This window comes from Paradesulfitobacterium aromaticivorans (genome assembly GCF_054657415.1).
Window position 1 is genome coordinate 2,117,825 of sequence record NZ_BAAHYT010000010.1, and the last position, 57,671, is coordinate 2,175,495.

A 57,671-nucleotide genomic window follows, 5' to 3' on the forward strand; every position below is an offset into this window, starting at 1 on the left:
TATCCGCTAACGGTACCCATGTGTGCCCCTTTAGGTGACGGGAGTGCTGCTGCGATCCTGTGTTCTGCTGATTTTCTTAAGCGTTTGAAATCACCTCGGCCGGTGAAGGTGTTGGCATCCGTCTGCGGTTCGAACACACCAAGAACCTTCGACGAGGAGGATAAAGGAATAGAGGTACGATTATCTCAGAAGGCTTATAAGATTGCCGGGGTAGGACCAGAAGATATAGATCTGCTGGAGATACATGATGCCGCAGCCTTCGCTGAGATAAAAATGACCGAACAATTAGGCTTTTGTAAGCCTGGTGAGGGGGGGCCACTTGCAGAGTCAGGGGCAACGACGTTAGGTGGCCGGATCCCGGTGAACGTTTCCGGAGGGCTCATCTCTCGCGGTCATCCCCTTGGTGCAACCGGTGTGGCTCAAATTCACGAGTTGGTGGTGCAGCTCCGGGGAGAAGCAGGGAAAAGGCAGGTTCAAGGGGCAAAGCTTGGTATGGCTGAAAACGGAGGGGGCCAGATATATTTCGAGGAGGCCTCGATGGGAATCCATATTCTCGAAAAGGTATCTATTTAAGATAAAATTTAAAAAAATTAAGGAGGAAATTAAATGACATACTTTGATTTAAATAAAGATTTGACTTCGGAGGATATTGCCCTGAGGGACGCTGCTCACAAATTTGCAGCGGAAGTTATGCGGCCTGTTAGTAAGGAACTGGATCAGATGTCTGCGGAAGATGCCATTGGGCCTAATTCGCCTATATGGGGCTTTATGAAAAAAGCCTATGAACTTAATTACCATAGAATACTGCTGCCGGGGGAGGCCGGACTCGGATTGACACCACGCCAGATACACCTCGTGCAGGAGGAACTGGGTTGGGGAAGTTTTGGACTTGCGGCTCTGCTTAACGGGGTAGGGTTACCATTCAACTTCGCGGCCATGTCGGGTGATAAGGAACTTATTGCGCAATTTACCGAGCCGTTTTTGGGCCTTCATGATGCCAGCTTGATTGGCTGCTGGGCCGTCACGGAACCAGACCACGGTTCCGATACCTCCGCTTTCAAGGAAGACTTCTTCAATTCACCAGGTTTTCTGGGCAATGTTCGAGCGAAACTGGATGGCGATGAGTGGATAATTAGCGGGCAAAAGGCCGCCTGGGTGTCCGGTGCGCCCATTGCCACCCACGCCGTTGTTCACGTCCAGGTGGATCCGTCGAGAGGATTGAATGGCATGGGCTTGTGTGTCATTCCGTTGAACCTGAAAGGAGTTTCGAAAGGGAAGCCGCTTCGGAAGATGGGTCAAAGGGACTTGTGTCAAGGGGAACTTTTCTTCGAAGAAGTAAGAATACCTAAGAATTATATGGTTCTTGGTCCGGATCAATATCATTTTGTCAAAGAAATAATCCTTGCTACTGTAAACGCCGATATGTCTGTCTGGTCAACGGGTTTGGCTAGAGCTGCTTTTGAGGAAGCTTTAAAATACGCCAAAGAAAGAGTCCAGGGAAACAAGCCGATTATTGAACACTACTCGGTAAGACAGAAGCTCTTTGACATGTTCTCCAAAGTAGAAAGCTGCCGGGCCCTCTCGCGTGCTGCTTGCGAACTCAACTACCATAACCCCGCACCGTTCCTGGAGTACTCGATTGCCGCCAAAGTAACGTGTACCAGGCTGTGTTTCGAGGTAGCCAGTGAAGCTGTTCAGCTTCTCGGTGGCAACGGTCTGGCCCAAGAGTACCTCACCGAGAAACTTTTCCGGGATGCCAGGACCTCTCTCATTATGGACGGATGCAATGATGCTCTGAGTGCGACCGGTGGAGCGATCCTGAGGGAATTTTACCCGAGAAGCCGGTAGGCTTGAGCACAGTTCTACGAAGAAAACGCTAGGGGAAAACATACGAGACAAAAGTCTCCAGTGGAGACTTTTGCCGAAATTGCTCGCTCTAAAAGAATATCTAATCAATTGAGGAGGTATATAAGTTGATGAACAGTGAAAAAAGGGGCTTCTTTAAGTATGAGAATTTCATATTAATCACAATGTTCATCGCCTACGGTCTGGTTTTTATGGACCGTTTCGGTCTGGCAATGTTATTTCCGATGGTTGCGCCTGATCTTAAGTTAAATGCTGCGCAAATGGGTTTGACAATGTCGGTTCTGGCCTTGGCTTGGGGCCTTTCGTCCTTTCTCTTTTCCACTCTTTCTGACATTCTCGGTTCTAAAAAGAAGATTCTGATCGGCGCGATAATGGTGTTCTCTGTGGCTACCATGGGAACAGGACTAGCCCAATCCTTTGGCTTCCTGTTGTTGATGAGAGCAATTATGGGACTTGCTGAGGGGCCGACACCGGTTCTGGCCCAGACAACTATGTTGGCCGCATCATCACCTAAAAGAGTAGGATTCAATATGGGGTTTGTGCAAAGCGCTTCTAATTTAATGGGAACAGCTCTTGGTGCAATTATAGTATTAGGTTCAGCACAGCATTTCGGCTGGCGAGGCGCACTAAATGTTTTGGCCGTTCCGGGCATTATTGTAGGTCTTTTGTTGATTCTATTTATGAAAGAGCCGGTTTTTGGTCCTGACGGCCTTAACCACCGGACTAAACTAAAGGACTACTCTCAGGTCTTTAAAAGCCGGAACATATGGCTGGGCATCATCATGTCACTTGGCATGATGGCAGCGTGGCTTACTCAGAATACCTTCTTCTCCATTTATCTAACTCAAGTCAATCATTTCAATACCGCCCAGTTAGGTACCTTTTTCACGGTGTTCGGGTTAGTCAATTTCCTTTCGGTCATCATTGTACCATTGATTTCTGACAGAATTGGACGCAAGCCGGCCTGTATTATCGCAACTGTTTGTACTGTGCTAGCCAACATAGCAATATTGACAATTCATTCCTTCGGTGCTCTTGTTCCTGCTGTGGGAATCACACTTCTATTAGGAGCTGGGGCTGCCCCACTGTACATGGCGATTATACCTGGCGAGTCGGTTTCCAAAACGTTAGTTGCAACCGCTATGGGTCTGATTATCATGGTTGGCGAACTCATAGGGGGAACAGTAACTCCAGCTTTAGCCGGATTTATGGCTGACAAATATGGTATAACAATGACCATGTGGTTTGCCTTGGGTGGGGCAGTAATACAATTCTTGCCATCTTTGTTCTTGAAAGAAACTTTGGCTTCGAAGGTAAAAAGATCTGAACAATCTAGCGAAGTTACCAGCGCATAAACTATCGAGAAATCTTTATTTGGACATCGGCAATTCTCCGCAATTCATGCTATTACAGTCACTACGAAGACTCCTATTAATAAGAGTCTTCGTAAATCGTAAAGCCGATCATGTCAAAATTATATTCACCAAGAAACATCGGATCGCTTGAAATTAGGAACTGCCTATTAATGAACCAATGCATATGTCTTATTGGTTTTATTTTGGTGGAGGCTTTTTTCTCGGCTAAAGTTTGTTTTATAGGATTGGCGCGATTTTTGTATGAGATAAAAAAACGGACGGAGGAAAGAAGCTTGGCCAGTAACTTAATCTATGATACGAGGGACCATAAGTTCATAGTCAAGGAATGGTTGCAATCTGAAAAGATTCTGAGCTTGGATAGGTTTAAGGATTATTTAAGTCTAGAGGATGTAGACGAGATTTTCGATCAGGCTCTAAAGGTTTGTAAGGATGTAATAGCCCCGACTAATGAAGATGGAGACCGTACGGAGGCAATTTTTAAAGACGGAAAGGTATCGGTACCTGATTCATTTCATCAAGCCTATCAGTTTTTTCAGGCTAACGGCTGGGGTTCAAGTAACCATGACGTTAATGGTGAAGGAACGCTGCCGGCGATTTTATACGGGGCGGTTCATGAGTATCTACTCGCGGCAAATCCCAGCATGGATTCGTATATTGGCCTAACCGGCGGGATAGCGTCAGTTATTCAAACTTATGGCTCCAAGGAACAGGTGGAGTTATTCACCCCGAACATGTTTCGGGGCATCTGGGCAGGCACCATGGCTATAACAGAACCTGGGGGCGGCTCCGATGTTGGCGATATGCTCACCAAAGCTTATCCGACGGACCAGCCGGGTGTTTACAATATTAAGGGGACGAAATGCTTTATTACCGGGGGCGACCAGGATCTTACCGAAAACATTATCCATGTGGTATTAGCGCGGGTAGACGGGGCAGCAAAGGGCACCAAGGGCCTGTCCTTGTTTATTGTGCCTAAGATTTGGGTCAATGCCGATGGAAGCCTGGGTGAAGCAAATGACGTTACTACGGTAGGAATTGAACGCAAAATGGGACTAAAGGGTTCTGCCACAGCCGTCCTGAGTTTTGGTGACGAAAACAGGTGCAGGGGAATGCTCGTCGGAGAACCCCCAAATTCCCAGGGGTTAGGACAAGGGATGACCCAGATGTTTAAGATGATCAACTATTCGCGGATTAACACTGGGCACAGCGCCTTGGCGGTAGCAGCAGCCGCCTATTATCACGCGGTTGGCTACGCTAGGGAACGCATTCAAGGCAGGCTGTTCGGCCGGCCCGAGCTTGGCCGGGTTCCGATCATCCAGCATGAAGATGTCCGGCGGATGCTGTTGACGCAAAAGGCTGTTCTTGAAGGCATGCGGGCCATGGTTTTTAAGGGTCACTACTACATGGATCAACTTGATTACGGTCAGGTTGAAGCGGATGTGCGCGAGGCCGGGCGCAGACTAGAGATTATTACTCCTCTGATCAAGGCTTATTGTTCTGATCAGGCCTGGAGTCTCGTGGCTGACGCCATCCAGGTCTTCGGCGGTTATGGTTACACGGAAGAGTATCCCGTTGCGCGCCAGGCCAGAGATATTAAGATTTACTCCATTTGGGAAGGGACAAACTTCATCCAGGCCTTGGATTTAGTGGGCAGAAAGTGGCAGCTCGACAGCGGAAAGTTAATTAAGGAATGGTTTGGGGAGTTGGAACAATATATAAGTGATAATGCGCATCACACGGTTTTTGCCAGGGAATTTGCGATTCTGTCCCAGGCTGCGCAAGCTTACCGGGAAGTGATTGAAACGATTCGAGGTTATTTCCTGAATTCTTCCCGCTTCGTTCCGTTATATGCTTCCAGGGTTCTGAGAATTAGCGCAGAACTGTATGCCGGTTGCCTCTTAATGCAGCAGGCCGAGGTGGCCCAACGGAAGCTGGAAGAATTAAACCAGGATAAAGCTTTCTATACGGGGAAGATACAGAGCGCCCGTTTTTACGTAAGAAACATTGTTCCTGATGTAATGGCAACGGTGCAAGTTATAAAAGAAGGGGACAGTTCCGCGCTCGACTTTCCTGAAGAAGCTTTTTGATCAATGGATTTTCAAAAATGGGGAGGACAAAATTGAATGTTAAATGAAGTTGTTATTGCCGCCGGGCTGCGGACCCCCATCGGAGATTTCTTGGGTGCCTTGAAAGATGTTCAAGCTGTCGATCTAGGTATTCTTGTGCTTAAGGCAGCCCTGGCTAAAGCCGGCATCGAACCAAGCCAAGTCAATGAGGTTGTGGCGGGACACTCCAACCAAGCAGGCTGCAAGGCGAATACGGCCCGGCAGGTGGCTTTAGGTGCTGGATGCCCGGTGGAAACAGTAGCCGCTACCGTAAATCAAGTATGCGTATCCTCATTGAGAGCCACAGAAATAATGTATCAGGAGATACTCTTAGGTAAGGCTGATGTTGGAGCTGCGGTAGGGCCTGAAAGTATGTCGAACATACCTTACCTGCTGCCACGGGCGCGCGGTGGATACCGTATGGGCAACGATGAAATAGTCGATGCCATGTTTAACGACGGGTTGATCGACGCCTTTAACAATTATCATATGGGGGTTACGGCGGAAAACTTGGCGAAAATGTATAACATTTCGCGCCACGAACAAGATGAGTTGGCCCTGCTCTCCCACCAAAGAGCTTGTCTGGCGATCAAAGACGGCAAATTTGCCGAGGAAATTGTCCCGGTTGAAATAGCAGGCAGGAGGAGTACAACTGTAGTTGATACTGATGAACATCCCCGCTTTGACATTAGCATGGAAGGTTTGGCCAAACTAAAGCCTGTGTTCGATAAGGATGGCACGGTAACCGCAGGTAATGCCTCCAGCCTGAATGATGGAGCCTCTGCACTGGTACTGATGACGGCGGACAAGGCTAGAGAACTTGGTGTTAAACCCCTGGCACGTATTGTTGCCTCAGCGTCAGCAGCGGTTGATCCTAAAATTATGGGAATTGGCGTAGTACCGGCTGTAAAACGGGCACTGCAATTTGCTAATCTCACTATGGATGATATTGGTTACTGGGAATTGAATGAAGCTTTTGCAGCTCAATTTCTGGCGGTTAACCGGGAATTGAAAATAGATATTGAGAAAGTTAACGCTAACGGTTCAGGTATATCCTTAGGCCATCCGGTTAGCTGCACGGGTGCCCGGTTAGTGGTTACATTGGTGCATGAGATGAGACGCCGAGGCGTCCGCTATGGCTGCGCCTCCTTGTGTGGCGGCGGCGGTCCTGCTACAGCTATGATCTTTGAGAATGCGGAGTATGCCGGTTAGAACATACGTCAACAGCTATAACTTAAAACAGGCTCGAATGTGATATTGGTAAATTTGGTGTCAGCGGTATTGGCCAATATGCAACAAGGGGTGGCAAAAATGGTTGATAAGCAGTTAATTGGCAGGGAAAGTTCGCCCGTACAAGTAAAAGTTGAGACTGACGTATTACGTAGATTCTGTCAAGCTGCGGGCATTCCGTTTGACGGACGGGTACCTCCCACCTTCTTCGGCACAATCATAAAGGGAAAGATTGAGGGTATCGATATCTTCCAACACGGTGCAATTCACGGTGAGCAGAAATTTTCCTATTTTCAGCCGGTTTTTCCCGGCGACTATATTGTGCTGACCCGGAGGATCACAGATATATTCGAACGATCCGGCAGCCGGGGAAAGATGAGTTTCGTTATAATAGAGACACGGGGGCGGAACCAGATTGGTGAGCATGTCTTGACTATGAGTTCAACCGTGATTTTCCCTGACGACGGTTTCGCCGACAATTCCTAATAGTTATGGGAGGTACACATGATTTACGAAACCATACTGGTACAAATTGAAGATGGAATCGCCACAATAACTCTAAACCGGCCAAAGGTGTTGAACGCTCTTAACAATCAAGTCTATCAGGAACTAGGTGACGCCGCTCTGCAACTGGGTATAAATGATTCGGTTAGAGTGGTGATTATTACCGGAGGGAGCAAGGTCTTTGCTGCAGGCGCTGATATCGGTCAGATGGCAGATGCCAATGTAATCGACATTGTGACGGACAACCAGCCGGCTACCAGAGCCTTGCGTGAAATCGAGAACATGCCTAAGCCGGTAATCGCTGCTGTTGCTGGTTACGCTTTGGGCGGGGGGTGCGAATTGGCCCTTGCCGCTGATATCCGTATTGCCACTGATGACGCTCAATTCGGCCTGCCTGAAATTAAACTGGGAATATTACCCGGGTCTGGGGGGACTCAACGCCTGCCGAGATTAATTGGGGCGGGCCGGGCTAAGGAATTGATCTTCAGCGGGGACTATATTAGCGCTGAGGAGGCCTGGCGGATTGGCTTAGTGAACAAAGTGGTTCCAGCTGCAGAACTGGGCGAAGCATCGCGGACAATGGCTAAACGTTTTGCCAACCATGGAGCCGTGGCGTTGCGCTTGGCAAAATCTTGCGTAAACGAAGGGTTGGGCATGGATTTGAATGCTGGATTGCAGTATGAGCAAAGATGTTTCAGCATTTTGTTTGCCACAGAGGATCAAAAAGAAGGTATGAAAGCTTTTATCGAAAAACGAAAACCGAATTTTCTGGGAAGATAGCCGGGGTGATCTCAAGTTAATAACGTACAAGGAATAATCAAACGAATCAAAGATTATCAAATAAACGACCAACTGCCGGTCAGGGAATGGATGCCGAGCAATTTGCAATTGCGCCAGTATGCGGAGGCTTCCGGTGATTTCAATCCGGTTCACTTGGACGATTCCTATGCCCAAAAAGCAGGGTTTAAAGGTGTAATTACCCACGGCATGCTGATTATGACCCAGCTTGGCGCCCTGCTCACTGATTGGATTGGCAACGAAGGCAGCCTCAAAAGTTTTAACGTTAGGTTTAAAAACCCGGTCTATGTCTGTGAAAAAATCGTTTGTACCGGATTTATAAGGGACAAAGTGTCAAATGGGGTTATATGCAATCTGTTGGTTACCAAGTCAACTGGAGAGGAAACGTTGGTCGGTCAGGCCGTAGTGGAATTCAGCCTAAATTAACATGGCAAGATGGCGACAAAAATTATGTGGCAGTGACCTATACCACCTAAAAGGTATGTTGAGAATAAAATAACTATATTGGGGTGTTTTTAATTGAAGGTTGATGATATTAAAAAAATCTGTGTGGTCGGGGCTGGAACCATGGGCCACCAAATTGCGGTGGCTGCAGCTCTAGCTGGTATTAGAGTAACCTGCACGGATCTAAGCTCGGAAGCTCTGGCAAAAGCGGAGAAATTTGCCCAGACCTATCTGCCGGAACGAGTAAACAAGGGCAAGCTCAGCCAACAGCAGGCTGAACAGGCCCTAGCCAATTTGAATTTCAGCGAAAGCCTTGAAGTTGCGGCAGTTGATGCGGACTTTGTCATAGAAGCTGCGGTAGAAAAACTAGAGGTGAAACGCAAGCTGTTTGCTGAACTAGACAGAATCGTACCCACCCATGCCATTTTGGCAACCAACAGTTCCTTTATCGTCAGTTCAAAGGTGGCAGATGCTACAAGAAGGCCCGAAAAAGTTTGCAATATGCACTTCTTTAGTCCGGCCCTGGTAATGAAATTAGTCGAGGTTGTACAGGGGCCGCATACTTCACCGGAGACAGCTCAGGTCACTATGGACCTGTGTACAAAAATGGGCAAAATTGGGGTGTGGCTGAAAAAAGAAATTTACGGCTTCTTGGTAAACCGAATAGTCGCAGCCATAAACAATGAAGCGCTGTTTCTTGCGGATACCGGTATTGCAAGCCCTGAGGAAATCGATATCGCGGTAACCAACGGCCTGGGCCATCCCATGGGTCCCTTCCGCCTGATGGACATGGCCGGCATCGATCTTTACTATGACATTACACTGGAACGGTATCGGGAGACCCAGGACCCTAAAGACAAGCCGTCTCCAACCATAGTAGAGAAATTTGTCAGGCAGGAATGGGGCAGAAAGACTAAGAAAGGCTTCTACTCTTACGAGTAGATTGCAAATGTAATAATCAATACTTGAGGCTGCCAGATAATTACGGGAACCGGATTATCCCAACATCAATAGTGCCACTGAGCTCTGGGGCTGCCCTCCTGATCTCCACAAAAAAGTCGAGGCACTAGCCAAACATGGAATTGAATGTAACTTCGACGAATATGTGAGATAGAGAAATTACCTCATGGACAGGTATCGGGACAAAGAGGGATTCGACTGGAGTTACTGGTCAATCGAATAGTAGCATGCCGAGATAATTTATATCAGTTAATTTCCAGAGGGGACTTTGTTAATTGTAAGGGGGAAGGCTATGGGCCTAATTAATAGAGTGTTCCCGCTGATTAACAACGCAATTGTCTTAAAAACAAAATAGAAGGAGAATTTATTTGGCTAGCGACTTCTATATTTAAGCGGGTATACAAGTTAAAATGCCTCAAAAAAGATGACTGTTCATTGAATACTTTATAATTGAAGAGGAACTATGGCTTTTCTGTAATTGGCGGCGGTAAGCCCCAGGGAATTTGCGGTTCTGCCTTACTTGAGCCTGTGACCGGTTTAGTGGAATTGGGGATTGTCGGTAATGAGTTAAATTTTTGGATCGGGAGAAGACAACTATCGGTGCTGCACACAATTTGCACTCCCAAACCTTGTAACCCACAACAAGTCAAACAGCCTTTATGCTAGCAGCAGCTAAGCTGATATTAAGATTGAAGATGGTAACTGCTCAATGAACTCTATGATTGATTTAACAAAGGCTGGCTTAAAAAAGAATAGTCTTTGCAGTTTTAGCACTCATAGTCTATCATGCATTTTTTAAATGAATTAACAAGATCATCATTAAAGGCAGCAGATGCAAGGAATCTATAGCGTATGGGATAAGGCCCGACAATTTCGAAGCTGGGCAATCCATTGGACACGTCCACTTCCACTCGGATTAAATGGGCCTGCAGCCCGATGACAGACATACCGAAGACTGATGCAAACATGTTACGCACCCCCAAAGCTTGGAATTCGACCCAAGCCATGGAGTTTCCTGCTATTTTTCGGGAAATATCCGGAAAATACAAGCGAAATTTTTGCCGAATCAGAACGGTACAGATTATATATACATGACCACAAGCTCGCCCGGAGAAGATTTGGTCGTCTCCAGAATCACTGATCCCTGGAATCCTACCATCTTCACTTGGAACAATCAGCCCTCATCTGACATGAGTAATACGAAAACGCCGGTTAGCTTAGTCACGGTGCCCGCGTAATGAAAATGAACCAGTGTTAAAAAGAATTTGCCTCATGTTAACTCTTCTCCTTGGTTTTCTAAAATATTGAAATCTAAATTGGGAAAACTACACAAAAGCTTGTTTAAGAATTGAAAGGATGTGGTGAAGCTGGATCGGGAAACTTTGTTAACACGACAACGCTATAATCGAACGTCAATCTTTTATGATGTCATGGATCAGATGATTAAATCTGATTTAAGAAGAAGCATCTTAAGTCAAGCAACGGGAGAAGTATTAGAGGTCGGAGTAGGAACGGGTAAAAATCTTGAATTTTATCCACCTGATTGTCAGGTCACAGGCATTGATCTCAGTCCAGGGATGTTGGAAAAAGCAAGGGCTAAAGCGAACAAGCTGAAGTTACCTATGAAGCTTTTCGAAATGGATACTCAAAACATGACTTTCCCTGACCATCATTTTGATACGGTGGTTGCAACTTGCGTGTTCTGTTCAGTTCCTGACCCGATTAAGGGTTTAAAAGAGATTAAACGAGTGTGTAAACCTAATGGGAAAATCATCCTGTTAGAGCACGTTCGAAGTGATCAGCCGTTATTAGGTAAGATTATGGATATTTTAGATCCATTAACGGTTAGAATGATGGGGCCGCATATTAACCGAAAAACCGTCGAGAATATTGAGAAAGCGGGAATTCATATCAACAGCGTTAAGAATCAAGGCATGAACATTTTAAAGCTTATTATTGCTGAACCCTAATTTTAGATAGGGGTATTATCATTAACGAGGAGGAATTCTCTTGAGAATTAAACATGTGTTCTTTCTGCTTTTCATTCTAGTTTTCGTTTCCGCATGTAGCCCAACTCCCCAAATGCCTCCTCAAGCCCAACAACCTCAAGCACCATCTCAAACTCCAGAAGGTGCCTTGCCTCCTTCTGGAACTCTATCCCAAATTCCATCCCAAGGAGTTATCCCTAATCAAGGTTATCCATCAAATCAAGTAGGCTCAGGCATAATGAATGGCACTCAAGGACCATATAACCGGGCCCCTAGTAAGACTGAGTTTAAAAGTAATGGTGAGCGCATATATTTTACTGGCCAGGATAATTCAGGAACTTACATCCGTGCAAACTCTATTGGTATGCCCATGTCTTCCATGACGTCTGGTTGCTATGGGTGTCATGGACCTAACGGCAAAGGCGGAACGATACCTTTTATGATGGGAACCATTGACGTTCCAGATATCCGATATAAGACATTATCGGGGAAAGACCCTGATATGGAACATCCCCCTTATACGGAAGAAACCTTAAAACGTGCGATCACCCAAGGCGTGGACCCTGGTGCTCATCCTCTCGATCCACCGATGCCAAAATGGCAGATGAGTACTCAAGATTTAAACGATTTAATTTCTTACTTAAAATTTCTTCCGTAAGTCTCGAAATAGGCTAAGAATTATAATACCACTAGTTTGAGATCCATAAATTTCTTGATAGCGTCATTAATGTCAGGCTCACTAGTATTTTGTTCATAAGATGAATTCATAACCGATTCGACATATCGTTGTGCTTCCAAGAGAGCAACTTTATGAATCGCGGAACGAATAGCTGAGAGCTGAGTTAAAATATCCTGATGAGGTTTTTGACTTATAATCATGTTCTCCACCCCTGCTAAATGCCCGCGTATTATTTTAATCCGTTTAACAATGTCTCATCATTGATTGGTTGTGTTCTTAGTGCCATAAGTTACTCCTTCATCAAAGATTTTCGATTTATTAAATAGTTGAGGCCACCTAAAAGGTGGCTCTCTATCCGCTTTACCTACTATTTACCAGCTTCGATAATCTTAATTAGATCATTTTCTACTTGGGTTGCAAAATCCTCTAAATGGGGATTTTCAAACGTTTTGCTCAAATGTGTCGAACGAATCATGCTGATGATTACTTCCCCGTTTTCATTTTCATAAACGTTGACCCTACATGGCATAAGCAAGCTAACGGTAATATCCACTTGCAATGCTGTATTGGCATACTTGGCATTACATACTTCAATAATTTTTAAGGGCTTGATTTCGAAGCCTTTTTCACCAAGAGTAGCCATGACATCATGAATGTGTAGTACCCGAAAACTATGATTAGCTGCTTGTTCTTTGATTCGTTCAACGGTTTCATCAAATGATTTTGAAGCAGTAACTTTATATATTTGATTATTCAAGTTATATTCACTCCTATTTTAGTCCTTTTTAAATTAAACGCTACGGATAAGTTACTTCATAGAAAGATCATGTTTACGACGATTATATTCTTCTGAGTCAATTTCTCCTCTAGCATAACGCTCATGAAGAATATCCAAAGGATTATCTTGTGTGTAATGACCTACTGGTGTTCTTGAACTATAGCTACGAAATAATTTGACGCCAATCATAATTAAGGCTATCCAAAAGATAAGTTGTAATGCCATTCCGATTAAACCCATCCACCAGTAATTACCGTTTCCTAAAAAACCGTTTCCATATCCTGCGCCGTAGCCCCACATGCCCCAACCCATCATAATTAATTCCTCCTTTACAATTACTGAAGTACTTTTTTACGTTCATTGAATTCTTGTTCACTGATTTCTCCACGCGCATACCGTTCACGAAGGATATCTAAGGCATCCATAGAATGATCTCTTGGATATTGGGGATGCTCAGAAAAAACCAAACTCCGTTGATTTTGTTGTTGAAACAGATACATTGCTCCTATAACTAGAAGTATCAAAATAATAAACATTTGTTTTTTCCTCCTTTCAATCGTTAGTTTTTTCATAACTACTTTTTGTATGGCTAGAAATTTTTCGCTCTTTAATATTTTTCAGTCTAACACTCAATTAAGATAATCCTATGAATTAGTTATGAAGTTTGTATGAACCCCCCTAACCCCCGAAGGGTTTTTAAAAGGTTATAAAAGTGGCCTCTCAATATATGTCTCGAAGCAGCGAATTCTCTAATGATATTTGTAACCTATGTGCTACGATATGCGATGCTTGTGCCACGGAATGTGCCAAGATGAAAGACGATCACTGTCAAAAATGTGCAGATCAATGCCGCAAATGTGCGGATGAGGTGCCACAAAATGGCTGCTCAAGGATAAAGGATAATATCTGAATTAAAAGCCTCTTCCTTGTTTTACAGCTCTTGTTCCGCGAGTTCAGATTCACTCATTTTATTTTAAGACATGGTAAATCCTTACAATGTCTTACTGGATGCTTTCAGCAGGCTTTAGATAGATTGATGGGTCAAAACCTGCCCACTGCACCATGTCCAAAGCCTGGCGATTCAAATTGCTCGGGAAATATCGGTGCCCTTGCACAACGACAACTTCTATTGTGGCTAGCACCTCCAGAATTGTTGCTATTGATGGAGTGTCAGTCTTCTTATTTCCCGGTAACTGGACAAATTCATTTCGTTCCTTAAGACTCTGTCGTACCCGATACTCAAGGTAAGATGCCAACATGAGCACCAAAATAAACACATATCCAAGCGCATGGATTCGTTTCTTGCTCTTTAGAAAAACCGGCCCTAGGTACACCGGACTTTTCAAAAACCGAAACTTCGTTTCGATCGAGATTTGACGCTTGTATTCAGCTAAAATGGCTGCCGGAGTATATTTCTGTTGATCCCGTATGGAGTAAATGAGCACGAAGGTTGATTCCAATTGGCGCAGCCGTTCAAAAAGATCAGGATTCAAGTCTCCTATTGTGCAGTTAACTCGGTAACTAACCGTCTCAATCGGTTGTTCACCTTTCTTCGGACGCCCCTTGCGTGCATAGGTTGTGACAGTCTGGCACTCCACTGTTCCAGAAAATGAGTAGCCTAGCTTAGCAACCTCTTTGGCAAAAGCTTGGAGAGCGCTCTGGGCATCCGGTTCACAGGCAAAAGCTGTGGAAGTTAGGTTTTTCGCCTTGCGTTCCAATTCTTCTTTCTGTTTGCTTATCCTCTTAATCAAGGTTTTCTCCTTGCTGGCTTCCAGCATGCTAGAGTGAACGACCAGGAAGTTGTATGCTCGATGATCCAGTTTTCTTTGTACCGGAAATACCCGATAGCGAGCTGCCTGGTTGGCATTACTACTCGCTAGCATCCCGATTTCCTGCCAATCGTCTTGGTCCCATGCCAACTCTTTTAATTCCCTGGCTAAGCTAAAGGTTTCGGGAAACCTAGAGATAAACTGCACCTCCTGTCCGGCTAAGCGCTTTAAGCCTCCGGTAGAAATCAGGGCACAATCAGCGATAAAGATGACGTCTTTGAATCCTTGCTTGGTGAAAAGCTCCTGTATCTTGAGAGCAGCATCCGGATTCCACTCTACGTCAGCTTTATTGCCGGCTAATAATTCACCCATTATGACTAATCCATGTTCCTGAACAGCGGCACCAAGTTTGAACTGTTTCAGATCGGGGCGCAGATCCTTACTAAACCCGTGATTAATCTCAAATTCATCATGGGCCTGACCGGTGTACGCCCCCTGGACGGATTTTGATGTCGTATCAAAATGAACAACATTTATGCCAAGGGAGTGTGCCTGGAGTAAGGATAGGGAAACTGTACTGACCAATTGTTCCATCGATACCTCGGCAAGCTTATCCAAGGCGTGGCCGTAAGCATCATCATTAAGTTGTTCAACACTGAGTTCAACATCAGCGAATAAACTTGGCAAGTCTTGTTGGGCCCAGAATTGTTCGATCTTCCACAGGGGTTTGCGGCCACAAAGAATACAAATCACCAAGGTTTCAATGAGCAAACCGGGAGAAATCTTTGAATTAGCTTCTTTCCAGTGAACCATTTGGTTTACCGCCTGAGCGATTTTTGCCGTACGGCACAGGGCCGCAGCGACGGGAACACTTGATGCTCGTATGGTGCGGATATCAGCGAATGAATTCGTCATAATGTTACCTCCATGAAAATTTAGAGATAACATTCGACATGAAATAGTTAAAATCCTTTAAATGGAATAAAATAACTTTTCCCAAAATTTAACTTGCGGAATATGAGTTTAAACAAAATACTTAAAATAATACGTAGGACACTGGTCCAATCAATGCAACTCCCACGGCAACTGCATTAAGAATGGCCTTGTTCTCAAATCCAGCAACAAGTGGTGGAAGGTTCACTTCACTTTTTAAGTTTTACATTGAATTTAGATACGGTTTATCATTTGTTTATATCTCATTAATATGTAAGTTATCACTCTCCTCTACAATAGAACAAGCTTGCCAACGAAGAGACATATTTAATTTAGGAGGAGAATGACTTGAAACAAAATTTATTTAAGTTTACCTTTGATATTGGAATGGCGGTAGTGTTTGTCTTATTATTTAATCCAGCTGTTACCACCTTGACTTTCCATGAACTGGCTAGTCTAGTTTTAGGATTAGCTATGATTATCCATGTCGTTATAAACTGGAAATGGGTTATCAGTGTGAGCAAAAGGATATTCTCAAAGAGGAAAACGAGGCTTTCCTATGTTTTAAACATCGCGCTTTTATTGGATATGCTTGTTATAATCATAAGTGGGTTATTAATATCCGAGATTTTATTTCCAAATTTCAGGTATTTCATTAACGTAAATTGGCTGCCGATCCATGTTGTTTCTTCATTTATTGGACTGCTGACCATAGGTATTCATATAGGACTTCATTGGAATTGGATCCTGCAAAAGGGGAAACAGTCTCCTAAGATATTGAAACTTGTTTCATTCCGAAAGCCTTCTCATAAAAAAGTAGCCAAGATCTTATTAATCCTTGGAACCATTGCTCTTTTAGCCCAAATGCCCAAACAGGTAGTGCAGACTCAAGCCATTTTTAGTGATCAACCCCTTTTACAGGAAAGTAGGGGTGGATACGAACAGAGATTTACGGACAGCGGAGAAGAGTTTGGTGATTTCTCCATTATTATATTGCTAGGAATCATCCCGGTATTTATTCTTTATTCATCAATGTTGGGTTCTACTGCTTACTATACTCATATGCTGGAAAAAAGATTTATAATCAAACGGAAATTAAAAAATCAATGTTTCACTTTATCATCCTCAAATGATAGAATTTAGTTTAAGCCTAAATGAATTCAATTATTATAAGAAGATGAAAAATACGATTTTAGTTGATAGAGTCCTGAAACAATAGGTATCACTGGGTTTAGAAGTTTATGTCGCCAAAATTTTGATTAACCACCTCCAACCAACCTTCTTAATTAAATTACAATAAACGCAAACTTATGACTAGGACTTTGACGTTTCCCTGATACCAGTCCCATAACCACTTTACATCCCTTAATTGCGGCTGGGTGGTTTGCCGGTCTTACTCAAGCCTATATTCGTCGGCCGAGTGTCAGAGACTTTGAAAATCTTGCTGAGGATATTTTCAGTCTTAAGGGTTTTTGGAATAACAAGGTAACCAGAATTCTCCTAATCGTTACTTTAGCCAATGTAGGAGGCTCAGTAGGAACATTAATTGGTGGAGCCGATGTGGTCCGTTTATTATAGAAAATTTGTAGTGATTAGAAAATATTCAGTTTATCTTTATTTAATAATTTGTTTAATGTAATTTTAAGGTAACGTGATATATTACAAAAAAAGAAATATGAGTTGATACTTATGACAATAAAACTTAGATTATTTATTTCAAATATCCTAATGATTGTCATACCGGTAGTACTCTCTCTTGTAATTACTGTCGGTGGGATGGCACTAATGTGGATGTTTTTTTTTCAGGAATCAGGACATAACATTGAAAATCAGAAACAATTTTATGAAGTTCGTAATAACTTGATGGGTTTGACCAAAGAATTGCTTAAAGATGCTAGTGAAACCGAGCAAAAGGAAAGTATCTCTAAAATAGAAAACGTCTTAAAACAAAATGGAATGACACTGAGTGTTTTTGCTGCTGGTGAGCAGCAGTATAGCTTTGGTGCAAGTGATGGCCAGTACAACAGTAAGCTGTTAGAAGCAATGGGGGTTTTAGGTGGCGAAGGCACGGTAACTCTAGGAAACGAAGAACTATATGCCGAAAAGGTGCTGACAAATGGAAAAACCTTTACGGTGTATATTTTTAGTACCAAGGATTTTACGGATTATAAGAAAATAAATTCCACAATTATTAGTATAGCTGTGCTGATGGTATTGGGAGTCTTGATAGTAGTCTTTTTAACAAGTCGTTTCCTAACTCGATTTGTTTTCCGAAAGATAGAGCAACCACTGGATACTCTCGCACATGGCGTTCATCAGATCCGGGATGGCAATCTGGATTATCAAATAATATATGAAAGTAAAGACGAATTTGCTCCCGTATGTGAGGATTTTAATGATATGGCGGTACGGCTAAAACAATTAGTGTCGCTTATTCAGAAACAAGAACAGAGCAGAAAAGAACTTTTAGCAGGAATTTCCCATGATTTACGTTCTCCGTTAACCTCTATCAAAGCCTATGCCGAAGGATTATTGGATGGTGTGGCAAAAACACCTGAATCTCAAAAAAGCTATATACAAATGATCAAAACTAAGACAGAAGATATTGACCGCATGGTGGCGAAACTTTTCCTTTTTTCCAAAATGGATTTGGGGGATTATCCGTATTATCCCGAAACGTTAAACTTGGAACAGGAAATTATGTCCTTGATTAATGCTACAGCAGAAGAGTATGCCAGCAAGGGGTTGGAGGTAAAGGTTGAGGAACTGGCACAGGACGTAGAAATCTATGCTGATCCGGTTCAGCTTCGTAGCGTTTTTGCAAACATTTTGGAAAACAGCTTTAAGTACAAAGATAAGGAACAAGGCTGTGTATGTATTCGCATTGAAAGACATGGTAACGAGGTGTATATTACCATTGAAGATAATGGCCCCGGAGTTTCAGAAGAAGCTCTGGCAAAATTATTTGATGTCTTTTATCGCAGCGATCCATCACGCAATAGTCCTAATAAAGGCAGTGGGTTGGGACTGGCAATTACGGCCAAAGCAATTGCCCGAATGGGTGGAAGTATTTATGCGAAAAATTCTACGCCGAGCGGATTATGTATGGTGATTAAGCTGCCAATTCAAAGTAAGGAGTAAGATAAGTGAAAAAGATTTTGATCATTGAAGATGACAGCGCTATCGCTGCCATTGAACGTGACTATTTAGAAATTGACAATTTTATTGTTGAGATTGCCGAGAACGGCATTTCTGGAATTGAGAAAGCTATGACTGGAAACTTCCAACTCATACTTTTAGATTTGATGTTGCCGGGAGCAGATGGGTTCACAGTTTGCCGCAAACTTAGGGAGCATCTTGACATTCCGATTCTGATGGTTACTGCGAAGCAAGAGGATATCGACAAAATCCGAGGGCTTGGACTTGGGGCAGATGATTACATTGTAAAGCCTTTTTCTCCAAGTGAGTTGGTTGCCCGTGTCAAAGCGAATCTGGCACAATATGACCGGATCAAAGGTGGTAGTCAGGAACCTATGGCTGAATTAACCGTAGGAAATATCCGCATCAATACAAAATCTCATAGAGTCTATGTAAAGGATCACGAGTTAGAACTTAAGAATAAGGAATATGAACTTTTATTGTTCCTTGTGACAAATGCAGATATGGTATTCAGCAAAGAAGCGTTATATGAGCGAATTTGGGGATATGATGCATTAGGCGATAATGCCACTGTTGCTGTGCATATTAATCGGCTTCGAGAGAAGATTGAGGAAGATTCCAGCAATCCTCAATACATTCAAACTGTATGGGGTGCAGGCTATCGTTTTAAAGTATAAGTAGTCGTGCAAAACCGCAGTTTATACCACCTCTCTATACTGGAAACAGCAGTTTAGGGAGGTGGACTTTTTATGAGGAATTAAGCAAGAAATTCAGTTTTCGAATTATTTTATCTTCTGTTTAAGTATTTTCAATAGGCAGTTAAATTTACCGGTTTAAGATAAAAGTGTTCCAAAGGAACAAACAAAAAGCACATATATTGAAAGGAGAATTTTACATGAACAAGAACATCAAAAAAATTACGGCAGCGGTGATGGTTGCCGGCCTTATGACGGTAGGGAGCCTGGGGGCTGTGGCATATGCCGCAGGAAATCCCTATGAGAATTTCAAAGCAGCGGTTGTTGAAACCATGAAGGCCGACAATATGACGGTTTCCGCTTCTGTGCAGATGAAGCAAAACGGCGCAGTGGTTGCCCAGGGTGATACCCTGATGCAGAGGGCGGGAGCAGACAGTTATTCTCACTCAAGCATGAAAATCGGTGACAAGGTTATTGAAACAGAGCATTCCAGCAAAGACGGCGTCATGATTTCTCGTCAGGGGGATGAATACTTTTCCACCAGCTTCGGCAGCGGCTACAAAAAGCAGCGGGATATTCAGGAATCTCCGAATATGACCAAGCTCATGGAAATGATGGCCGATCTAGTGATGGGCGACGTCAAGAATCAGTTTGTAGCAAATGGGGACACTATTTCGGTGAGTCTAACGGATGCTCAGATTCCGGAACTGGCAAACGTAGCTATGGCCGCTTTTTCTGAAATGAGTGGAAAGTATGATGCGCATAATTACAGCCAGTATAAGAATAAATCTTTTGGTGCAGATATGGCTAATATATTCCCGATCACGCAGGATGCCGCGATTAAAAGCGTTAAGGTAAATGCCACCCTGAAAGACGGGCGCATTGCAGCCATGGATATGAATCTTGTAATGACCGGTCAGGACAAAGATGGTAAAACCGTCAGCGTAGAAACGACAGTGAACGGTACGGTGTCTGAACTGGGCACTACCGCACCGCAGCAGATTGATACCACTGGGAAAACGGTAACAGAACGCAGCTTTGACGGCAGAGTTCACAGATAAACAATCCAAGTACAAGTCTTGAGAATGGCCGCGGCGGGATGATCCTGCTGCGGCTTTTCAGAAAGGAAAGGTTTATCATGACAGTTGTTTCTATCGAACATTTGACAAAGCAATACTCCAACCGTCGCGGGATTAGGGGTATTTCTTTTTCCATCGCTGAAGGACAAGTGCTGGGACTGCTTGGACCAAACGGCAGCGGGAAAACCACAACCATGAAGGTGATGACCGGATTGCTGAAACCTGACAGCGGAGAGGTACGTCTATTTGGGATAGATCCCTTAGAAGATTGTCCTGCTGTCATGGCGAAAACCGGGTGTATGATTGAACAGCCAGGATTATACCTGTACCTGACAACAGAACAGAATTTGCGTGTGGTCAGCCGGTTTTACCCTAACCTTGCTCCCGGCAGAGTGGATGAGATGCTGGAACTGGTAGAGTTGTCCCGGTATCGCAATGAAAAAGTCCAGAAATTTTCTATGGGTATGAAGCAGCGTCTGGGTTTTGCTATGGCGCTCTTGCCTAATCCCGAACTGCTGATTTTGGATGAACCTACTAATGGAATGGACATCGGAGGGACTGCCCTTGTTCGGGATATCTTGAAGAAGGAAACGGGTAAAGGCTGTGCCATCCTGATTTCCAGCCATCTGGCACACGAAATGGAACAGCTCTGTACCCATGTAGCTGTGATGGAGGAAGGAGCGATGCTTGACAGCGCCCCTGTTGAAAAGCTGATTAAAGAACATGGCAGCGTAGAACAGTATTATCTTTCGATCACAAACCAGAGAAAGGAGAAAAACAGATGAGTCTTTTACAAATGATCTGGCGCTGCACAGAGACTGAATTCGTTAAAATCATCTCGCAAAAAAAGTATCGGGTAATGGTATTCCTGACAGCCCTCTTACCAGTAGCTTTGGCGTTGATTCATACTCTTCCCGGCAGTCTGATCCAGTTTTCCATGGGAAAATTCCCTTATACAATGCTCTCTGTCGCAACCTATTTTCTGATTCCTTTGACAGCTTTTATGATGGCATCCGACCTGTTTGCGGGAGAGCAAGAACGCGGTGAACTGAAAATCATGCTCACAAAACCGGTCAGCCGTATTTCCGTATCCTTGGGGAAATTTTGGGCCATGCTGCTTTATCACGTAGTGATTTTAGCTGTATTATTGGTGCTATCTTCAATTATCAGCATCTTGGAAGCTGGATTTGGAGCCTCAAATCTGCTTTCCGTATGGATAGCATATAGCCTGACCCTTGTACCGGCTATGACGATTTGTGCCATGGCATCACTGGTTGCTACTTTGACTCATACCAGCACAGCCAGTTTTTCTATCTGTTTGCTGGGCTATCTGGGGACGATGGTTGTGGGGCTGGTGTTTTCGGGAATAGCTCCAGCATTATTTACCAATTATTCTTCAATTTATAAAATGGTAATCGGTTCAAGTATTCCAATTGCCCAGCTTCTGTTCGGAATAGGAATTCTCTTGGGATACGGAATGATTTTTATATCTGCACAGATCATGATTTTTGAGAAAAAAGAAAGCTAAAGGAAATCATGGGAAAGCAAAATAATTAGGCACAATTGCAATATCACATGATGTGAATCGGGAAAACATCTATTGCGCTAGAGGTCTTGAGACGGATCAGGAACAGGGGTTATTATACTGTTTTGTAGACTTGTTTCGTGATAACAACTACTTTGAAGGATGGTCTTAAAAAATAACAGGATCAGCAAAATTAACTGCTAAGGTCCAAGACCTAGAAATTGCATTGGGCTTACCTTCAGAGATTTGACGAATTTCAAGAAGTCATCCGGCTTGGCGGTGACGAGACACAAGGAGGTGATATAAGACATACATGTCATTATTGCTTAATTTAGAATCTTTATGAGTTTAGGAGGTTTGCTATGATTTACACAGCTGACAAAATTGGCAAATATAAGGGCGCTGAAGTTGTAGCAGAATACATGCTCAAAGAAAAGATTCCTTACATGCTGGGCTACGCCGGTCACGGGGCCATAGGGCTTTTGGATACATTTTATGACAAACAAGATCAGATAAAAATCATCTGGCCACGTATTGAGACAGCAGCAGGTTTTATGGCTGATGCCTATTTTCGTCTAACCAGAGTACCTCTTCCTGTTTACGTTTCTACAGGACCAGGCCCGGCTCTTTCAGCAGCCGCAGTGGCTAATGCCTATTATGACTCCTCTGCCTTTCTGCTAATCACCGGGCAGGTAACCACCGACCAGTTCGACACTGGCGCGCTCCAAGAGCCGTACCGGCAGCATCCCGCGGATTTCCCCTCTGTGATTAGAAGCTATGTCAAGCACAGCTATCAAGCAACTACCGTTCATCAGATCGCTCAGTTCTTGCCCAAAGCATTTAAGCTAATGCAGACGGGCAGGCCCGGACCCGTTCACATTGAGGTTCCTTATGATGTTTATCAGACCGTAGGTGAGACGGTGGTTCCGGACCCTGAGGATTGGGCAGATTCTATTTCCTGGCGTCATGGTACTGAGCCGGTTGTCATTTCCGTGATTATGAAAAAGCTAAAGGAAGCCAAACGTCCTTTAATTCTGGCCGGTGGCGGTGTACACGTTTCCGGAGCCAGGGACGAATTGCTAAGATTTGCCGAGGCAGTAAAAATTCCGGTTTACACATCATTAATGGGTAAAGGCGCAATGGCTGACAATCATCCGCTGCATCTTGGAGTCTGCGGCTGTTGGGGACACTATCCAGCCGTGGAAGCGGCCCGTAATGCGGATGTAATTCTCGCCTTGGGTTGTCGATTCTCTGATTTACATACTGCTTCGTGGCAGCCTGGTTTTGCTTATAATATTCCAGCTACTAAGCTGATCCAGGTTGACATCGACCCAAGTGAAATTGCCAGAAATTACCCTGTAGATCTTGGTGTTGTGGGTGATATCAAGGTGGTTCTTACCCAGCTGATTGAAAAGGCTTCAGCAGAAGGCTTCAAGGGAGATTATACTACATGGTTTGAGGAGCTGGGAGGTTACAAAAAGGAATGGGAAGACTTTGTAACTCCATACGAGACCAATGATGAAAGCCCCATTGACCCTAGACGTTTGATTTTTGACATTCGAAAGGTGGCGCCAAAGGACGCAATTATGTTCTCAGATGTTGGCAACAACCAGCCTTGGATAGAGGAATTCTGGAGCTCCGAGGTACCGGGAACCCACTTCACGGCCGGCGGTTTCGCTGCCATGGGCTTTGGTGTAAGCGGTGTTTTGGGTGCCAAGCTGGCAAGGCCGGATACTACCTGTATTAACGTCTGCGGAGACGGCGGCTTTCTCATGATGCCTCATGCGGTAGCCACAGCAGTACAGTATAATTTGCCTGCTGTCTGGATCATCATGAACAACTACGCCATCGGAGCCATTCGCGACCTGCAGAGATTTTACTTTGGCGGACGCCAGATCGGTACCAACTTTGAGAAATATGAAGGAAAAAAATATCACGGAGGCGAGCTTTGGAACCCTGACTTTGCAGCAATGGCCAAATCCATGGGTGGCGAGGGCATACGCGTAGAAAAAGCAGCGGACATTGCACCTGCAGTGGAGCAAGCAATCAAGAGCAATAAACCTACGGTAATTGATGTAATCATCAATAGACATACTGCGGTACCGCTAACCAGCACATGGCAGATGCCACCAATTCCACCGGCACTGCCAACTTTCGGACAGATTAAAATCAGATAAACAGGTTTTACCCTTCAAATTCAATTAAGTCTAAGGACCTGGTGAAAACACATTTACGAGTCTTCGCCAGGTCATTTGTCTTGGCTTTAACCATTTGAGAAAGATGAGAGGAAAAATACGATGGTTTCATTAGAAGCACTAACAGATTATCTTCAGAATGGTAATCCTTATCCCTGTCTCAGTGTGCTGGAAGCAGCATTGGCCTCCGCCCGGTATACCCCGGAGAAATTGATCCCGGAACCGCTTTTGCAGGATTTGGCCCAGTGTTATGGTGAGGATATCATTAGGAAAGAAATTGACTGGCTTTCCAAGGAGGGAATACTGACTGGGCAAAGCGAGAAAGATAAGGTCACCGGTTTACGATTCGTGAACGTTGAGACAGGGAATTCCATAGCAACTCTTATAGATCAGTTGATAAGTAGCATGGAGCTGCAGCTGCTGGACAAAAGGATGACTGCCGAAACTTTTCTGGTGCAACTGGTCTCTTATTTAAAAAGAGAGATATCGGAGCTTGTACTAGATACATCTGATGAGCCCACAAAATATACGTTGTACTGGCAGAAGGAAAAATATGAGCTACAGCTGGCACTTTCTCCAATCTGGCTTCCAGTTACTGTAGGGGATGACAGGGAAGCACGTTCCCATCGTGTACTATTTGGTCCATTTGCGGCTCAAGGCTGGGAAAAGATGCATAAATACTATGCCTACCCTCAATTTCGTAGTTATACCGCCTGTTATGATCCCTGGAACTGCCAGAAAATGAACATCAGCAAGGGCAGACTTTTTCCTTTCGTGGACTGGTTCTTTCGAGATGTATATGGGCTTAAATTTCTCATTCCCCAACCGTTCGCTGAAGCCCTTCACAACATCGGCCTGCTGCGATATAACGATGAAAAATAGCTTTATGCAACGTAAGCATAAAATTGTCCCACCTCTAATAAGGTGTGAACTAAATCAAAACTATTTTATAACACGGTAGATAAGAGGTTTGCGTTTTTGCAAGGGGAAATTCCCCATTATTGCAAAGTGTTTTCCCAGGTACCAGTGGCAATTTTGTATTTTGGAAAAGAATAGACGGCTATCTAGCGTATGGGTTAAGGTCCTACAATGTCAAAACTGGGCAGCCCGTTGGCCACGTCCACTTCCACTCTGATTAAATGGGCTTGCAGCCCGATAACCGACATCCCGAATACTGATGCAAACATGCTAAGCACCCCCAAAGCTTGGAATTCGACCCAAGCCGTGGGGTTTCCTGCTTTTTTAGGGAAATTTTAATATTCAGGATATATAATGTATAGGGATAATTAGCGCCTGACAGGAGAAAATTCTGTGCAGCCGATAGTTCCGTTTGGACATGAATGGCGTTGCCTAAAAATAGTTCAGATTCGGCCTAAGCCGACTAGATAAATAATTGTAAATCTGATTCCAGAGCATCTTGGAGATATTCCTTCGCAGTGATAATTTGTACCTCTGGAAGTAACTCTTCTTTCTTGAACCCCATCACATCTACTGAAAGCTTACAAGCATAAAAGGTTATTCCTTTTTTCCGTGCTCCATTTAGAAAATCGGTCAAGCTGGGAGCTTCGACATCCTTCATCATTTCCTGCAACATTTTCTTACCTAATCCGGCCATATTCATTTTGGACAAAGGTAAATCCTCAAGTCCATTAGGAGTAAATACTTCAAACATTTTGGCAAAAGCTGTTTTATCATCAAGAGTCATCTTTTCTGGATCGCGCAGTAAGCATAATCCCCAAAAAGAGAAGAACATAGTTGCGTCCAAACCCATGTCTTTGGCTGAATTTACCAGGATCAGGGCTGCAAGTGCTTTATCATATTCACCGCTAAACATTAGGATGTTTAATTTTTTAGCCACTACAGGCACCTCCTGAAATAGTTGAAAAAAGTTTTAAGTAATCAGTAGCCAAATTAGTTTTTGTAGAAAGGGCTATAAATTATTCAGCTTATTATATCGATGGCATCTCATAGGCTTAGCTTTTCAGGGTTTTGCACAGAAGTTCCTATTGATTTACGTGTTATACGTTTGCTTATTCGCTTTTCCGCTATGTTTGCCAGTGCCCTGAGACAAGTATCGATATCTTGCAGGTTATTGTATAGGCCAAAGCTGATGCGCACCATGCCCGGCCTAGGCAGTGACGGGTTTTTGACATGACGGGCCAGTTCAGTCGCTGAAATGCCTAATAACTTTTGTACATAGGGCTGGGCACAGAAACAGCCGCTCCGCACCGCTATGCCTGCTTCTGCAGCCAGCATTTCGGCTACTGCCTCGTGGTGAATGTCTATGATGTTAAAAGGTATTACGCCGATTTGGGCGTTGCCAGGTAAGGGGCTAGTGTAAAGCTGGAGGCCCGGAATCTTATGTAAACCGGTCAATGTATATTCTGTTAGACGTCGTTCAAGCTCCATGATTTTATGTATGCCGATTTCCTTGATGGTCTTAATTGCCGCTACTAAAGCGATAACTCCTATCACATTAGGAGTGCCGGCTTCTTCTTTATGGGGTGGTTCATCCCAAATTACCGTATCGGTAGTGACCATACGAACTGTGCCGCCGCCGGAATATTCCGGGGCACCGCGAGTAAAGGTTTCTTTGGGTCCGATAATCACCCCAGTACCGAATGGGGCGTATAACTTATGGGCGGAAAAGGCCAGATAGTCAATATGTTGCTCAGTGCGCTGTCCTTTAAAGTTGACAGGGCAGTGTGGCACTAACTGGGCTACAAGCGATTTAATAGTTAAGATAGGCCAAAAGAAAGAGTTTATTGTTTTTGATCGTTGGTTAATCTTCCGTCCCCGCTGATAGGAATGGCCTCCCCCAGAAAAGTTGGCTTAGGTCTTAGGACGTTGACATAGAGAAAGTCTTTGTTGCGCGCGGCGATTTCCCGTAATTCATAGGCCTCTATGCCCCGGTATATATGCTTGTCCGCAGCAACTCCGTATGCTTCCAGGCCGAGGTTTCTGGCGATGTAAATCGCCCGCATGAGATGGTATCTCTGGGTGACGATAACCACTTTGTTCACCCCGAAAATCTCCTTGGCCCGGTAAAGGCTCTCATAGGTAGAAAACCCGGCATGGTCCATGAATATATCTTGATTCGGGATGTTTTGCTTGTCCATGATGTATTTTTTCATAGAGTTTACTTCATTATATGTTGTGCGCCCATGGTCTCCGCTTACAAGAAACTTAGCTTTACTTTGCGCATGAACTTCTAAAGCGGTGTCCAAGCGGTCCTTTAGCATGTCTGAGGGCTGCCCGTTAGGGGCTACATACGCTCCCAAGACAAGAATAGCATCTGTTTGGGGCACACTGTCAGCATCCAAAATGTATTTGGATGAAAAAGACTGAACATGGTAGTTGATGAGAAGCACTGTGGAGCTGGCGATGGTGAGCAGAACAGCGACAGCGAGAACAACGAATTTGAGCTTCTTTCTAAATAACATAAGTTAGTTCCTTTCTCAGTCAACTATAAGTTCTGAATTCCGGCTAATTTAATTATAGGGCAATAAGTATGTTTAACAAAGAACTAATTTCGTAGATCTTTGGATAAGATAACCAGATCAGACCGACAGGAGGTATCCCCGTGCAGCAGCCAATCGTTCCGTTTGAGCCCGTGCTTGCGCAGAAAATTCCCCAGGGACAACAGTGGGTAGCTCAAGTTAAGTGGGATGGGGTTAGGGTATTAACTTATTACGATGGTGAAAGGGTTCGTCTCTTTAACCGTAAATTGAACGAACGGACCATGCAGTTTCCCGAATTAACAGAGATTAAGCGTTACTGTGGGGCTTCATCTGTTATCCTGGATGGGGAAGTCATCGCATTGGACAAGGGGAAGCCCTCTTTCTATAAGGTAATGAAGCGTGACGGAATTAGAAGAGAAAAAAATGTGGAGCAGGCTCGCCGCCAGACTCCGATAATTTACATGGTGTTTGACGTTATCTATTACAACGGAAAATGGATTACGGACGAGCGTTTGGAAAATAGGCAGTTCATACTTAATAAGATCATAAGTGCACACGAGGATATCCAAACGGTAGAGAACTTTGCAGCAGGAGCAAGTCTGTTCGAGGCCATAAAAGAGCAAGGAATGGAAGGAGTCGTGTGTAAGGATCTAAACAGCTTTTACCAAATAGACGGCAAGGATGAGCGCTGGCTCAAAATAAAAAATTACCGCGACATTGTCGCAGTGGTTGGGGGATATACTCTACGTGGAGAAACTGCGAACGCCCTGCTCTTAGGTCTTTATGACGAACAACAACGGTTTTGGTACATAGGGCATGCCGGTACCGGACGGCTTACCCATGAAGAATGGAGGCACCTGACCAAGATCCTCCGTTCTGTGGGCGTGGCTGAGAGACCGTTTGTTAACAGGCCGGAGCGGAGTGCCGATGCCCATTGGGTGCTCCCGGAACTGGCGGTGAAAATTCAGTATGCGGAATGGACTCCGGGGAGCGGGTTAAGGCAGCCGAGCATTCAGACATTTGTAGAGGTTAATCCCAAAGCGTGCGTGTTCACAGACGGGATATATCCCGTGGGCACCAAGCATTAATAATGGAGTTACTAGATGAGTGCATTGTCCGCAAGTGGAATTTTCGACTATTGCGCAAGTAATAGGAATAGGGGTATATTATGGACAAAGAAGGGGGGCCAGAGATGCCAGAAGCCCAGCATAAGCTAAGAAGATCCTTAGCTTTAGGAACTATAAATAATCGAAAACGTCTTATCGTAGCCATGACCGGGGCCAGCGGGGCGCTTCTGGGAGTGGAACTGCTCAAAGAAATGAAGAATTTTCCCCGCTGGGAAACCCACCTGGTAATTTCCAAAGGAGCGGAACAGACTCTAAGCCTTGAGTGCAATCTTACTCTTAATGATGTCTCCAACTTCGCGACCCAGACCTACGATGCCGCCGATATCGGTGCCGGGCCGGCCAGCGGGACCTTTCGCGCCGACGGCATGGTGGTTATTCCGTGCAGCATGAAAACAACGGCAGGGATAGCTAACGGTTTTGCAGACAACTTGGTTCTACGCGCTGCAGATGTAACCATCAAACAAAGGCGGCCTTTGGTATTGGTGGCCAGGGAGGCTCCTTTCAGCCCTATTCATTTGGACAACATGCTTTCTTTAGCGCGTATAGGAGTCACTATTTTGCCTCCGGTCCTTACTTTTTACCATGCACCGTCAACGATCGATGACATGGTCAAACTAATCATAGGAAAAGTCTTGGACGTTTTTAACCTAGAAATGCCGGGATTTAAACGTTGGGGGGAGCTTGAATGAGTTTTTCACTATAGATGTTTAGATGTATAATGTTTAAGTTGCTTCAGATTAATTCTATGTAAGAAAGGCGATTCTCTTGATCAACTCTCTTTGGCGTTTGCTCCGGCCTTATCAATGGTTGAAAAATTCATTTGTACTTGTTGGCTTAATCTTTTCCAGGAAGTACTCTGACCCAGGTATGCTCTCCTTGGTATTAATGGCAGCCTTGGCATTTTCATTTGTCGCCAGTGCTGTTTATGTCTTAAATGATATCTTTGACAGGGAGCAGGATCGCCTGCACCCGCAAAAACGCTTGCGTCCGCTGGCTGCCGGGGATATCAGTGTACGGCAGGGGTTCCTGATATTTTCTTTGGCTCTGGCCCTGGGACTGGCCCTGGGTTTCACGGTATCACCGGCTCTCACAGGAATTTTGTTAGTTTACCTTCTGCAAAATATTGCTTATTCCCGGCGGCTTAAGCATGTGGTAATCCTCGATGTATTCTTAATCGCCCTTGGTTTTATGCTTAGGATAATGGCCGGTACATGGGGAGTTGGGATTGAGCCTTCGCGCTGGCTTTTGCTCTGCGGGTTGATGCTGGCTTTGTTTATGGGGTTTGGCAAGCGCTGGGCTGAACTTCAGGATCTTGAATCAGGAGCGCAGCAGCATCGGGCCGTACTCGACAGTTACAGCCATGTTCTTTTGGACAAAATGATGGGGATTGCCGCCAGCGGGGTCATCATAACTTACAGTTTGTATACTGTTGATGATAGTACTGTCTTGCAGCATGGTACGGATGAGTTGATTTATACTGTCCCGCTGGTGATTTACGGGGTTTTTCGTTACCTTTACCTTTTACATGAACGCGGAGTCGGCGGGGACCCGGCCCGTCTGGTTCTTAAGGATTCTCATATTCTGATCGTGGTCTTGCTATGGCTGGGGAGTGTTGTCTGGATTTTAAGGTAATTTCGGACAATCTGAGGTCATTTTGAATAAGTAAATGTCTTAGAAAAAGGATGGCTGAGTAAAAGCCATCCTTTTTTTGCATGGTACGCCTCGTGCGGACGGAATGACAGAGTACAACTACAAGCGCACCTGAGGGGCACGTTGAGATGTTCGAATCCTGTCGAACGCCATACTTTTCTAGTGGAAATAGGATTGATTTTTGGTTATGACAGTCGTATAATAAATACAATGTATTATAATAAAATACACAGTATTACAATATGATACGAGGTGATGAAAATTGAAAGAGATGCGGTTTCATGGTAGAGGAGGGCAAGGGACGGTTCAAGCAGCGCAACTCCTTGCCAAAGCGCTTGTAAAAGACGGTAAATATGCTCAATTTATTCCGTCTTTCGGAGTGGAACGCAAAGGCTCGCCGGTGTTTGGTTTTTTCAGGGTTGATGAGAAGTCTATCAGGCCTAAAACTCAAGTGTATTATCCTGATGTCATTGTAATAATGGATGATACCTTGATCGACCAAGTGGACGTTTTCGGCGGAGCTAAGGAGAATACTTCTGTAATTATTAACACTCGTAAAAATCTTAGTGATTTGGGTGTGCCGGAGACAATTAAGCACGTTGCGACCGTGGATGCTACCAGAATTGCAAGGGAAACAATCGGTGTTGAGATTCCGAATACTGTAATGCTTGGAGCCTTAGCAAAAGTTGAGAATCTTAACTTTGCCACCCTGGCTGAATTTGTCGCTAAGCAATTCGGCGAGAAGAATGTGCAGGCAGCTACAGTTGGGTATGACAAGGTCGAGTTTGGTGCAAGGGGGTAGTTGAGGTGAAAACACCGGTCGGCGATCAAGGGCTATATATTCTTAATACTGCGGTATGGAGGACTTTTCGTCCTGTAATCAATAAAGATCTCTGTACCAACTGCGGTATATGTTTGATTTATTGCCCTGTAAATTCAGTGCGTAAAATTAACGGCTCAATCGAAATGGATTTATCTTATTGTAAAGGGTGCGGAATTTGCCGCGAAGAGTGCCCGAAAAAAGCTATAGAGTGGGTTGAGGAGGTGCGCTAATGCCCAGAATTGATGCTTTAACCGGAAATGAGTGTGTTGCTCAGGCGGTTAAACTCTGTAAACCTGACATTATTGCGGCCTATCCGATTACGCCGCAGTCATCAGTGGTTGAAAAGCTGGCTGGGATGATAGCTAATGGCCAGTTAGAGTCACAAATGATGGATGTAGAATCCGAGCTTTCGGCGATGAGTGTGCTTAAAGGCGCAGCTATGGTCGGCAAAAGGTTATTCACGGCCACAGCCGGACAAGGCCTGGCCTTGATGTATGAACCGTATTTTAGTATGTCCACGTCACGTTTGCCGATGGTCATGGCGATTGCCAGCCGGGAAATGATTTCTCCGGTGACCGTATGGAGCGGACTGCAGGATGCTCATTCTGTGAGGGATGCCGGTTGGCTGCAGGTGTATGCGGAGGATAACCAGGAAATTCTGGACACAATTATCCAAGGATATATGATTAGCGAGCATGAGGATGTCTTAATCCCAATTAATGTTGTTTACGATGGCTTCTTTCTTTCCCATCAGACAGCAAGAGTTGAGATTCCGGACCAAGAGCTTGTAGATAGTTTTCTTCCTCCTTATTCATATCAACCTTTGCTCGATGTTAACCGCCCGCAGGTTGTTGATCCAAATACCACCGGACACCTAATGATGGAATATCGTGAAGATCACTTGGAAAGTATGAAAAACGCTCTAACGGTGATTGATGAGGTTAATGCCAAGTTTGCAGGCGTGTTTGGCCGCAATTACGGCGGCGTAATCGACACTTACCGCATTGAAGATGCGGAAGTTGTCCTCGTGACCATCGGCGCGATGACTGGAGCAGGAAGGGAAGCGGTAGATCTCATGCGCGCCAAGCATATTAAAGTGGGTCTTTTGAAGATTCGGAGCTTACGACCGTTTCCGTCAGAGAAAGTCGCAGAAATATTGAAAGGCCGCAAAGCGTTTGGCGTGGTGGATAAAAGTGTCTCATTCGGCTGGTCAACAGGGTTGGTCTATCAGGAGGTGTTGGCTGCAGTAGGTAGGGCGCGTCTTGACATTCCGTCCGTATCTCTCATTGGCGGTCTTGGAGGTACAGATATCAGAATCGAGCACATGGTAAAAGCTATTGAATTTATTCACCAAAGTGCTCAGACAAATCAATCGTGTGCTGAAGCAATCTGGCTAAAAGAGAGTCTGGTTTAAGACTGCAAGGTAGAGAAAGAGGTGAACGAGAGCAATGAACGTAGTAGATTTATTGGCACAAAATGAAGACTTGGTATCTCCGGGCATGTCAGCTTGCCAAGGGTGTGCCGCCGAACTCTCATTACGGGCTGCCCTCAAGGTCTTCGGAGAAAAAACAATCGTAGGAATTCCGCCTGGATGCATGGCAGGAGCAGGCGGAGGAGGCTGGGACAAGCGAGCTGGCTTAAAAGTGCCATCGACTATGCCTCTGTTAGACAACGTGGCTTCCCTCATGGCGGGAATCAAAAAAGGCTACACGTATGAGGATGATGTCAATGTTGTGGCTTTCGCGGGAGACGGAGCTACCGGGGACGCAGGGCTGCAATGCCTTTCGGCAGCGGCTGAACGCAAGGAAAACATTATCTATATTTGCTACGACAATGAAGGGTATATGAACACGGGATTTCAGAAAAGCGGGACCACACCTTATGGTGCCAGCACTTCTACAACTCCGGTTGGCAGTGTAGGGAACGGGAAACTAAATTTCAAAAAGGACGTCCCGATGATGATGGCAATTCAAGATGCTGCTTATGTCGCGACTTTGTCTCTTGCTCATATGCCTGATTTCATTAACAAGCTGCAAAAAGCGAAAGAAGTTAAAGACGGGTTGGTTTACCTCCACATTCTGAGTCCTTGTCCGAGCGGATGGGGAACAAAGCCTGAGTTTAGCATTAAGTATGCGCGTTTAGCAGTCGAAACGAGAAATTATCTCCTTTATGAATACCGCAACGGCAAATTTACAATTTCTAGCCCCACAAAAAATATTAAAGAACCAAAACCGATGAAAGAATTTATTGCTGGGCAGAAACGTTTTAAACACCTTAAGGATGAGGATATTAAAGTCATAGAAGCTTATGCTCAAAGCAGATGGCAACTTTTGCAGAAGTTAGCCGGACAAGTCTAATAAATTGTAAGGGGGATGCACAGTGATTGTTGAAACCAAAAACAACGCAATTCCCAAAGAAAAAGGCAATTATACTAAACTTCTGATTGCCGTAATCGCCATAGGAGTCTATATTCTCTTAACCAACATTCCGACCCCTGCAGGCTTAACACCGCAAGCGCAGAAAGCTCTGGCCCTAATGCTCTCTGCAGTAATCACATGGGTGTTTGAAGTCATCCCTATCGGTATCGCTGCGCCCCTGTTTGTCATGCTCATGGGTTTTCTCGGGATTGTTCCGATGAAAGATGCAATGGCTAACTTTACGATTCCAACGATCTTCTTTATCATGGCGACTTTCATCATTGCTGCCGGATTTATCGGTTCAGGACTCGGCAATAGAATTTCCTTAATGGTGAGTTCTATCTTCGGTTCCCGTGCAGACAGGGTTCTGCTCAGCTTCATGCTTCCGACTGCGGTTATCTCAAGTGTGCTGGCGGATATTCCTACTGCTGTGATCTTCTCCGGCATTGCCTATACTCTTTTGAAGAAAAACGACTGTACTCCCGGCAAAAGTAATTTTGGAAAAGCCATAATGATTGGAATTCCAATTGCAGCAGCTATCGGCGGGATAGGAACTCCCGCAGGCAGTGGGATAAACGTTTTGGCCCTCTCTCTGCTTAAAAATACCGCTAAAATAGAAATTAACTTTCTTCAATGGACTGCTATCGGTTTTCCAATGGCTATTTTACTCACCTTGGCTGCCTGGTATATCATTTCGAAAATGATTCCTCCCGAGTTTGAATATGTCAAAGGCCTGGATGACGTAGCCCAAGCCCGCAAAGATTTAGGACGTCTTTCTTCGCAAGAGAAGAAGTTTATGGCTGTTTTCGGAGTTACCCTGGCGCTTTGGTTCACTCAACCTTGGAATCATCTCGATGCAGCAGTTGTAGCAACAATTACTGCTGCAGTTTTCTTCCTTCCGGGCATTAACCTCACAACTTGGGAAGAAGTTAAAGGTAAAATCGGCTGGGATGTGTTACTGCTGGTGGGCGCTGCCAACAGCATCGCTATGGCTATATTTAATCTTAAAGGGGCTGCCTGGCTTGCGAACTCAGTGCTTGGCGGCATGGGAGGAGCTAGTATAATTGCTCTGCTTTTTTCGGTTGCAGCTTTTGGTATCTTCTCACACTTGATTATCCCAGTTGCAACCGCAGTGCTCGCGGTGGCAATCCCGGTTCTGTCCGTGCTGGCTGTCAAAATTGGTGTAAATCCAGCCCTCCTGGTTATCCCGATTGCGTTTTCCGCTTCTGCTGTGTTTCTTCTTCCTTTAGACCCGATTCCGCTTACGACGTTTGAATATAAGTACTGGAAGTTCTGGGATATGATGAAGCCAGGTTTCTTCATCTCCCTCGTCTGGCTTGTACTGTTGGTAATCTTCATGTATGGAGCCAATGTAATCGGTCTTATCTAGTACGATTTCCTTAGAAGATGTTTGCTTTGGAAATAGAATAATCTAAGCTGCATGAGGCGTTTACCATGCCACTTTCAAAGATGGTTGCTTCCCCATGCAGCTTCTGTTTGGTTTAAGAAAAGCAACATGGTTTTTACAGTTTAGCAGAAGGAGAGATGGAGAGTGGCTTACAATATTTTGGCTTTGAATTTAGGGTCTACTTCTACTAAAATTGCTTATTTTGAAGATGAAAACTGTCTGTATCGGGAATCTTTGTCTCATTCTGTAGAAGAATTAAATATATTTAGCAATGTCCTCGACCAGTATGAATATCGTCTAAATGCTGTGAGAAACTTTTTAGAAAGTCATGGAATCAACGAATTCAAGCTTGACGCCGTTGTAAGCAGAGGCGGGCATACTCGTCCCATTGAGAGCGGAGTTTACCGTGTTAATGGAGTGATGCTTACGGAAATAAAAAGCGGACAGCATGGAAGGCATGCCTGTGACTTGGGAAGTCAGATCGCCTATGAACTGGCTGGGGAAACAGGAGCGCTGCCTTTGGTAGTCGATCCTCCTGTTACAGATGAATTCGAACCTTTGGCAAGGTTGTCAGGATTGCCGCAAATCCCAAGAATCAGCCGTTTCCATGCTCTAAACCAAAAGGCTATAGCCAGAAGGTGCGCCCGGGATCTGGATCGCTCTTATTCGGATTTAAGACTGATTGTTGTCCATATGGGCGGCGGCATTTCCATCAGTGCTCATAAATATGGAAGAATGATTGATGCGAATAATGCTTTAGACGGGGACGGACCGTTTGCGCCCGAACGTTCAGGCGGGCTCCCGGCTCGTGGTCTGGTCGATATTTGTTTTTCCGGTCAGTATAGCAGAGAAGAAGTTTACAAGCTCTTGAATGGTAGGGGAGGGCTTACTGCTTTCTTGGGTACCAGTGATGTGCGGGAAATCGAAAGACGGATTGATGAGGGAGATGAGCAAGCAAATTATTATCTTGAAGGAATGAGTTATCAGGTTGCCAAGGAAATTGGCGCAATGGCTGCAGTGCTTGAAGGAAAAGTCGATGCCATCGCAATCACCGGAGGGATCGCGCACTCTGCAAGGGTAGTGGGTTGGGTTAAACAGAGAGTTGAATTTATTGCTCCAGTTTATGTTTATCCGGGGGAGGACGAAATGGAGGCTTTGGCTTTGGGGGCTTTGCGGGGATTAAAGCAAGAGGAAGAGATTAAGGTGCTAATTGCTGATGCGAATGACTCAGTTTCGGCAGCAAAGTAGCAGATTGATCCTAAAATGTTCGCGCACGCTTAATTTAAGCTAAAGGAGAAACGATCATGCTAACTTCATTTAATGAAATGCTCGAACAAATTAAAGTTCAAGGAATTAAAAAAAAGCTGGCAATAGCGTCTGCAGAAGATGAAGATGTGTTAGCCTCTGTCTTGGAGGCTTACGATAAGGGGATTGTTGACCCTGTTTTTGTTGGCAATGAGGATGTTATTAAGCAAAAAATATTCTCTTTAGAGCGGGACCCGGCAGATTTCAAAATTGTTCATTTGCCCGACCCGATTACTGCTGCAAGCCATGTGGCGCAGGGTGTTGCTAACGGCATCTACGACATTCCGATGAAAGGGCTCTTGCAGACGGCTCAGTTTTTGAAGGCCCTGCTTAACAAAGAGTTGGCTTTGATTCCGCCTGACAACCTGATCAGTCAGGCTTCAGTAGTGGAATTTAAGAAAGAAAACCGTCTGATGATTGCCAGCGATTGTGCGATCAATATTTCTCCGGATCTGGGTCAAAAGAGCAAAATTATTAAAAACTCTATTGGTCTGGCTAATAGTCTGGGTGTAAAAGAACCAAAGGTAGCGATTCTAGCTCCATTGGAACTGGCTAATCCGGATATTCCGGTAACAGTCGAAGCGGCGATTTTGTCGAAAATGGCTGATAGGGGACAGATAAAAGGTGCTAAAATTGACGGGCCTTTGGCCTTGGACAACGCCATTTCCCAGGCTGCAGCTCAGCATAAGGGAATTAGGAGCGATGTTGCCGGCCAAGCTGACATTTTAATAATGCCTGACTTAGCTGCAGGGAATATTTTTCACAAGACGCTTACCCATATCGCAGAATTGCCGACCGCGGGAATCGTTCTGGGAGCAAAATGTCCGATTGTGATGACTTCAAGAACAGACTCTCTCGCAGACAAGTTTAATTCGATTTTGACTGCCGTAATACTTGCGGCTAAATAGTGTACAAGTGCTTCAACCAGAACTGAAATTGGAGGAGATCAGGGAATGGCTTTCCGCAATTTGCGTGAGTTTTTGGCCAAACTCGAGGAAGAAGGCCAGCTCGTTCATATTCATGATGAAATTATGCCCGAACCGGATATTAGGGCAGTAGCCAGGGCTGCAGGGGATTTACCGAACGGTCCGGCTGTTATGCTGGATAATATTAAAGGATACGGGGGCAAGTCAGTCGTTCTTAATGTGCATGGTTCCTGGGCTAACCATGCCTTGATGTTTGGGATGGATAAAAACACCAGCCCTAAAGAGCAGTTTTTGGAGTTGAGCAGACGCTGGGACAATTATCCCGGACAAGTGCAGTATGTGGATAATGCGCCCTGTCAGGAAGTTGTGGTTACAGAAAATATTAATCTTTTTGAGCTGATTCCTCTGTACCGTATTAACTCTTATGACGGCGGTTTTTATTTTTCTAAAGCATCCATCATTTCGAAGGATCCGGATGCCCCGGATAATTTTGATAAACAGAATGTAGGCACTTATCGCCTGCAGGTTCAGGGACCGGATATTATCGGGATGCAGGCACTTGCTTTCCACGATATTTCTATTCAATTGGCAAAGGCTGAAGAGCGCAATGAACCGCTGCCTGTTGCCATAGCCTTAGGAGTAGATCCTGTCTTGACTTTTATGGCCAGTACTCCCATTTTATACGATCAGTCTGAATACAAGTTTGCTTCTGCGCTAAGTGGAGTTCCTCAAGAGCTTACTAAGGCTGTAACGGCTGATTTGGATGTGCCGGCAGGAGCAGAGTATGTTATCGAGGGGGAAATCTTGCCTAGGCAGAGGTTTCCGGAAGGACCGTTCGGGGAGTTTCCCGGGAGCTATTCCGGAGTGCGTCGCCAGGTCCGGATTAAAGTCAAGGCTGTCACCCACTGTAAAAATGCAATTTTTGAAAACCTCTATATCGGACGGCCCTGGACTGAGGCTGATTATCTCATGGCCCTAAACACCAGCGTCCCGCTTTATCGTCAATTGAAGGAAACCATGCCGGAAGTTGTGGCTGTAAACGCAATTTATCAACATGGGCTGACAGCGATTATTGCCACTGCCAACCGCTTTGGCGGGTATGCGAAGTCGGTTGCTTTCCGCCTCTCTTCCACTCCGCACGGTATATCCTACTGTAAGAACATTATTTTAGTGGACGCTGACGTCGACCCGTTTGACTTAAATCAGGTAATGTGGGCATTATCCACCAGAGTAAGAGCAGACAAAGATGTCATAGTTATTCCAAACACTCCGGGCATGCCGCTTGACCCTTCCTCCGATCCGCCTGGCATGAGCAACAAGCTTATTATTGATGCTACAACTACGACAGCCCCGGATCACGTCATGCGCGAAGTTAGAATGGTTGACAGAATCGAAAAGGCTTCAGCTTATGAAAAGATTATTTCCGGGCTGCAGACTGCGATTGCTGGCGGACGTTAAGGTGGTAGCAGAGTCAAGCAATAAATTCAGCATAGGCAGAGGAGGATTTTGCAGTGAAATGCGTGCGTTGTCTTCATGATACAGCGAATAAGCTGACAGTAGCTCCGGATGGCAGCGGGGCTTGGGAAATATTTGGTTGCAGCCGTTGCTTTTTTACATGGAGAACGACTGAGGAAGAAGAAGTAATTAATCCGGACAAGCGTGACCCGTACTTTCAGCTCGATGGAGTTGAAATAGATGACTTAATGGTTCTTGTGCCAGTTCCGCCATTGCGCAAAGGATATAAATAGCTGTATTATATGTATTAAGGGTCAGGCAAAAACCTGGCCCTAATTTTATATACAGACGCTTAATGATGTGGCAGATCTCATTAAGCCTGATCCATTTAAAAAACATGCTGTCTCTGGCTCGTCGGCTTTTGGCAATTACTAAAACTTAAGATTGAAGGTGATCATAATGGAGGGCATGAAAAACAGCACAAAGTACCTTATTCATTCAGTGGAAAAAGCCTGTGATATTTTGCTCGCTTTTGACGAAGAAAACCTTGAGTATGGAGTGACTGAACTCAGTAAAAGACTTAACTTGACTAAAAGCACTGTACACAAGCTGCTCCTTACTTTTGAACATAAAGGATTGATATTTCAGAATCCGGACAATGGCAAATACAGCCTTTCCCTGAAAATATTCCAGCTTGCCAACCTTTACCTCGATAAGCTCGAGGTCAAAAATGTCGTCAAACCATATATGGAGAGATTGTCGGAAAAGTTTAATGAAACTGTTCACTTCGCAGTACTTGATGAAGACGAAGTTGTCTATATCGAGAAAATTGAAGGGAAACAAGCAGTTAATATTTACTCACGCATTGGGCGCCGCTCCCCCCTGCACTGTCCGGGGGTGGGAAAGGCCATCTTGGCCTGTTTGCCACCTGAGCAGGTTCAAAGAATAGTGGTGCGGAAAGGGTTAAAAGCTTTTACTCCGTACACTATCACTGATATTGAAGCTTTGCAAGCTGAGTTGAACAGGATTAGAGCAACTGGATATGCGATCGATAATGAGGAATACGAAGCAGGGATAAGATGTGCAGCTGTTCCCGTGAAAAACAGCGAGAATACACTGATCGGGGCAATTAGTGTAACAGGTCCGGCCAACCGCATGACGGATGAGCGTTTGCGTGAAATTGCCAAGGAACTTTTAGCGGGTGTGGATGAAATTAAGCATAAGTTAGTTAATAAAACGTTGTAAGTTTGTGGCACAGTTTTGATTTGGGTAAACTGCAGAGGCGTTGTCCTGGAAAATGGTCTGGAGAACATAGGGTTTAGAAATTTGTACTTGGACGTGATTATATATGTCAGTATTTAGGATGGGCAGGGACAAGCGTTTTTACAGAGTTGTACTTGTCCTTTCTTTTCTTTTAAGCGTGATTTGGGTCTTGGTCGTGGACACAATTCCCGTGTCTGATTTTAATTATTACCATGAACTTGCACAGCAGATTGCTCAAGGAGGGCAATGGGGGGACACCTACACAACAGTAGGGTATTCAATCGTACTGGCTTTTTTCTATAAGCTATTCGGTGTAAATTGGTATGTGGCTGAAGTATTAAATTTAATGTTAACCTTTGCTAACAACCTGTTATTGCTTAAAGTCCTGGAGTATTCCCGCTTGCGGGAGGGAGTGCGCAGAGCGGTATTTGTCTTTTTTGCTCTGTTTCCGGCGGTAATTTACTATAACAGTCTTGTTGCTACGGAAATCATGTTCACCACGGTGTTGCTCTTGACCACCGTTGTTTACCTGAGTTCAATAAGGTATAAGTTTCTCCTGTTGGGAGTGCTAACAGCAGTAAATACCATGATAAAGCCCTTTTTTATTCTCTATTTTCTAGTGATTTTTCTGACAGAACTGCTCGCACGCCCAGACGACAGCCGATTCTTCATGAAAATTTTCGTCAGGGCTCTCACTAGAGGTGCGATTATTCTAGTTATATCTTTGTTCGTGCTTTCCCCCTGGCTTTACCGCAATTACCACTTAAATGGCGAGTTTACCTGGGTGTCCAATAACGGCGGAATTGTCCTATATATCAATAACAACTCCCAGAACAAGCACGGGGGCTGGATGCCGGCAGATAAGGTGGAAAACTCACTTGTAACTACTCCTGAGTATATCAAGGCCAATTGGACACTGAAAAACAAGATGCTGTCCCAAGCGGCCAAGGAGTGGATTTTTACCCACCCGCGGGAATATATAAGTTTAGGCATAAAAAGACTTGTTCTTACTTATAAAGGAATGGGAGATGATATTAATTTTGCCTTTAACGGCAGCTCCGTAAGCCCGGAGAAGCAAACTTTCCTGTATAGCATCAACGAAGCAGTGCGCATGCCGGTTTTTTTGCTGGGAGTATTTTCGATTTTGGTTCATTCTCTGCTTTTACTCTTCAAACTGCTCAAAAAGGAAAAAACAAGCAGCTTTGAGAGCTACTTGTTAATTCTCTTTTACATGTTTGCGGGGACATATTTTCTTACCGAAGGGCAAAGTCGTTATGCTTTTCCTACGTTGTGGATACTCATCTATTTCTTGTGGCAGGTACCGAAGCTGTTCAAGCTAACGCGCTTGCCGCAGTAAGGAAGGCAGTATCAGGCGAGAATGGTTGAACTGTACACGAATTATCTGCCATGATGCGCAAGTGTCGCAGTATGGATAGAGAGCTTGTGCCCTAAGAAAGCGCAGTGTGCTGACAACGCACATTGGGTTGTCAACACATAGTAGGTTAACGGATGGTTATGCCGTGTATTTGTCTGAGTTTTGATAAGAAGGCAGGACAGTCTTTTCTCGATAATAGTACAAGTTTCGAAGATAGGCAGGAATCCAGTTTTCTACCTTGACCAAAATCAAATTCACGAGCTTGACCGTGGCAAAAGCGAACAACATGCCGGCAAGGACGTCAATCACCCAGTGAATTTCTAAGTACATGGTGGAATAGACGACACTGAGGCAGAAAAATCCCCAGACCCATTTGAAGAGGCGGTTTTTCTCCTCCAACACCACCAGAAACATGGCAAAGGCGATTGAGGTATGCATGGAAGGGAAACAATTCAAGGTCACCCCGGCGGCAGCTTCTGGGGACAGACCCCGGGCCATACCGTCAGGATGTCCGAGCACGTACCATACTTCCTGAAGGTGAAAGGTCAAATAAAAGGGCGTAATCAGAAAAACCTGGAATATATGAGCAGAGAGGAGATACTTAAGCATCTTGCGCAAGTCTTTGGCGATAATAGCGCGGTAAATAGGCACAAGCGCCGGAAGCACAAAGCCATTGGCGTACACCTGGCGCATGAACTCAGTAAACCAGTCGCTCTGGAACACGCGGGTAAAAGCGGCGTCGTTCAAAGGGATACGCTGAAAGAGAACATTAAGGTCGATGACAATTTTTTGATCCATCTGCCAACTGAGCATTTTCCCCCACATGTCATAGCCATGAACGGTCAAATACTGTATCGCCAGAAATATCGGAACAGCTGCCATTAAAAAAGGGAGCCATTTAACATCATGGCGCATATCAGATGACGCTGTAAAAGCTGCCAAGGCAAATACGAATAACAAGACTTTATAAGCTATACCGACTTGTTCTTGGAAGGCTGTAAGCAGTGCATAGAACAGAAACAATAATCCTAAAAAATAATGATAATATTTGTTAAAAAATTCCCAAACCTTTGTGCGTAATGGAACGGCCTTAGCTAGCATTTATTCTATAGCCCCTTAACATTTAAGTAATATAAGACTTAAAGTAAACTATTTGCCACTCTTTTGCCACTCTAAAGATAATATTACAAAAGACCCCAAAAGGGAATAGGCTCAGACCTGGAATAAATTGAAAAAAAGTATGATTAAGCAGGGAAACAGCCATACTAATCATGAAATTGTGCAGAAGAGGTGAGAAGTATGGCTTTGATTCCTTATGATCCTTTCCGCATGCTTGATCCCATTTGGGGGGAAATGGACCGTTTTTTTCAGCGTCGGGACCGGTCAGCTCTGTCTGAATGGCTGTACCGCGTTGATGTCGACGAGACTTCGGATAAAGTAATCGTAACGGCGGAAATTCCGGGAATTGAGAAGAAAGAGGATTTAGACATTTCCATTGATGAAGATCTCCTCACTATTCGCGGTGAAATTAAGCGCGGTACCCAGGAGGAGGGCAGATTAACGCGCTTAACAGAACGTTATTATGGGCAGTTCTCACGCACAATTAATTTGCCTACTCCGGTTAAAGCCGATGGAGCCCATGCCAGTTATAAAAACGGAATTCTTGAGTTAAGCTTCCTTAAAGACCAGCATCCTGCCGCTCGCCGGATTGAAGTAGATTTCCATTGAGATCAACGTATTCATGGGTGTTATAAAAAGCAATCTTGCATAAGGATGACAAAGAAGGATGACCGGTAGACGGCCATCCTTCTTTTGTGACGCGCTCGACATTAGAGCCAGGTTTCACCCCATTTTTGCACCTCATCAAGGATAGGCTTAAGGGCTTTACCTTTGTCCGTTAACTCATATTCAATACGAACAGGCATTTCAGGATACACTTGGCGGCTAATAATGCCGGCAGATTCCAACTCTCTTAAACGTTCAGTAAGCATTCGGCCACTCATATTTTGAATAACTTCGGAGAGATCTTTAAAACGTTTTGGCCCATCTGAGAGTACTCTAAGAATGAGACCTGTCCAGCGTTTTCCAAGCAGTTCAAAAGCCGATTCAAATTTTGGACACAAATGGAGATCTTCCATAGATACAACCTCCTCGGATATATTGTAACATAAATACTTGACAAAATTAAGTTACAAGTTGTATTATACTTACATAAGGTAACAAGATTACTTTATGTCAAATAGTCTTAAAAAGTGAGGAGGAGCAAGAGAAATGTTGAACGTAGGCTTATTAGTTATCAGATTAGTAGTCGGTCTGACTTTCATGGGTCATGGAGCACAAAAGCTGTTTGGCTGGTTTGGAGGTTATGGGCCCAAAGGAACAGGAGGCTGGTTTGAGTCGATCGGAATGAAGCCGGGAGTGTTAATGGCTGTTATGGCCGGAGTAAGCGAATTCGTTGGGGGAGCGCTTTTCGCTGCAGGAATATTCCCTTGGATAGGGTCATTATTGATTACTCTAACTATGTTGGTTGCCATCGTTAAAGTTCACGGGAAAAATGGATATTGGGCCACAGGTAATGGTTATGAATTTAACCTTATATTAATAGCGGTTGCTATTGGAATAGCCCTGATTGGTCCAGGCACTTATATTCTTTAGTCCGGTGTAATTCTAAGATTATTAAGGAATACTACTTGAAGGCAAAAAATATTTGATGCCTCCAAGAATTAAGGCAGAAAGGAAGATTATTAGTGACAAGAGTATTATATATTACGGCTAACCCAAAACCTGTACAGGATTCTTTTAGTTTATCTGTAGGCATGGCATTTTTGAATGCTTATAGGGAAGTAAATCCTCAAGACGAAATAATTGAACTAGATCTTTACGGAATACAAATACCCTTGGTTGATGCCGATGTTTTCAGCGGTTGGGGCAAGCTGCAACAGGGTACGGCCTTTGAACAGTTATCTGCGGATGAAAAAACAAAGGTCGGTCAGATTGATAAATTGTGTGATCAATTTTTGTCAGGAGATAAGTATGTGATTGTCAGCCCTATGTGGAACCTTAGTATTCCGCCGATGCTCAAAGCTTATATTGACACAATCTGCATTGCCGGTAAAACATTTAAGTATACGGAGACTGGCCCCGTGGGTCTGCTAACGGGTAAAAAGGCAGTTCATATTCAGGCCAGGGGCGGTGTTTATACAGAGGGTCCTGGTAAGGATTTTGAGTTTGGCGACCGTTATGTTCGGAGCATGTTAAGCTTTCTTGGGGTTGGGCCTATAGATTCAGTTATTGCTGAGGGTATGGCTCAGGTGCCTGATCAAGCGGAAACTATCAAAAACAATGCCATTGAAAGGGCAAAAGAAGTGGCTAAGAATTTCTGATAGATCTTGCACGAGCCACTACCCCCGGGGTTTGTGGACTGATCCCTTTATGGCTCGACAATTATCTTCTCTGAAGCCGACTACTATACTTAAGAGTGGTCGGTTCTTTCTTTATTCTTGATTATGAACGAGTATATTTTGAATATGAAAGCATATAAACAGTGTAACGAGAGGAGGGAAAATAGTTTGCAGGCAGCGCTTCCTTTAGGGCCTCCGGTTGCCTTTAATACCTTCGGTGTTACCGCAGCTTTGCTGGTCGGGATAGCTGTTTTCCCAGGCCAGCAACCTATTACGGAGGTAATTTCTTTCAAATCCGATAAAACTGTTAAGGCCGTTACCACATCTGAATTCTTAACCCAAGAGTCTAGCCTTGGCTACAATAATCAAATTCACGGACAGGAGCAGGTTTCACGGAGTCTGGGGAAACTTGAGCTCGAAGAAGAGCCCATAAAAGAGCCCATAAAAGAGCCCATAAAAGAGCCCATAAAAGAGCCCATAAAAGAGCCCCCAGAAGAACCTTTGGAAGAATCCGTAAGAGTTCCGGCACAAGAATCCGTCAACGGCCAGCTGCTAGAATCCGTAAAGGAGTCTAGCGAATTCAATACTCCTGCCCAAGCTCTTACTTTACGGCAGGAGTTACTTGAACACGCGCGCACCTGGATTGGTGTGCCTTACATATGGGGAGGAGAGGGCCGAACAGGAATTGACTGTTCGGCTCTCGTGCAAAAAGTCTACGCAAAATATGGCATTTCTTTGCCTCGCAATTCTCGGGAACAGTTTCGGCAAGGGGAAGGAGTGGCTCTAGCAAATTTACTGCCGGGGGATTTGGTCTTCTTCAGTACCAATGGGCCAGGGGCGAGTCATGTCGGGATCTATCTGAGTGACGGGGAATTTCTGTCTGCCACCAGGCGGCAGGTGGAAATACAGTCTTTGGATAGTCCCTATTGGCAAAAAGCCTACCGGGGCAGCCGCCGGATTTTGCCGTGAATTCTCTGGGCTAAAGCGTTGTGTTAGCTAGCCCATTGTCTTGCCTTGGAGGTTACGTTCGGCTAATTCGATCGCCTTTTTAACCATGTTACCGCAGTCGCGCGAGGAAACTCCTCCAAATCCCTCTTGGTGCAAGGTGTTGGCAAACCCTAATTCGGAAGCGATTTGCTCTTTAAGAGCAGGAGACATCGTGTTTTTGCGTCTTCTGGCCATTGAGGAATCCTCCTTTCTGAGCGGTCCTAATTTTAAGCAAGCATTCGGTGAAGCATTTTTAGTTTAACTCAGGTTAAAAAGTAATATGTGAGTGCAAATTTCTCTTAAGTGGAAATTACTAGGTAGGAATTTTAAAAACCAGTTGACTTTGCCAGATGGACACCGTATAATCAAACACATCGAGATAGTGATACAGACGAACGCAATGATGGGAGTTATTGAGTGCCAATGTTCTTTAGAGAGCCGACGGGTGGTGGAAGTCGGTGAACTAGGCAGGAGAGTCCACTCCGGAGCGGCCGATGATAAATCGTGACGGTATTCGCCCGTTATAGCGAAAAGAGTTGGCCGTTTGGCAATATGGGTGGCAACGCGGGAAGATCTCTCGTCCCTACAGGGATGTGAGGTTTTTTTATTTTGAAGCGATTCCAGTATTGCGAACTAAGTGAGCTAAAGCGTTAGCTTGTAGGCGGCCTTAAACTTGGGTGGCACCGCGGACATTCCCGCCCCAAATTCTTTGGGGTGGGTTTATTTTATTTAAAAACTTTGATATTAAGGAGGAGTGTTCAAATGCTGAAAAAACAATATTTAATGGTTCCTGGCCCGACTGCAGTGCCGGAGCGGGTGCTGCAGGCAATGCACCGTCCCATGATCAACCATCGTGGACCTCAGTATGAAGGGATGTTTCGTTCAATCTCCGAGGGACTGAAAAAAGTGTTCAAGACAGAGAACGATGTTTTGACTTTCCCTGCTGCCGGTACGGGTGCCATGGAAGCGGCCCTCGTGAACGTATTATCCCCTGGGGATAAGGTCTTAGCTGTGAGCATAGGGGCTTTCGGCGACCGCTTTGCAGAGATTGCGGCCCGCCACGGAGCGGTGGTTGAGAAGCTGGACTCCGAATGGGGAACCGCGGCAGACCCTGCCCGTTTGGCTGAAAGATTAGCGCAAGACAAAGCTCATGAGATTAAAGCAATTCTACTCACACATAACGAAACATCCACCGGTGTTACCAACGATATCCAAGCTTTGGCCAAAGCCCGCGGCAAGCATCCGGCCTTAGTGCTTGTGGATGCGATCAGTGGTTTAGCAGCAATCAATCTGGAAATGGATGCCTGGGGTCTCGATGTTGTGGTTACCGGAGCGCAAAAAGCCTTGATGATTCCGCCTGGACTGGGTTTTGTGGCCATGAACGAGAGGGCGTGGGCAGCTCAGGCTGAGGCCAAAATGCCGAAGTTTTACTGGGATGCGCAAAACATTAAGAAATCCCTGGCTAAATGGCAAAACCCATATACCCCGCCGGTCAGCCTCCTATACGGACTGGAAGAATCCCTGAAACTTATGGAAGAAGAAGGGCTGGAGAACATTTTCCAAAGGCATCAGAAACTGCGGGATATTTTGCGGGCCGGACTTAAAGCCTTGAATCTTTCTCTCCTGGCAGATGATGCCGTAGCCTCGGCTGCTGTCACGGCAGTGCTCGCCCCGGAAGGGATGGAAGGCAAGAAGATTCAGAAACAGATGAAAGACCGCTTTGGCATTACTTTGGCAGGTGGACAAAAGAAACTGGAGAATAAGATCGTGCGCATCGGGCATGTTGGGTATGTGGCTGAAACCGATATTCTGGTTACTTTAGCCTGCTTAGAGATGGCCTTGCAAACTTTAGGAATCCCAGTGGAATATGGTGCTGCCGTGAAAGCGGCTGAACGAGTCATAATGGAGGGATAAGGAATGAAAGTTCTGGTCACGGACAAGGTTTCGGAAAAAGGGGTAACCGTTTTACAACAAGAGTTTGACGTTGACATTAAGAATAGCTTAAGCCCGGAAGAACTGCTGGAGATTATTCCACAGTATGACGCCCTAGTCGTGCGCAGCGAGACCAAAGTGACCAAAGCTGTGCTTGAAGTTGCTGCCAACCTTAAAGTAATCGGGAGGGCCGGAGTTGGAGTTGATAATATTGACGTTCCGGCAGCTACCGCCAAAGGGGTCATTGTGCTTAACGCCCCGGACGGCAACACGATTGCGGCCACAGAGCACACTATGGCCATGATGCTCTCTTTAGCCCGTAATATTCCCCAGGCTTACCGTTCGATGAAGGAAGGAAAATGGGAGCGGGGTAAATTCATGGGCGTAGAGATGCGGGAGAAGGTACTGGGCGTTGTCGGACTTGGCCGCATCGGTTCCGGCGTTGCGAAGCGTTCGTTAGCCATGGACATGAAAGTAATTGCCTATGACCCGTATATTACGGCAGAACGTGCGAAGGACCTGGGAATTGAACTGGTAGAACTGGACGACATTTTTGCGCGCGCCGATTTTATTACTTTCCATTTGCCCTTAACGCCTGAGACCAGGGGTCTTGTCAACAAAGAAGTCTTTGCCAAAATGAAAAAAGGGGTGCGCCTTGTCCAGTGCGCACGGGGCGGGATCATAGACGAAGAGGCTTTAGTTGAAGCGGTAAAGGAGGGGATCGTTGCCGGGGCAGCAATCGATGTCTTTGCCAAGGAGCCTGTTGATCCGGAAAATCCCTTATTTAATCTGGATAATGTCATCTTTACGCCACATTTGGGAGCTTCCACGAAAGAAGCCCAAGTGAATGTGGCGGTAGACGTGGCAGAGGGAGTGGCTACAGCCCTGCGTGGTGAGCCGGTGATGACGGCTGTGAATATGCCGCCCGTACCGGCCGTGGTCATGAAATTTATTCAGCCTTACCTGCGCCTAGTGGAAAAAATGGGCACTTTGGCAGTTAATCTTGCAGACGGTCGGATTAATAATATTGAAGTGACTTATAACGGGGAAATCAGCGAAGTTGACACCAAGATGCTAACTCTGGCCGCAGTCAAAGGAGTCTTAAACCCGATGCTCCAGGAATCTGTCAACTATGTCAGCGCTCAGTCTGTGGCTAAGTCGCGCGGCATCGTAGTTAAGGAAGTTAAGAGCAAGGAAACCCAGAATTTCGCTAACCTCATTACCCTGTGCGTTGCAACAGACAAAGGGGAACACAAGGTTGCCGGCACCTTATTTGGCGAGCAGGAGGCCCGCATTGTAGCGATTGACGCCTACCGGGTCGATGCCAGGCCCAAGGGTTGCTTGCTGATTAGCCCGCATACTGATCGCCCTGGGATTATCGGCAGAGTCGGTAATATCCTCGGGGACAACAATATTAATATTAACAGTATGCAGGTCGGCCGCAGCGAGGAGTTGGGCCAGCAGTTGATGGTATTAGGAGTTGACACTCTGATTCCTGACGATGTCCTGACCAGGATTAAGCAAGTAGAAGGAATTCTCGGGGGCAAAGTCGTAAATTTTAATGGCCTCAGCGATTAGGTTTTCTTGTTTAGCGGAATTGGCTCAAAAAATTATTTATTAAAGGATTACGATTTAAGAAAAAATTAAAGCCTCTAAGTTTACCCTGCATTCGTAAACGATGCGGGGTAATTTTTTTGGAAAGACCTGGTGTTAATGGCACAACTTTTGCAAAGACAAGTTGTGCTTTTTGTTATAAACTACAGACAACCTTGGTTAGCAAACCAGGTTTTCATTTCCTGGCATAAGGATAAGGAGGTTTTTATGACTAAAGTTAAAAAAATCGCAGCATCTTTAACTGCAGCTAGTTTGTTTATTACCATTTCTTTAGGTGTCGTCACGGCAGCTCCCACGACTATTGCGGATGATCTGTCTCTGGTAGGCGCAGGGCAGACTGAGTTGGCTCTGGCAAGCAGTGCTGATGTCGGCAGCGGGGTGGCAGATCCTGCGGCTCAAGGACAAGCCCAGGCCAGTCAGAATGGGGATGCCGGTGCGGCAATTCCGGCTCAAGCAGTGGTTGCCAAACCTCAGGGAGCACCTGCTCCCGTGAAACCTGCAACTTCAACCGCGAAGGTGGCACCCGTTAAAAGCCAACCGGCCCCAAGCAGAAGCACTTCCATTTCAACAGCGCCATCTAAAGCTGACGCGATTATCGCTACGGCTAAGAAATATATCGGGGTTAAGTACCGGTGGGGAGGAACCACTCCGTCCGGATTCGACTGTTCCGGTTTTGTACAGTATGCTTTCGCCAAGAACGGCGTTTCTCTGCCCAGGACTTCCAGGGATCAATTCCAGGTAGGGACAGCGATATCTTTTAACTCGCTGAAACCGGGAGACTTGGTATTTTTCTCCCTGGACGGAGACAAGGTTATTGACCATGACGGAATCTATATTGGTAATGGCCAATTCATTAACTCCGCAAGTTCAAAGGGTGTAACCATCTACACGATGAGTTCTTATTGGCAGTCCCACTTTGTAGGGGCTAAACGGGTTCTCTAAGAGAAAAGACGTCCCTGCCAGTGACACGGCACCGACAACGTCTGGAACAAGAAAGCTGTCCCGCACATACAGCGAGGGACAGCTTTCTTTATGAATCAAGCGCTGTTGAAACGTGGTATAATGTCAAGAGCAGGTGAATCGGAGGGGAAGTAAAGTGCCGTTATTATTTGGGACAGCGGGAGTTCCGCTGTCTGCGTCTAATTCTTCGAGTGAGAGCGGTGTGCGGCGGATTCGTGAGTTGAATCTGGGTGCGCTTGAGCTCGAATTCGTGCAAGGAGTACGGATGGGTGCCGAGAAAGCCCGCGTTGTCGGAGCGGCAGCCGTGGAACAAGGGATTGCCTTAAGCTGCCATGGCCCGTATTGGATCAATTTTAATTCGCGCGAAGAGCAGAAAATTACAGCCAGCCGTGAGCGTTTGATCCATACGGCCCGGATTGCCAAGATTCTAGGGGTGCGCAGTGTTGTCTTCCACCCGGCCTTTTATCATGAAGACCGTCCGGAAGTTGTGCTGGAGCGCGTGATTGTAGAGTTGTTAAAAGTGCGGGAGATTCTGGCGGTTGAAGAGAATGAAGTGATTCTGCGGCCGGAAACTACGGGAAAACCGAGTCAGTTTGGCAACTTAGAGGAAATAATCGAGCTGGCTTTGCGGGTGCCCGGAGTTTTACCGTGCATTGATTTCAGCCATCTGCATGCGCGGAGTAACGGTCGAATCAATAGTTATGACGAATTTTGCCATGTGCTTGATCAAACAGCGGAGGCTTTAGGGGAGCGCTGGGTCGAGAATGTGCATTTTCATATCTCTGGAATAGAGTATGGTCTCAAAGGGGAGAAGCGTCACCTAATCTTGGCGGAGTCGGATCTGCGCTATCAAGAGCTGCTGCAGGCTGCGCGCAGTTTTGGCGTGGAAGGGCTGGCAATCTGTGAAAGTCCGAACCTGGAGGAGGATGCGTTGCTGATGCAGGCCGCCTATAATACTCTGGGGTAATTCATGCTGTGAACTTTATTGGCTGTGCAGCTGACAAAATTAATTTCGGGAGTGAGGAAAAATGAATTACACTGCTGCCCATAATAAAGCCTTAGAGATGTTTCAGGCGCATTCGCCGGAAGAGATGGCGCGTTATTCAGGGTATCAGTTGCGGGACAATCGCTTTCAGGTAAATTTTCTAGGGCAGGAATTCGAGGTGGAATATCCTTCCGGAAAATTCACCCCCGAGCCTTCACCTGAGGGGGAACTGCCGATCTTTGCTCAGATTCTGGTTCTTCATTACTTAGCGAATACCAAGCCTGTGACTGAGGAAGGAAAGCTCATTTCGTATAAAGAACTGCCGGGCGGAAACATCTATATTCAGCCTTTTACTAACCGGGCCATTCGTCCCTTGGTGCAACAGTTCGGGGATAATCCGGCAAGCCTGATCGAGGTAGTGTCTAAAATCGGTGGGGAGCCTGTGCGCCATGGGGATGCTGCGGTGCTGGTGCGTGCCTTTCCCCGCGTGCCTGTAACCATGGTCGTGTGGGGCGGGGATGATGAATTCCCGGCTTCCGGAAATATTTTGTTTGACGCTTCGGCAGGCTCAGTTCTGCATACAGAGGATTTTGCGGTTTTGGCAAGTTTTGTGGTCGCAACCATGAAACGGCTGGCCCAAAAATAGCACTGAACATAGCACTTAAAATGCCATTAGATTGTTAACAAGGCATGTTTTGAAAAGGCGGTTTGCTGTTTATGGCAGGCCGCTTTTTAGTTTGTGGATAAGTTTTAGCCGCTGATCGAGGGCAAGATCTTCTTGAGGAGGTAAAAAACGGCAGGATAATGTACTGGTGTGCAGCCCAAACTAATTGGAGGGAGGAATAGCCATGCACACATTATGGAAAGGCTCGATTAGTTTCGGTCTGGTGAACATACCGGTGAAAATGCACGCGGCTACCGAGTCCCAAGAGTTTCAATTTCACTATTTGCATAATAAGTGTCAGCAACGCATCCGTTACCTCAAGAAATGTCCTCATTGCGAGGAGGAGGTGGGGAGTGCGGATTTGGTCAAAGGGTATGAGTATGAAAAAGACCGTTATGTTATTCTAAGTGATGAAGAACTGTCAGCGTTCGAACAGCCGCAGTCGCGGGCGATCGATATTCTTGACTTTATTAATTTGGAAGAAATCGATCCGATTTATTACCAAAAGTCATATTATTTGTCGCCCGAAGATACAGCGCAAAAGGCTTACCGCCTGCTGTACCAGGCGATGGAAAATAGCGGCAAAGTAGCCTTGGCGCGCATCACTCTGCGCTCGAAACAGCATCTTGCCTGCCTGCGTGTGTTTGAACAGGGACTTGTGCTTGAAACGATGCATTATCCCAGTGAGATCCGTCATTTGGATGCCGTCTGGGACAGAGTTTCCCCGACTGAGGCCGAGCTTCAGATGGCAGTCCAGTTAATCGAAAATTTAGCTCATCCCTTTGAACCCGCTAAATACCGTGACGAAGTGAAGGAGCAGTTAGCGGAAATGATCGAGAACAAAGTCGCGGGTGAAACCGTTAAAGTGAGCGCCGCCCCTGTTAAAGGTAAGGTCTTAGACTTAATGGATGCCTTGCGCGCGAGCCTGGCGCAGACCGAGGAGAAAAAAGGGAAGCCTGAGGCTTCTGCTCGGGACGAAGCCGGAGACAATCGTGTGCATGGGGATACAACGGACAGTGCAGGGGATACGGGCGAACAGCCGCCCAAGTCTACGCTTACTCCGCGCAAACGCACGGCCCGTAAGGCTAAGGGAGCTTAAAAAGGGGAATGTTAAATGCCTAAACCAGCTTTGAAAGCGGAGCAGTCGACCCTAGTCGAAGTCGAAGGCAAAACGCTTACTTTAAAGAACCTTGATAAAGTTTATTTTCCGGAGAGCGGGATTAGCAAAGGGGAGTTGATTCAGTTTTACACTGAGATGGCTCCCTTTATTCTTCCTCATATAAAAGAGAGTCCTTTCACCATGGTCCGTTATCCGGAAGGGATAGAGGGTGACTATTTCTACCAGAAAGAGTGCCTACCCACTGCTCCGGCGTGGGTCAAGCGCTACCGCGACTCCCGTTCGGAACAAGGATTAACCTATGTCGTATGCGCTAACCTGGCAACTTTGGTTTATCTCATTAATCTGGGCTGTATTGAGATTCACGCCTGGGCCTCCACCATGGACAAGCCTGACTATCCGGCCTGGGCAGTCTTTGATTTGGACCCCGACCCTCCGTCAGGAGTGCGAGAAGCCTTGCAGGTGGCCCGCTGGCTGGGGGAGATTCTCTTCGAACTTAAAATGAAGTTTCTGGTTAAAACCTCGGGAGCCAGTGGAATTCACGTTTTACTCCCTATCGAACAGCGCTATACATACTCTGAGGTTCAGCAGGGAATCGGCGGGATGTGCAAATTTTTGGTCGCCCAGCGTCAGGCAGAATGCACAATTGAACGCAGTACTAAAAAAAGAGAAGGCAAGGTCTATCTCGATTACCTGCAAAACGGGCGGGGGCGAACCATGGCCGGGATTTACAGCGTACGTCCGACAAAGGAGGGCAAGGTCTCGGCCCCCCTATTATGGCAGGAGGTAAGTGGCATGGTTGACCCCGCCCGCTTTCATGTGCGCAATTTTCAGGAGCGTTTACGAGAAGTTGGAGATTTAGCGCAAGTAATGTCTAGTAAAAATGATTTCAGTCCAATCCTTCATTATTTTACTTAAAGTCCCGCAAAGAATATCGTTTTCGACATAGTTTTACGCAGGAAATCCCTGCCCCTCTACCGAAAAGAGAGGACGGGGGGAAAGAAATGGCAAGAAGTTGGAATGAAGAAAAAGCGGTGCGGGCCGCAATGCGGACAATACCCGGCTTAGGTAACGCCAGGATCAGGCAGTTGCTTGAGTATTACGGGAGCGCTCAGGCTGCATGGGAGGCTCCTGCGACTAGCTTTGATAAGTTCGGTGGGCTAGCCTGGATCAAGGAGTTCCTGCACGGGCGAGCACGTATCGATCCGCATGAGATAGAGAAAGATTTAAATCAGCAAAATATCCTAACTTTAATACCGGAAGAGAAGAATTATCCCGCGCTTTTGGCCGAACTTTCAGATGCGCCTGTTTTGCTCTATTATAGAGGGCAACTGGAGCCAGAGGCTGAGGCCTTGGCGATTGTAGGTTCACGCCAGGCAACTCCTTATGGAAAAGCTGCGGCCATTTTCCTGGCACGCGAACTGACACTGAAAGGAATTGTAGTCATTAGTGGTTTGGCACGGGGCATCGATACGGCGGCCCATCAGGGTGCGCTCGAGGGCAAGGGAGTAACCTGGGCCTTTTTGGGATGTGGTCTCGACCGCATTTACCCCGCGGAAAACAAGCGCTTAGCTGGGCAAATTCTGGACAAGGGTGCACTCCTCAGCGAATTTCCTCCCGGAACTCCCCCGGACAAGCCGAACTTTCCCGCACGCAACCGCCTGATCAGCGGCTGTGCCCGCGGGGTTGTGGTCGTCGAGGCTGCCGCTAAAAGTGGAGCTTTGATCACGGCGGATTTTGCCCTGGAGCAGGGAAGGGAAGTTTTTGCGGTGCCAGGCCCGATTTTCAGTGAAATGAGCCGCGGCACGCATCATTTGCTGCGTCAGGGGGCAAAGATAGTAGAGGGACTGGAAGATATCGTGCAGGAAATAGCGGTCTGGGGAGGCAGTTATCCTCTTGTTGACGGGTCTCCGATGGGCACCAAGGAACAGGGTATATCGCAGACGAGCTTAGCCACGGAAAACTTAACCCCCGAACAACAAATCGTCATGGGCTTGGTAAGCGATGTTCCCCTGCATATTGACGAGCTAAGGGCAAATTCCGCTTTAGATGCGTCAACTGCTGCCTTAATCCTCTTAGAACTGGAATTAATGGGTAAGATTATCCAGCTTCCCGGGCAATACTACGCCTTAAAAAGGGGCATTTAGACGTATATTAGAACCCAGGCGCTAGACATACTATGGTAAAGGCGTTAAAATTATGGTTAGTTTTGCTAAAGTATGTTCCAATTGGAACGAGCTAAATTTTTAGAGGTGATTTATGTCTAAGACCCTCGTCATTGTGGAGTCTCCTGCCAAAGCCAAGTCAATCAGCAAATTTTTAGGCAGGCGCTATACTGTCAAAGCCTCAATGGGACATTTGCGCGATCTGCCTAAAAGTCAGCTCGGGGTAGATCTCGAGCGGGATTTTGAACCGAAATACATTGCGATTCGCGGCAAAGGTGATCTTATTAAAGACCTGCGCTCTGCCGCCAAAGCTGCAGATAAAGTATTATTGGCTTCAGACCCGGACCGGGAAGGAGAAGCCATTTCATGGCATTTAGGCCATCTGCTTGGCTTGGATCTTGATGAGAAATGCCGCATTGAATTTCATGAGATCACGAAGCAGGCCATTGAAGACGCGGTTAAACATGCCCGCCGCATCGATATGAACCGGGTATATGCCCAGCAAGCCCGGAGGGTTTTGGACCGTCTGGTCGGTTACCAGTTAAGTCCCCTACTCTGGCGCAAAGTAAAAAAAGGGTTGAGCGCCGGTCGGGTGCAGTCCGTGGCCGTGCGCTTAGTCGTAGACAGGGAAGAGGAAATCCGTTCTTTTGTACCGGAAGAGTACTGGAGTTTAACTGCACTTTTTCAATCCTCAGGAGGGAAGTTTAGCGCCAAGCTAATCAAAAAAGCTGAGCAGAAAATAGTTATTTCCACTCGTGCGGAAATGGATGCAGTCTTGCAAGAGCTGAAGGGGCGTTCGTTTGCGGTAACTGATGTACGCACTAAGGAAAAACGCAAGCAACCCGCTCCTCCGTTCACGACCAGTACGCTGCAGCAGGAGGCCCACCGTAAGTTTAATTTTTCTCCGAAAAAAACCATGATGTTGGCGCAGCAGTTGTATGAAGGGCTTGATACCGGCAAAGAAGGCACAGTGGGTTTAATTACATATATGCGCACTGACTCAGTAAGGGTGGCTGAAACGGCTCAAGAAGAAGCCAGAACTTGGATTCTTGAAGCTTACGGCCCGGATTATTATCCTCCCCAAGCTCGTCAGTTCACAAGCAAGGGGCGGACACAGGAGGCCCACGAGGCGATTAGGCCAACTTCGACGTCCCGTCCCCCCGATTCTTTGAAAGAGAATCTCACCCGGGACCAGCTTAAACTCTACCGCTTGATCTGGGAACGCTTTATTGCCAGCCAAATGAGTGCGGCGCTTATCGACACTTTGACTGTCGATGTGTCCGGAGGGGAATACCTTTTCCGGGCTAATGCTTCCAGTGTGCGGTTCCCCGGTTATCTGGCAGTATATGAGGAAGGACGGGATGAGGAAGAAAGCGGGGAAGACAGTGCAGGTGCCTTGGCCTTTCCCTTGACAGCAGGTGAGCCTCTCCAAGTCATTAAACTCCAGGACAAGCAGCATTTTACCGAACCGCCGCCGCGTTATACGGAAGCATCTTTGGTTCGCAAAATGGAAGAGGAAGGGGTTGGGCGTCCGAGTACCTATGCGCCCACGATCGAGACGATTCAGTCCCGCAGTTATGTGGCGAAAGAGGACAAAAAACTGATGCCGACTGAACTGGGAGAGATTGTGATTGCGCTCCTAAAGGAGTTTTTCCCGGAGATTGTGGATTTGGAGTTCACCGCGAATCTGGAAGAGAAGCTTGACAGCATCGAAGAAGGGGAAGTGCCCTGGAAAGCAGTCATCCATGATTTTTATGGCCCGTTTGCGCAAACTTTGGCGGAGGCTGAGCAGAAGATCGGCAAAGTGAAGCTTGAAGATCAGGTCTCAGATGAAGTCTGTGAACAGTGCGGGCGGCACATGGTCATAAAAATGGGCCGTTTCGGTAAATTCCTGGCATGTCCAGGATTTCCGGAATGCCGCAACACCAAGCCGCTCTTGGAAGAAGTAGGAGCAGACTGCCCCAAGTGCGGCAAGCCCTTAGTGGTGCGCCGTTCCAAAAAAGGACGGAAATTCTACGGCTGCAGCTCGTATCCGGATTGTGACTTTGTGTCCTGGGACTTGCCGGCACCGGAGAAATGCCCGGAGTGTGGGAGCATGATGGTGGTAAAATCGTCCAAACGGGAAAAGCAGCATGTATGCACGAATGCTCAGTGCCGCCATACTATGTCAGCAACTGCTAACTAGCCTTTCATGGATCTGACGCAAATTGACGATTTGCAGATAGACATTCTATTTTCAAACTAGGAGTATTTATGGACAGAATAAGTGTAATCGGTGCCGGGCTGGCAGGCTCGGAAGCGGCTTGGCAGCTCGCGCAGAACGGGGTGGAAGTGGACCTGTACGAGATGAGGCCGCGTCAATACACCCCTGCCCACCATACCGGACTATGTGCTGAACTTGTATGCAGCAATTCCCTGCGGGCGTCCGGGCTGGAAAATGCGGTCGGGCTTCTTAAAGAAGAGATGCGGCATCTGAACTCGCTTATTATGGCCAGTGCAGACCGTCAGGCGGTCCCTGCGGGCGGGGCTTTGGCCGTAGATAGAGAGAAGTTT

The 57,671-nt window shown here is 45.8% G+C and carries 60 protein-coding genes and 1 pseudogene (2 of these 61 running past the window's edge); 49 read left to right on the forward strand and 12 right to left on the reverse strand.

All coding sequences use genetic code 11. The features are described 5' to 3' along the window. From ACYQ2N_RS16155 to ACYQ2N_RS16195, 9 genes are all read left to right on the forward strand, one after another. Positions 1-573, forward strand: partial view of a thiolase family protein gene (locus tag ACYQ2N_RS16155; protein ID WP_460000348.1) — the 3' portion only. The gene continues 672 nt to the left of window position 1, outside the view; 573 of the gene's 1,245 nt are visible here — the last part of the coding sequence; its start codon lies off the left edge, out of view; the stop codon is at positions 571-573. Between the two features lie 33 nt (positions 574-606). Next, positions 607-1,848: an acyl-CoA dehydrogenase family protein gene (locus tag ACYQ2N_RS16160; protein WP_460000350.1), complete on the forward strand. Its 1,242-nt coding sequence runs from the start codon at positions 607-609 to the stop codon at positions 1,846-1,848. Between the two features lie 128 nt (positions 1,849-1,976). Then, positions 1,977-3,221, forward strand: a complete 1,245-nt coding sequence (locus ACYQ2N_RS16165) for an MFS transporter (protein WP_460000564.1) — start codon at positions 1,977-1,979, stop codon at positions 3,219-3,221. A gap of 293 nt (positions 3,222-3,514) precedes the next feature. Then, entirely contained in the window at positions 3,515-5,329 is a 1,815-nt protein-coding gene (locus tag ACYQ2N_RS16170) for an acyl-CoA dehydrogenase family protein (RefSeq protein ID WP_460000351.1), read from the forward strand. Positions 5,330-5,365: 36 nt separating this feature from the next. Continuing rightward, the gene (locus ACYQ2N_RS16175) at positions 5,366-6,559 is read left to right on the forward strand and encodes a thiolase family protein (RefSeq protein WP_460000353.1); all 1,194 of its coding nucleotides are present in this window, start codon (positions 5,366-5,368) and stop codon (positions 6,557-6,559) included. Positions 6,560-6,658: 99 nt separating this feature from the next. Next, on the forward strand, positions 6,659-7,063 hold the full coding sequence (locus ACYQ2N_RS16180) for an FAS1-like dehydratase domain-containing protein (protein ID WP_460000355.1): 405 nt from the start codon (positions 6,659-6,661) through the stop codon (positions 7,061-7,063). An 18-nt stretch (positions 7,064-7,081) separates the two neighbouring features. Next, the gene (locus tag ACYQ2N_RS16185; RefSeq protein WP_460000357.1) at positions 7,082-7,861 is read left to right on the forward strand and encodes an enoyl-CoA hydratase/isomerase family protein; all 780 of its coding nucleotides are present in this window, start codon (positions 7,082-7,084) and stop codon (positions 7,859-7,861) included. Positions 7,862-7,951: 90 nt separating this feature from the next. Beyond that, entirely contained in the window at positions 7,952-8,305 is a 354-nt protein-coding gene (locus ACYQ2N_RS16190; RefSeq protein ID WP_460000358.1) for a MaoC/PaaZ C-terminal domain-containing protein, read from the forward strand. 93 nt (positions 8,306-8,398) lie between these two features. Beyond that, positions 8,399-9,265 (forward strand): 3-hydroxyacyl-CoA dehydrogenase family protein, encoded by an 867-nt coding sequence (locus ACYQ2N_RS16195; protein WP_460000359.1) that lies wholly within the window; start codon positions 8,399-8,401, stop codon positions 9,263-9,265. A 785-nt stretch (positions 9,266-10,050) separates the two neighbouring features. Here ACYQ2N_RS16195 and ACYQ2N_RS16200 read toward each other — a convergent pair. After that, on the reverse strand, positions 10,051-10,290 hold the full coding sequence (locus ACYQ2N_RS16200) for a hypothetical protein (RefSeq protein ID WP_460000573.1): 240 nt from the start codon (positions 10,288-10,290) through the stop codon (positions 10,051-10,053). A gap of 354 nt (positions 10,291-10,644) precedes the next feature. Between ACYQ2N_RS16200 and ACYQ2N_RS16205 the strand changes: the two genes are divergently transcribed. Next, positions 10,645-11,253, forward strand: a complete 609-nt coding sequence (locus ACYQ2N_RS16205; protein WP_460000360.1) for a class I SAM-dependent methyltransferase — start codon at positions 10,645-10,647, stop codon at positions 11,251-11,253. Positions 11,254-11,293: 40 nt separating this feature from the next. Then, positions 11,294-11,929: a c-type cytochrome gene (locus ACYQ2N_RS16210; RefSeq protein WP_460000362.1), complete on the forward strand. Its 636-nt coding sequence runs from the start codon at positions 11,294-11,296 to the stop codon at positions 11,927-11,929. 20 nt (positions 11,930-11,949) lie between these two features. On the opposite strand, the gene ACYQ2N_RS16215 is transcribed toward ACYQ2N_RS16210, so the two are convergent. The 4 genes from ACYQ2N_RS16215 to ACYQ2N_RS16230 all read right to left on the reverse strand — a co-directional run bounded on the left by ACYQ2N_RS16215 (position 11,950) and on the right by ACYQ2N_RS16230 (position 13,264). Then, positions 11,950-12,201 carry a metal-sensitive transcriptional regulator gene (locus ACYQ2N_RS16215; RefSeq protein ID WP_460000565.1) on the reverse strand — a complete coding sequence of 84 codons (252 nt, stop codon included), beginning with the start codon at positions 12,199-12,201 and terminating at the stop codon, positions 11,950-11,952. A 116-nt stretch (positions 12,202-12,317) separates the two neighbouring features. Further along, entirely contained in the window at positions 12,318-12,707 is a 390-nt protein-coding gene (locus ACYQ2N_RS16220; protein ID WP_460000364.1) for a DUF302 domain-containing protein, read from the reverse strand. Positions 12,708-12,758: 51 nt separating this feature from the next. Further along, on the reverse strand, positions 12,759-13,043 hold the full coding sequence (locus tag ACYQ2N_RS16225; protein ID WP_460000366.1) for an SHOCT domain-containing protein: 285 nt from the start codon (positions 13,041-13,043) through the stop codon (positions 12,759-12,761). 20 nt (positions 13,044-13,063) lie between these two features. Beyond that, positions 13,064-13,264 carry an SHOCT domain-containing protein gene (locus ACYQ2N_RS16230; RefSeq protein ID WP_460000369.1) on the reverse strand — a complete coding sequence of 67 codons (201 nt, stop codon included), beginning with the start codon at positions 13,262-13,264 and terminating at the stop codon, positions 13,064-13,066. Positions 13,265-13,455: 191 nt separating this feature from the next. Between ACYQ2N_RS16230 and ACYQ2N_RS16235 the strand changes: the two genes are divergently transcribed. After that, a complete protein-coding gene (locus ACYQ2N_RS16235) occupies positions 13,456-13,638 on the forward strand; it encodes a four-helix bundle copper-binding protein (protein ID WP_460000371.1) in 183 nt (60 codons plus the stop codon). A gap of 91 nt (positions 13,639-13,729) precedes the next feature. Here the strand turns inward: ACYQ2N_RS16235 and ACYQ2N_RS16240 are convergent, their stop codons facing one another. Further along, positions 13,730-15,412: an IS1634 family transposase gene (locus ACYQ2N_RS16240; RefSeq protein ID WP_460000373.1), complete on the reverse strand. Its 1,683-nt coding sequence runs from the start codon at positions 15,410-15,412 to the stop codon at positions 13,730-13,732. A gap of 366 nt (positions 15,413-15,778) precedes the next feature. Between ACYQ2N_RS16240 and ACYQ2N_RS16245 the strand changes: the two genes are divergently transcribed. From ACYQ2N_RS16245 to ACYQ2N_RS16285, 9 genes and pseudogenes are all read left to right on the forward strand, one after another. Then, positions 15,779-16,573 carry a DUF4405 domain-containing protein gene (locus ACYQ2N_RS16245; RefSeq protein WP_460000375.1) on the forward strand — a complete coding sequence of 265 codons (795 nt, stop codon included), beginning with the start codon at positions 15,779-15,781 and terminating at the stop codon, positions 16,571-16,573. Between the two features lie 198 nt (positions 16,574-16,771). Further along, positions 16,772-17,008 (forward strand): annotated as a pseudogene (locus ACYQ2N_RS16250) (TraB family protein); the annotation flags it as partial. Between the two features lie 111 nt (positions 17,009-17,119). After that, entirely contained in the window at positions 17,120-18,571 is a 1,452-nt protein-coding gene (locus tag ACYQ2N_RS16255; protein ID WP_460000377.1) for a sensor histidine kinase, read from the forward strand. Positions 18,572-18,576: 5 nt separating this feature from the next. Next, entirely contained in the window at positions 18,577-19,266 is a 690-nt protein-coding gene (locus tag ACYQ2N_RS16260; RefSeq protein ID WP_460000379.1) for a response regulator transcription factor, read from the forward strand. Between the two features lie 218 nt (positions 19,267-19,484). Further along, positions 19,485-20,345: a hypothetical protein gene (locus ACYQ2N_RS16265; RefSeq protein WP_460000380.1), complete on the forward strand. Its 861-nt coding sequence runs from the start codon at positions 19,485-19,487 to the stop codon at positions 20,343-20,345. Between the two features lie 77 nt (positions 20,346-20,422). Continuing rightward, on the forward strand, positions 20,423-21,148 hold the full coding sequence (locus tag ACYQ2N_RS16270; protein WP_460000381.1) for an ABC transporter ATP-binding protein: 726 nt from the start codon (positions 20,423-20,425) through the stop codon (positions 21,146-21,148). Then, positions 21,145-21,891 carry an ABC transporter permease gene (locus tag ACYQ2N_RS16275; RefSeq protein WP_460000382.1) on the forward strand — a complete coding sequence of 249 codons (747 nt, stop codon included), beginning with the start codon at positions 21,145-21,147 and terminating at the stop codon, positions 21,889-21,891. Before ACYQ2N_RS16270 ends, ACYQ2N_RS16275 begins: the two co-directional genes overlap by 4 nt. Before the next feature lie 359 nt (positions 21,892-22,250). Further along, positions 22,251-24,065, forward strand: coding sequence for a thiamine pyrophosphate-binding protein (locus ACYQ2N_RS16280; RefSeq protein ID WP_460000383.1), 1,815 nt, complete (start codon positions 22,251-22,253; stop codon positions 24,063-24,065). Between the two features lie 120 nt (positions 24,066-24,185). Continuing rightward, the gene (locus ACYQ2N_RS16285; protein ID WP_460000384.1) at positions 24,186-24,965 is read left to right on the forward strand and encodes a hypothetical protein; all 780 of its coding nucleotides are present in this window, start codon (positions 24,186-24,188) and stop codon (positions 24,963-24,965) included. Between the two features lie 499 nt (positions 24,966-25,464). Here ACYQ2N_RS16285 and ACYQ2N_RS16290 read toward each other — a convergent pair whose 3' ends face one another. From ACYQ2N_RS16290 to ACYQ2N_RS16300, 3 genes are all read right to left on the reverse strand, one after another. Continuing rightward, entirely contained in the window at positions 25,465-25,941 is a 477-nt protein-coding gene (locus tag ACYQ2N_RS16290; protein WP_460000385.1) for a DsrE/DsrF/DrsH-like family protein, read from the reverse strand. A gap of 107 nt (positions 25,942-26,048) precedes the next feature. Next, positions 26,049-26,795, reverse strand: a complete 747-nt coding sequence (locus ACYQ2N_RS16295) for an aminotransferase class V-fold PLP-dependent enzyme (protein ID WP_460000386.1) — start codon at positions 26,793-26,795, stop codon at positions 26,049-26,051. A gap of 50 nt (positions 26,796-26,845) precedes the next feature. Next, positions 26,846-27,526 (reverse strand): SanA/YdcF family protein, encoded by a 681-nt coding sequence (locus ACYQ2N_RS16300; RefSeq protein ID WP_460000387.1) that lies wholly within the window; start codon positions 27,524-27,526, stop codon positions 26,846-26,848. 140 nt (positions 27,527-27,666) lie between these two features. On the opposite strand from ACYQ2N_RS16300, the gene ACYQ2N_RS16305 reads away from it, so the two are divergent. The 14 genes from ACYQ2N_RS16305 (at position 27,667) to ACYQ2N_RS16370 (ending at position 41,275) form a co-directional block, all read left to right on the forward strand. Next, complete coding sequence (locus ACYQ2N_RS16305) at positions 27,667-28,632, forward strand: ATP-dependent DNA ligase (RefSeq protein WP_460000388.1); 966 nt, start codon at positions 27,667-27,669, stop codon at positions 28,630-28,632. Between the two features lie 104 nt (positions 28,633-28,736). Beyond that, entirely contained in the window at positions 28,737-29,360 is a 624-nt protein-coding gene (locus ACYQ2N_RS16310) for a UbiX family flavin prenyltransferase (RefSeq protein WP_460000389.1), read from the forward strand. 76 nt (positions 29,361-29,436) lie between these two features. Continuing rightward, positions 29,437-30,303: a decaprenyl-phosphate phosphoribosyltransferase gene (locus ACYQ2N_RS16315; RefSeq protein ID WP_460000390.1), complete on the forward strand. Its 867-nt coding sequence runs from the start codon at positions 29,437-29,439 to the stop codon at positions 30,301-30,303. Between the two features lie 289 nt (positions 30,304-30,592). Further along, positions 30,593-31,123 (forward strand): 2-oxoacid:acceptor oxidoreductase family protein, encoded by a 531-nt coding sequence (locus tag ACYQ2N_RS16320; RefSeq protein ID WP_460000566.1) that lies wholly within the window; start codon positions 30,593-30,595, stop codon positions 31,121-31,123. Positions 31,124-31,128: 5 nt separating this feature from the next. Then, on the forward strand, positions 31,129-31,374 hold the full coding sequence (locus ACYQ2N_RS16325) for a 4Fe-4S binding protein (RefSeq protein ID WP_460000391.1): 246 nt from the start codon (positions 31,129-31,131) through the stop codon (positions 31,372-31,374). After that, on the forward strand, positions 31,374-32,558 hold the full coding sequence (gene porA, locus ACYQ2N_RS16330; protein ID WP_460000392.1) for a pyruvate ferredoxin oxidoreductase: 1,185 nt from the start codon (positions 31,374-31,376) through the stop codon (positions 32,556-32,558). Before ACYQ2N_RS16325 ends, porA begins: the two co-directional genes overlap by 1 nt. 34 nt (positions 32,559-32,592) lie before the next feature. After that, the gene (locus ACYQ2N_RS16335) at positions 32,593-33,501 is read left to right on the forward strand and encodes a thiamine pyrophosphate-dependent enzyme (protein ID WP_460000393.1); all 909 of its coding nucleotides are present in this window, start codon (positions 32,593-32,595) and stop codon (positions 33,499-33,501) included. A 22-nt stretch (positions 33,502-33,523) separates the two neighbouring features. After that, positions 33,524-34,951 (forward strand): SLC13 family permease, encoded by a 1,428-nt coding sequence (locus ACYQ2N_RS16340; protein WP_460000394.1) that lies wholly within the window; start codon positions 33,524-33,526, stop codon positions 34,949-34,951. A gap of 162 nt (positions 34,952-35,113) precedes the next feature. Then, positions 35,114-36,217, forward strand: a complete 1,104-nt coding sequence (buk, locus tag ACYQ2N_RS16345; protein ID WP_460000395.1) for a butyrate kinase — start codon at positions 35,114-35,116, stop codon at positions 36,215-36,217. Between the two features lie 56 nt (positions 36,218-36,273). After that, the gene (locus tag ACYQ2N_RS16350) at positions 36,274-37,182 is read left to right on the forward strand and encodes a phosphate acyltransferase (RefSeq protein ID WP_460000396.1); all 909 of its coding nucleotides are present in this window, start codon (positions 36,274-36,276) and stop codon (positions 37,180-37,182) included. Between the two features lie 45 nt (positions 37,183-37,227). Then, the gene (locus ACYQ2N_RS16355) at positions 37,228-38,658 is read left to right on the forward strand and encodes a non-oxidative hydroxyarylic acid decarboxylases subunit C (protein ID WP_460000397.1); all 1,431 of its coding nucleotides are present in this window, start codon (positions 37,228-37,230) and stop codon (positions 38,656-38,658) included. A 53-nt stretch (positions 38,659-38,711) separates the two neighbouring features. After that, positions 38,712-38,948: a non-oxidative hydroxyarylic acid decarboxylases subunit D gene (locus tag ACYQ2N_RS16360; RefSeq protein WP_460000398.1), complete on the forward strand. Its 237-nt coding sequence runs from the start codon at positions 38,712-38,714 to the stop codon at positions 38,946-38,948. A 175-nt stretch (positions 38,949-39,123) separates the two neighbouring features. Beyond that, positions 39,124-39,900, forward strand: coding sequence for an IclR family transcriptional regulator (locus tag ACYQ2N_RS16365; protein WP_460000399.1), 777 nt, complete (start codon positions 39,124-39,126; stop codon positions 39,898-39,900). A 103-nt stretch (positions 39,901-40,003) separates the two neighbouring features. Then, positions 40,004-41,275, forward strand: coding sequence for a hypothetical protein (locus tag ACYQ2N_RS16370; protein ID WP_460000400.1), 1,272 nt, complete (start codon positions 40,004-40,006; stop codon positions 41,273-41,275). 156 nt (positions 41,276-41,431) lie between these two features. On the opposite strand, the gene ACYQ2N_RS16375 is transcribed toward ACYQ2N_RS16370, so the two are convergent. Next, positions 41,432-42,394 carry a phosphatase PAP2 family protein gene (locus tag ACYQ2N_RS16375; protein WP_460000401.1) on the reverse strand — a complete coding sequence of 321 codons (963 nt, stop codon included), beginning with the start codon at positions 42,392-42,394 and terminating at the stop codon, positions 41,432-41,434. 198 nt (positions 42,395-42,592) lie between these two features. Between ACYQ2N_RS16375 and ACYQ2N_RS16380 the strand changes: the two genes are divergently transcribed. Next, entirely contained in the window at positions 42,593-43,021 is a 429-nt protein-coding gene (locus tag ACYQ2N_RS16380) for an Hsp20/alpha crystallin family protein (RefSeq protein WP_460000402.1), read from the forward strand. 101 nt (positions 43,022-43,122) lie between these two features. On the opposite strand, the gene ACYQ2N_RS16385 is transcribed toward ACYQ2N_RS16380, so the two are convergent. Continuing rightward, positions 43,123-43,431 carry a winged helix-turn-helix transcriptional regulator gene (locus tag ACYQ2N_RS16385; RefSeq protein WP_460000403.1) on the reverse strand — a complete coding sequence of 103 codons (309 nt, stop codon included), beginning with the start codon at positions 43,429-43,431 and terminating at the stop codon, positions 43,123-43,125. Between the two features lie 133 nt (positions 43,432-43,564). Here ACYQ2N_RS16385 and ACYQ2N_RS16390 point away from each other — a divergent pair, with 133 nt between their 5' ends. The 3 genes from ACYQ2N_RS16390 to ACYQ2N_RS16400 all read left to right on the forward strand — a co-directional run bounded on the left by ACYQ2N_RS16390 (position 43,565) and on the right by ACYQ2N_RS16400 (position 45,663). Then, positions 43,565-43,948 carry a DoxX family protein gene (locus ACYQ2N_RS16390; RefSeq protein ID WP_460000404.1) on the forward strand — a complete coding sequence of 128 codons (384 nt, stop codon included), beginning with the start codon at positions 43,565-43,567 and terminating at the stop codon, positions 43,946-43,948. Positions 43,949-44,040: 92 nt separating this feature from the next. Then, positions 44,041-44,676 (forward strand): FMN-dependent NADH-azoreductase, encoded by a 636-nt coding sequence (locus ACYQ2N_RS16395; protein WP_460000405.1) that lies wholly within the window; start codon positions 44,041-44,043, stop codon positions 44,674-44,676. 186 nt (positions 44,677-44,862) lie between these two features. After that, complete coding sequence (locus ACYQ2N_RS16400; protein WP_460000406.1) at positions 44,863-45,663, forward strand: C40 family peptidase; 801 nt, start codon at positions 44,863-44,865, stop codon at positions 45,661-45,663. A 27-nt stretch (positions 45,664-45,690) separates the two neighbouring features. Here the strand turns inward: ACYQ2N_RS16400 and ACYQ2N_RS16405 are convergent, their stop codons facing one another. Then, positions 45,691-45,876 (reverse strand): small, acid-soluble spore protein, alpha/beta type, encoded by a 186-nt coding sequence (locus ACYQ2N_RS16405; protein WP_460000407.1) that lies wholly within the window; start codon positions 45,874-45,876, stop codon positions 45,691-45,693. Positions 45,877-46,443: 567 nt separating this feature from the next. On the opposite strand from ACYQ2N_RS16405, the gene ACYQ2N_RS16410 reads away from it, so the two are divergent. The 10 genes from ACYQ2N_RS16410 to trmFO all read left to right on the forward strand — a co-directional run. After that, complete coding sequence (locus ACYQ2N_RS16410) at positions 46,444-47,595, forward strand: pyridoxal-phosphate-dependent aminotransferase family protein (RefSeq protein WP_460000408.1); 1,152 nt, start codon at positions 46,444-46,446, stop codon at positions 47,593-47,595. A gap of 3 nt (positions 47,596-47,598) precedes the next feature. Beyond that, positions 47,599-49,191, forward strand: a complete 1,593-nt coding sequence (gene serA, locus ACYQ2N_RS16415) for a phosphoglycerate dehydrogenase (protein WP_460000409.1) — start codon at positions 47,599-47,601, stop codon at positions 49,189-49,191. Between the two features lie 243 nt (positions 49,192-49,434). After that, positions 49,435-50,169 (forward strand): C40 family peptidase, encoded by a 735-nt coding sequence (locus tag ACYQ2N_RS16420; protein WP_460000410.1) that lies wholly within the window; start codon positions 49,435-49,437, stop codon positions 50,167-50,169. Between the two features lie 154 nt (positions 50,170-50,323). Continuing rightward, entirely contained in the window at positions 50,324-51,154 is an 831-nt protein-coding gene (locus ACYQ2N_RS16425; protein WP_460000411.1) for a TIM barrel protein, read from the forward strand. Between the two features lie 61 nt (positions 51,155-51,215). Continuing rightward, entirely contained in the window at positions 51,216-51,818 is a 603-nt protein-coding gene (locus ACYQ2N_RS16430) for a DUF3786 domain-containing protein (RefSeq protein WP_460000412.1), read from the forward strand. A gap of 202 nt (positions 51,819-52,020) precedes the next feature. Beyond that, the gene (gene ku, locus ACYQ2N_RS16435; RefSeq protein WP_460000413.1) at positions 52,021-52,935 is read left to right on the forward strand and encodes a non-homologous end joining protein Ku; all 915 of its coding nucleotides are present in this window, start codon (positions 52,021-52,023) and stop codon (positions 52,933-52,935) included. 15 nt (positions 52,936-52,950) lie between these two features. Further along, positions 52,951-53,871, forward strand: coding sequence for a non-homologous end-joining DNA ligase (gene ligD, locus ACYQ2N_RS16440; RefSeq protein ID WP_460000414.1), 921 nt, complete (start codon positions 52,951-52,953; stop codon positions 53,869-53,871). A gap of 86 nt (positions 53,872-53,957) precedes the next feature. Beyond that, positions 53,958-55,100: a DNA-processing protein DprA gene (gene dprA / locus ACYQ2N_RS16445; RefSeq protein ID WP_460000415.1), complete on the forward strand. Its 1,143-nt coding sequence runs from the start codon at positions 53,958-53,960 to the stop codon at positions 55,098-55,100. A 112-nt stretch (positions 55,101-55,212) separates the two neighbouring features. After that, positions 55,213-57,303 carry a type I DNA topoisomerase gene (topA, locus tag ACYQ2N_RS16450; RefSeq protein WP_460000416.1) on the forward strand — a complete coding sequence of 697 codons (2,091 nt, stop codon included), beginning with the start codon at positions 55,213-55,215 and terminating at the stop codon, positions 57,301-57,303. Positions 57,304-57,371: 68 nt separating this feature from the next. After that, a protein-coding gene (gene trmFO, locus ACYQ2N_RS16455; RefSeq protein WP_460000417.1) for a methylenetetrahydrofolate--tRNA-(uracil(54)-C(5))-methyltransferase (FADH(2)-oxidizing) TrmFO crosses the window boundary here: on the forward strand, positions 57,372-57,671 show its 5' end (the start). The gene runs 1,026 nt beyond the window's last position; the window shows 300 of its 1,326 coding nt (coding positions 1-300); its start codon is at positions 57,372-57,374; its stop codon lies beyond the right edge, outside the window.

Coding starts and splice junctions, on each gene's coding strand:
- ACYQ2N_RS16160 (WP_460000350.1), top strand. CDS start 607: ATGACATACTTTGATTTAAATAAAGATTTGACTTCGGAGGATATTGCC.
- ACYQ2N_RS16165 (WP_460000564.1), top strand. CDS start 1,977: ATGAACAGTGAAAAAAGGGGCTTCTTTAAGTATGAGAATTTCATATTA.
- ACYQ2N_RS16175 (WP_460000353.1), top strand. CDS start 5,366: ATGTTAAATGAAGTTGTTATTGCCGCCGGGCTGCGGACCCCCATCGGA.
- ACYQ2N_RS16180 (WP_460000355.1), top strand. CDS start 6,659: ATGGTTGATAAGCAGTTAATTGGCAGGGAAAGTTCGCCCGTACAAGTA.
- ACYQ2N_RS16185 (WP_460000357.1), top strand. CDS start 7,082: ATGATTTACGAAACCATACTGGTACAAATTGAAGATGGAATCGCCACA.
- ACYQ2N_RS16190 (WP_460000358.1), top strand. CDS start 7,952: ATGCCGAGCAATTTGCAATTGCGCCAGTATGCGGAGGCTTCCGGTGAT.
- ACYQ2N_RS16200 (WP_460000573.1), bottom strand. CDS start 10,290: ATGGCTTGGGTCGAATTCCAAGCTTTGGGGGTGCGTAACATGTTTGCA.
- ACYQ2N_RS16225 (WP_460000366.1), bottom strand. CDS start 13,043: ATGATGGGTTGGGGCATGTGGGGCTACGGCGCAGGATATGGAAACGGT.
- ACYQ2N_RS16230 (WP_460000369.1), bottom strand. CDS start 13,264: ATGTTTATTATTTTGATACTTCTAGTTATAGGAGCAATGTATCTGTTT.
- ACYQ2N_RS16235 (WP_460000371.1), top strand. CDS start 13,456: ATGTCTCGAAGCAGCGAATTCTCTAATGATATTTGTAACCTATGTGCT.
- ACYQ2N_RS16240 (WP_460000373.1), bottom strand. CDS start 15,412: ATGACGAATTCATTCGCTGATATCCGCACCATACGAGCATCAAGTGTT.
- ACYQ2N_RS16255 (WP_460000377.1), top strand. CDS start 17,120: ATGACAATAAAACTTAGATTATTTATTTCAAATATCCTAATGATTGTC.
- ACYQ2N_RS16265 (WP_460000380.1), top strand. CDS start 19,485: ATGAACAAGAACATCAAAAAAATTACGGCAGCGGTGATGGTTGCCGGC.
- ACYQ2N_RS16270 (WP_460000381.1), top strand. CDS start 20,423: ATGACAGTTGTTTCTATCGAACATTTGACAAAGCAATACTCCAACCGT.
- ACYQ2N_RS16275 (WP_460000382.1), top strand. CDS start 21,145: ATGAGTCTTTTACAAATGATCTGGCGCTGCACAGAGACTGAATTCGTT.
- ACYQ2N_RS16280 (WP_460000383.1), top strand. CDS start 22,251: ATGATTTACACAGCTGACAAAATTGGCAAATATAAGGGCGCTGAAGTT.
- ACYQ2N_RS16285 (WP_460000384.1), top strand. CDS start 24,186: ATGGTTTCATTAGAAGCACTAACAGATTATCTTCAGAATGGTAATCCT.
- ACYQ2N_RS16300 (WP_460000387.1), bottom strand. CDS start 27,526: ATGTTATTTAGAAAGAAGCTCAAATTCGTTGTTCTCGCTGTCGCTGTT.
- ACYQ2N_RS16310 (WP_460000389.1), top strand. CDS start 28,737: ATGCCAGAAGCCCAGCATAAGCTAAGAAGATCCTTAGCTTTAGGAACT.
- ACYQ2N_RS16320 (WP_460000566.1), top strand. CDS start 30,593: ATGCGGTTTCATGGTAGAGGAGGGCAAGGGACGGTTCAAGCAGCGCAA.
- porA (WP_460000392.1), top strand. CDS start 31,374: ATGCCCAGAATTGATGCTTTAACCGGAAATGAGTGTGTTGCTCAGGCG.
- ACYQ2N_RS16335 (WP_460000393.1), top strand. CDS start 32,593: ATGAACGTAGTAGATTTATTGGCACAAAATGAAGACTTGGTATCTCCG.
- ACYQ2N_RS16350 (WP_460000396.1), top strand. CDS start 36,274: ATGCTAACTTCATTTAATGAAATGCTCGAACAAATTAAAGTTCAAGGA.
- ACYQ2N_RS16355 (WP_460000397.1), top strand. CDS start 37,228: ATGGCTTTCCGCAATTTGCGTGAGTTTTTGGCCAAACTCGAGGAAGAA.
- ACYQ2N_RS16365 (WP_460000399.1), top strand. CDS start 39,124: ATGAAAAACAGCACAAAGTACCTTATTCATTCAGTGGAAAAAGCCTGT.
- ACYQ2N_RS16370 (WP_460000400.1), top strand. CDS start 40,004: ATGTCAGTATTTAGGATGGGCAGGGACAAGCGTTTTTACAGAGTTGTA.
- ACYQ2N_RS16375 (WP_460000401.1), bottom strand. CDS start 42,394: ATGCTAGCTAAGGCCGTTCCATTACGCACAAAGGTTTGGGAATTTTTT.
- ACYQ2N_RS16380 (WP_460000402.1), top strand. CDS start 42,593: ATGGCTTTGATTCCTTATGATCCTTTCCGCATGCTTGATCCCATTTGG.
- ACYQ2N_RS16385 (WP_460000403.1), bottom strand. CDS start 43,431: ATGGAAGATCTCCATTTGTGTCCAAAATTTGAATCGGCTTTTGAACTG.
- ACYQ2N_RS16390 (WP_460000404.1), top strand. CDS start 43,565: ATGTTGAACGTAGGCTTATTAGTTATCAGATTAGTAGTCGGTCTGACT.
- ACYQ2N_RS16405 (WP_460000407.1), bottom strand. CDS start 45,876: ATGGCCAGAAGACGCAAAAACACGATGTCTCCTGCTCTTAAAGAGCAA.
- ACYQ2N_RS16410 (WP_460000408.1), top strand. CDS start 46,444: ATGCTGAAAAAACAATATTTAATGGTTCCTGGCCCGACTGCAGTGCCG.
- serA (WP_460000409.1), top strand. CDS start 47,599: ATGAAAGTTCTGGTCACGGACAAGGTTTCGGAAAAAGGGGTAACCGTT.
- ACYQ2N_RS16420 (WP_460000410.1), top strand. CDS start 49,435: ATGACTAAAGTTAAAAAAATCGCAGCATCTTTAACTGCAGCTAGTTTG.
- ACYQ2N_RS16430 (WP_460000412.1), top strand. CDS start 51,216: ATGAATTACACTGCTGCCCATAATAAAGCCTTAGAGATGTTTCAGGCG.
- ku (WP_460000413.1), top strand. CDS start 52,021: ATGCACACATTATGGAAAGGCTCGATTAGTTTCGGTCTGGTGAACATA.
- ligD (WP_460000414.1), top strand. CDS start 52,951: ATGCCTAAACCAGCTTTGAAAGCGGAGCAGTCGACCCTAGTCGAAGTC.
- dprA (WP_460000415.1), top strand. CDS start 53,958: ATGGCAAGAAGTTGGAATGAAGAAAAAGCGGTGCGGGCCGCAATGCGG.
- topA (WP_460000416.1), top strand. CDS start 55,213: ATGTCTAAGACCCTCGTCATTGTGGAGTCTCCTGCCAAAGCCAAGTCA.